The following is a 57379-nucleotide window of genomic DNA, read 5'->3' on the forward strand; positions in this document are numbered from 1 at the left end:
GCAACGCTCACAACTTCCCACTCGATTTGGCTGCTGTTGATGTAGCTCCTGTAGCAATGGCTGCTCCTGCTATCAACGGTTAATCTTTTGACCTAGTCATCTCGAAATAAAAAAGCCTCTCCGCAAGAAGGGGCTTTTTTATTTGTGCGGATTGTGCAGAAGGCGATCTCTTTTATAGCAATACAAGTTTTGTTTAGAGTCTAAACCCCAAAAGATGAGTGGCGGCGCTTCGCGCCGCCACTCATCTTTTGGGGTTTGATTTTTCCTAGCTATCACTTTTATAGCTATACCAATTTACAAAAATGTGACGACACTTTTAAATAAGGCTTGCAGCATAAAGCATTGCCCCAATTAGTCCAACTTCAGGATTAAGCACAATATGGATCGGAATATCTTCTAAAACTGGACTGATTCGGCCCTTATTTTTTAAAATCTGTAAAAACGTTCCATCCTGAAGCAAAGGCAATATTTTGGGAGCAATACCACCCGCAATATATAAGCCCCCATTAGGAATTAACTTCAAAGCTAAATTCCCCACTTCGGCTGCATAAGCCTCGACGAAGATTTGCATCGTTTGTGTGGCTATGTGATCAAGATTAGTTTCGCTATTAATTCCCAAATTTGTTAACGCAGCATTAGCGATCGCTGCTGCCAGATCAACATTCAGATCACCTGCTTCCCATAGCTTTACTTTCTCAGTAAGTTCTGTTGATTCTGGAGAGGTTTGCTGATCGCGTAAAAACTGATAAATTGCCACAATCCCAGTCCCCGAAGCTACTCTCTCCACCGATACTCGATCGTGGCGCTTTTGCAAATATTGCAATAATTCGATCTCTAGCGCATTTCTGGGTGCAAAGTCTGTATGTCCGCCCTCAGTAGGGTAAACCTCATAGCGATCGCCATTCCATCCTAAAAAAGCTTCTCCTAAACCTGTGCCCGCACCAATTACACCAATCGGCGATCTCTCCACCACTTTGCCTTTTTGCAAAGTGTGCAAATCGTGGGGCTGGAGTCCTAAAACCCCATAGCCCACTGCCACAAAATCGTTGATCAATCTCACGTTGGCAATATTAAATTTCTCAGCAAGGCGATCGCTATCAAAAGACCAACCGAGGTTAGTTAACTGCGATTGACGATCGCGCACGGGGCCAGCAATCCCGAAACAAGCTGCTGATAGCAATGGCAATTCGCCTAAATTTATTTTGACTGTTTCAATAAATTCGTGCAAGACATCTGAGAAACTGACATAACTAGCACCAGAAAAGCGCTGCTCGTATAAAACTGTAAACCCATCAGAATTTTTTTCGGCAACCCGCAAAAGGGTCTTTGTCCCACCAATATCACCAGCCAAAATCATCGTCATTATTATTTCCCAAAATCATCGAAGAAAGTATTTAAGGGTCTGCTTTGCGGATCTTTGTACTAATTTAATCGCTCGCAAGCTGATTGATCGCATATTGGGCTGCTGCCGATACCTGAGGATGAGCATCCTTAACCAGATAATTCAGAGCTGATAGACTTTTATCACATCTTAGATGTCCTAAAGCTTCAGCCAAGCGTTGTCTGGTTAGCCAATCATCAGACTGAGCAAACCGTAAAATTTGATCGACACATCGCAAATCACCCACTTCGCCCAAAGCTGCGATCGCTGCTTGATGCAACATCGTTTCTTCACTATCTAGGGCTTGAATGAGCGCATCGTAGGCTCGTACATCGCCGAGATTTCCTAGCGACACTGCTGCGCTAAAACGGACAAGCCACTCAGTATCCTCATAAAAAGCGCGTAACAATGGCTCCACAGCGCGATTGTCTTGTAGATAACCCATTGCCCCAGCAGCATCAGCGCGAATCCCATAATCATTCTCAGTTTCTAGAATTCTCGCCAAAACTGGAAAGCAGTCTTCTGTATGCTTTAAACCTAGAGCAAATACAGCCATTGATCTAATCTGCAAGTTCTCATCATCAATTACTTTTAAAATTAGTGGTACAGCCTCATCGGGCGTTAAATCTCGTAAGGACACTAAAGCACGAAGGCGATCACGAGAATTGTCACTGTCTAATTGTTGGGAAATATTGCTTAAATCTAGGTTCTGATTGGTAGAAGACATAAAAAGCTCATGTTAAAACTCTAAGTATAGCGATCACTCACTTTGATTGAAATCAACTGAAGCTCCAGTGGCAAGGCTTCATATCACTTGAAATTTCTGTTTTTGGTACTTTTCTCCCCAACGAACCAATAATTTTTTTTAATTTATTGGTTCGGGCTTGAGCTTAGAGCCTTTATGGGTAGATCAACATAGTTAAAAATAAGATTTTAAATCTGCCCAACCTGCTAATCTGTTGACACAGATTTTGAGATTTTAAGTTTGATTGAGCTTGATTGATTAGTAAAGCTTTGCCAAGCTTTATTTCTCAGACATTTACGGAAAAATGTACAATTCCAACAAACTATATATGAATAAATTATCCTCAATATAGCCCGATTGGATGACAAAATAGGCAAACTAAGTGTGCTATGATACATTCAAATTGAAATCTACTGTAGCTAATTTAGTGAAGCAAGTAAGCTGACGATTCCTATTTTAGATAAAATCTATGTATCATAGATTTAGTGAAGTGAGGACAACTTAACGATATTGTAAACATCTATCGATAAATCCCATTCTTGACTACGTAGACAAATACACAAACCCAAAATTTACTCTCGTGAGGAGTGGAATAATGAAAAAAGTATCTTTGAATCTAGCTGGCAGCTTAAGTCTATTAGGTGTTATTGGTGCAGTCGCCGCAACCCCTGCATTTGCTGAAACCACTACAAGTGTTTCCCAAGTTAGCCAAGCTATGAGCAGCGATCCAGTTGCTCAAAACGTAACTTCAGTATCTCAACTTAGCGATGTCAAGCCAACTGACTGGGCTTTCACCGCACTTCAATCTTTGGTAGAGCGTTACGGTTGTATCGCTGGCTATCCTGACAGAACTTTCCGTGGTAAACAAGCAACCAGCCGCTACGAATTTGCTGCAGGTTTGAATGCTTGCTTAGACAAAATCAACGAAATCATCTCCGCAGGTTTGGCTGACAAGGTTAGCAAAGAAGACCTCGCTACCTTGCAAAAACTTCAAGAAGAGTTTGCTGCTGAACTAGCCACCCTTCGTGGTCGTGTCGATGCTCTTGATGCCAAGGTCGCTAAGCTCGAAGCTCAACAGTTCTCCACCACCACTAAGCTTTCTGGCGAAGCAATCTTCTCAGTACAAGGTGCAAGTGGTAATAATGCTGCTGGATTCCCAACCAGCACAAACGTCTTCGTATCTAGCCGCGTGCGTTTAGACCTTAACACCAGCTTCACAGGAAGCGACCTGTTGAAAACCAGACTAGAAGTCGGTAACGGTGGAACAACTAATATTCCTGGAGTATTTGGCGCTGGTGCGACCACTGGTACTACTGGTGTTAGCAGCAACATTGGTTTCCAAACCTATGGTCAAGATTACTCAGGTCTAGGTTCAAACTTTGTACTTGCCAAATTGCGTTACGACTTCAACCTTGGTGATGCTCGCATCTCTCTTGGTCCTGTAATGCATGCCTATGATCACATTGACACCAATAGCTATGCCAACAACGAAGCCGTTGACTTTGCTTCTACCTTCTTCATCAACAACCCCTTGATGGTTTTGGTGAATGGTCAAACAGGTGGAGCAGGTGCTGCATTTGATTGGAATCTTGGCAAGAGTGCCTTTACCTTGCGTGGTTTGTATTTAGCAGGTAATGCAAGTAGTCCTACAGCTGCTGCTGGTGTAAACCGTGGTTTATTTGGTGATGCTTACCAAGCAACTGCTGAATTGGAATTTGCCCCTAAGAATGCTGCTGGTGATAAGCCTTTTGCAATCAAGCTTCAATACACCAATGGTGCTGTAAACAATACTGGTGTTAATGCTGGTGGTGTCAACGTTGAGTGGAAGTTTGCTAAGGGCGCTGCTATTTTCGGTCGCTATGGATTCGGTACACTTGACAACCGTGGTGTTCTTGCAACCGCTGCTCCTTTTACAGCTGGTCTTGGAGCCACTGCTGGAGCAACTAGTTTGAGTCCCCAAACTTGGATGGCTGGTTTTGCTTTCCCTGATTTGTTTAAGGAAGGCGCTATGGCTGGTATTGCAGTCGGTCAGCCTTTCATCTCAAGCCAAGTAGGTAATGCAACTCAAACCAACTTGGAATTGTTCTACAACTTCCCAGTCACCAACAATATCCGCATCACTCCTGATGTTCAGTTTATCTTTAATCCTAACAACAACAGCACTAACAGCACCATCTTCGTTGGTACTCTAAGAACTGTATTCTCGTTCTAATCTCATAAAAAAGATGTGTTGCTTTGCAACACATCTTTTAAAAAATAAGGCTAGCGCACAATGCGCTAGCCTTATTTTTTTAGTTAATGCCAATTAGTGATTTTGCCATCGGGAAGTAAGTTGCCCATATTTTAGGATCGGGGCGACTTGCCCAGTCGCGACGGGAAACGATCAATTGCAAGATAATGGCAGCTTGATCTTGGTTGAGATTTTGAGCTGTGACTTTGACTGATACATCAGAGACCATTACATCAAGGTCAAATGTACGTTGAGCCGCCGATCGCGCTAGTATTTCAGCTTTACGGGTCATCACCGTAAACCCCTCGTCTTGATTCACCAGTAACCGAATATCGACCTCACGACGCTCAGCAACCGCGCTACTTGCGATCGCCATAGTTGATAAAGTGGCGATCGCGGAGAAAAATAAGTAGTTAGTTACTCTACGAAATGGTAGAGCCGTCAAAAAAGTCGGAGAAACATGCGATTTGTTTTTCATAGTCATCTTCGCCAGAAACTCACAAAAAAAGTTATAGAAAAATCGCCAAGATATTAGCAAAAAACTGGGAAAGATGTGTGCTATTGTCTGCTAACAAATTTGGCTTTAGAGTGTAGCTCATTTAAGAGCCAATTTGCTTACCAATTTTTAGTTATCTTTGGATTTAATAGCGCCAAGCACCACAAATCCAAAGACAATCCCTTATCTTGTCGTTATGGAGGTCTTGCAGGGGGCGTTATGTCAAAAGTTCTGATTAGTAATTTGATCGATCAAATCAATACATTGTTGAGCCGCCCAGTAGGATCCGTATCAAGGAAGCCATCTCCAGATATGATGCACCAGAGGGAGCAGCTAAAACAGCTGCGATCGCAGCTAGAAAGCCTAACTGATGATGAACATTTGGGTGATTTAGGGCAGCAATATCAAGCTTTGGTAAAGCGTTTACAAGGAAAAGATAATCCTCATAATGACCTAAGCAGCCATTTAAATAGTGAAAAATCTAATCAAAATGACTCAAAAACTGCAGAATTCAAGACAGACCTATTTAAAACAGATAAACTAGAAACATTGCCACCACTATTAGTTAGCCCAGTAGTTAGCAACTTATTTGGCGCTGAATCTTACTTGACAAAGGAGACTAGCACAATGACGAATGGCACACCTGAACCCAATTCTACATTTGTCAACGATCGCATGATTGCTTCGCTCCAGCAAGCAATTCAGCAGACATTGCAACAGGTTGTTAAAGAGTCAGTACAGCGATCGGTGCAGGAAGTAGTCAGTCAAACTCTCGCCGTCGAAAGAGCCCTCATGGTAGGAGAAATTTCGGCGAGTTTAAATAAAATCGTTGAATCCCAGCAGCGAGCGCAAATAAGCCAAGAATTAATTACTTTAAATCAACAAAAGCAAAAGCTAAACGCTGAAATCTCGCAGTTAGAATCTGATCGTTTAACTTGGATGAGACAGTTTCAAGAGTTTCAGACAACTCAACAGGAAGCTATAGATCGATCTTTAAGCTCAGTTAATAACTACGTGCGCGATCAGATCTCAGACTCATTACAACAAACTATGCAGCAGACTATGGAGGGTACTGTTGCTGATAGGGTTAAACAAACTGTTGCCCAGACTCTTCAAGATAATTTAGTCAATATATCCTCTACTCCTAGCCCATTCACAGAGCCTCCACAAACAGAATTTGCAAATAAAGTTCAGGAACAAACTGATCGTTTTTTGTTGCATCTAGATGAAATGTTTAACACTACGTTTCGATCGCTAGAGCAGGAAATCCAAGGCTATCAAACATCGATCGCTGCAAAGCTTAATAATATGGAAACCCTTGAGCAAAAGGGTGAAGCTTTGATTAGTTCCTTAGTTGATCGGATCAGTCTGCAGACTGTTCAACAGCCACAAAACTCTGCTGAAATATCTCCGTCTGCTATCAATATATTGCCTGAATTACCAGACGATATCCCAATCCGATATCTAGAAACCTTTACAGAACCTGCTGATGAAGAATTAATCAATGCCTTACTAGCGGGTAATAAGTTTGGCGAGGCTGATGAAGTTGAACTACCTGCAACAACAACTATTGAAGCTGAGCTTCTTGAAGTTGTAACAAAAGATGATGAAAACACCACAGATGATCTCGACAGTATATTAAGTACAGATGAGGATCACCTAGTCGAGGAGCCAATTGTTGAAATACAAGCTGATCCGTTAATTGATCTAGCTGGCTTCGGTACCAGTATTATCCTCGACCCTCAGAGTGCGATCGCGGCTCGTGAGCTAAATCCCGATTTTGATTTAGAGGCGGCGACCCAAATAGTTGAGAGATTTGATGCACCACGTACTCGGATGCAAGAGAATGAAGAAGAGGGGAATAATTTTGATGTACTAGCATTAAATTTTCCTGTGGAGGAGGTAGTCAGCGAATCGGGAGAACTGATTGATGATCCAGAACTTTTGCAATGGTTAGAGGAAAGTAATAATCGCCCTATCTCAACTACAAATATTGCTGATGTCTCTCCTGATGAGGATTTACTGTCATGGCTAGGTAACGAAGCGATCGACATGGCTAAACTACCTACTCAAAGAGAAGATCAGTCACTAATGCTTAATAGTTCAGCATCTGAACTAGAAGCTTTTAATATCTCTCAAATTTCTCCTGTTGCTTCTGTTGATATAACTCTAGATACGAACAATGATAATCCAGATAGCATAGAATCGAAAATCGAACAATTTTTAAATAATTCAAATAACGATCAAGCTGATGATTCTGATGAGTCTCTAATTCTACTGACTAGCAAAAATGTTAATGACTCGGTTTTTCCAGAATGGGAAGATTCACTAGTTGATGATCTTAATTTCGATCTAGAGCGTCTTGATGATGGGGTTAGAGCAGATCCACAGATCGCAGCTAATCTTGATCAATTTATTCGCAATACACCCTACGCTTTAACCAATTGGGAAACTGAAGAATCTCAAGCCTATCCCACAATCATTGAGGTTTCAGCCCAAGAATCAAATGGCAAAAATGTCAGTCAACCAGAAACTGAAGAACTAGAAGTCCCACCAATTATAGAAAATCCCAACGCCTTATTTATTGACCGATTTGCTGAATCATTCACAGAGAGTAAAGATCTTTCTGAGATTAATGCAGATATTGCCGATTTGCAGCTATCTCCATTTACAACTGAATCCAGTGATATTCCTGAGATTTTTGACAATCCCGACTCTCTATTTAATATAAAAATAGAAGATCAGATTTCAGAAATACAGTTAGCTCCTTCTTCTGATTTGTTAGCCAATCCCGTTACATCCAATGTTGATGATATGGATGCAATTTTTGCAGAAGTAATAGCTGAAAATGCTGCTAAGTACTCTCCAATAGTAACATTGACAACTAATGATGAACTTGATGAATTGTTTGTGCCCTTAGCAACTAGCAATCAAGGAACAATCATAAGCACAACTCCAAATCTAGATGATGAAAGTGAGCTTGACACACTTTTATTTGGGTTTGATCCTGCAACTGAGTCAGAAGAATCTGATACGGTCATGCAAACTATAACCAAAGGTGATTCTGGGGGGATTGATGTTGGAGCAAAGACGATGTATGAGCCTCTTGCTGTTCCTGAAGCAACGGAATCTATTGAAGAACAATTAGATACAATTATGCAAGGTTTTGCACAGGGAGAGTTGATGGATTTCAGTGATACTTCAGCACTGACAGAACTTGAAACTATTGAAGAAGTTCTCATTGATTCAGTAACTCCCAACAATATTATTACGCAAGAAGAAGCCGAAGATGATTGGACTTTAGCTCTAGAGAAGCTCGAATCTAAAATGGTACAGCCAATTGCAAGCAACGATATTGATTATAGAAATGATGCAACTGAATCATCAGAGTTGTCAGCAGATGAATTTTTTGCTTCTTTAGAACATGACAAATTAGATGGTTCCGCTGATACGATTGAAAAAGATACGTTGCCGAAGCCCTCAGACGAAGCATTGATGGATGTGATCGCCGATTTCATCGATTTAGAAGTGCATATCCCTGAGGATGGAGAAGATGATCTATTGCTCAATGAGTTTGCAGATACTCAGAATGATCCTCCAAGTAATGTTGCTGATAATGAGTGGGAAAATTTATTAAATGATTTGAACTCATTTAACTTTAACGAGCCATTGCTTGATGATATGCGTGAGCAGCTTGGGCTGTCATCAGTCGCGCCAATTAGTGACACTAGCGAAAATGTCTTCGATATTGATTCACTAGTATTGGAATCACGCAGCATGTCTTTGATTCCTTCTCCACCTGAAAAAGAAGTTTACAGCCTTGATGACACTTGGGTTTTAGGTGTTGATTTTGGTAGTACTGCCATCAGGGCAAGCTTACTTAATGCTGATACTGGGCGAGTATATTCTTTATATCTTGATGATGCTGATGAAATGTCCTGCAAAATTGTTTGGCAGGCAGAGCAAAGCTTAGATGATCCGATCGCTAAAGATATTCGGACAATCTCAAGGAGATCGCAGAATGCTGAATTAGAAGATGGCGAAGTTGTCCTTGTACATTTCAAGCAGTTTCTCAAACTTGGCTTACCCTATCGCGGTGTAAGTACTTGGCAGCCAATCATCCAATGGGCTGATCCCTATCAAGTAAGTTTGCGATGGTTAATTGCTGCTCTTAAAAATCTAATGGAGCAAATCCAAACAAGAGCTAATCATCCTAAGCTTCCTGATGTTGGTTTGATTTTGTTGAAGCTCAGTGGCGTTGTTTTTGGATATCCTGCCAACTGGTCTGATACATACATTCTCAATATTCGCGAAGCAATCCTGAAAGCAGGATTAGTTAGCCAAGCGGAGCAGGTGATGGCAGTCGATCAGGCCATCGCGCCCGTTTTATCTTTGCTTCATGATCAGAAGATTGCTCAAGAAGTTACGCTTTTAGTTGATGCAGGTGCAATTACGACTAGTCTCTGTCTGATGAAGGGACTTAGTCAGACCAAAGATCGATCTAATCTACATATTCGCAGCCTTGACTATGCGGGGATTAGTATCAGTCAAGATATTGTCGTGCAATTGTTCTATCCCCATTGGCAATTAATTACCAATCCTAACCGCCATCTCTGCAATTTGGATCATCTCAGCTTGCCAGAAATAGGTGCTTCTGCACCGCAGCAAAGAATTCTCCTTCAGCAATATTTGTTAAGCTCTGATCTTGGGCAACAGATGTTGGAGTTAGCTGATCGTGTCAAAGTCACATTCGGGAGAGATGTTGGTGTCGATAGTTGGAATGAGGAACTAATGGGACAACCGATCGTTGTTCTGCGCCGTGAGCTAGAAAACCTGATTTTGCAACCATTTACCCAACGACTCAATCGCGAGCTCAATTCTATTCTCAGTAATGCAGGAGTTCTTGGGGAAGATGTACATCAAGTTTTGCTGTTAGGTAGTACTATGCATATTCCCTTGCTATCACGTTGGCTATCCCAAAAACTACCCAATGCCAAGATTGATCCATTAGCTACTTCGGCGTTAGCAAACGGGTTAGCTGTATCGCCGCTTTATCCAAATTTGCAAGATGTTGCACGTCAGCAATATTCTGATTACTTTCTCTTGCAAGAGATTTGCCGTCTCAACCTCACTCAATCGGTTAATCCCAATCAACTACTTCAGCAGTTGCAAATGCGCGGGATTAATATCAAAACTTGCCGCGATCGCATTTTGAGTATCCTGCAAGGTGATTTGCCAGAAGGTTTATTTCCTTGGCAAGAGCCAGAAAGCTCAGTGATTTTAGAAGATCCGACGCTTAGCAGTGACTTATTTGCTGGTCGATTGTTTGAGTTGGAAACTGATGGTACATATCAGCCCAATGTGACTAAATTTCAGCAGTTGCGTGTTTATTTACAAGCGATTATTGGCAATATGAGTCAAACACTAAATGAGCCTCTCGTTTTTCCTGAAATCAAAACCTTGGCGATCGCCAAGTAAAGATGAAAGGCAGTGCTTCGCACTGCCTTTCATCTTTTGGGTTTAAAGAATCGCGATCGCAAAGCGCTGTAAAATATTGATTCTTGCTGTGATTTTGGAAAAATTTGAAGAGCTTATGCTAGCGAAACGCATTTTGCCTTGTCTAGATGTAAAAGCAGGTCGAGTCGTCAAAGGGATCAACTTTGTCGATCTTAAGGATGCAGGAGATCCTGTGGAACTAGCACAGGCTTATAACCTTGCAGGAGCCGATGAACTGGTGTTCCTAGATATCACAGCCACCCACGAAGATCGCGGCATTATCTTGGATGTGGTCTATCGCACAGCCGAGCAAGTATTTATTCCACTCACAGTGGGCGGCGGTGTGCGAAACCTAGACAATATTCGCGAACTTCTGCGAGCAGGTGCGGATAAGGTGAGTATGAATTCAGCCGCAGTAAACGATCCTGATTTAATTAATCGCAGTAGCGATCGCTTTGGTAATCAGTGCATTGTTGTTGCGATCGATGCTAGACGGAGGAATGATCCCAATAATCTTGGCTGGGATGTGTATGTACGTGGTGGGCGCGAAAATACAGGTATTGATGCGCTCTGGTGGGCGCAAGAAGTAGTTAGGCGCGGCGCTGGTGAAATTTTACTTACTAGTATGGATGCTGATGGGACAAAGGCAGGTTATGATCTGGAGCTAACCCGTAAAGTTGCAGATTTAGTAGAAGTTCCTGTAATTGCTTCGGGTGGTGCAGGTAATTGCGAACATATTCTGCAAGCTGTGACTGAAGGTAGAGCTGAGGCAGCTCTGTTAGCTTCGTTACTTCATTATGGAGAACTAACGATCGCTGAAATTAAAGATTATCTAAGTACTAACCAAATTCCTGTGCGATCTTTGCATTCTTAATTGCAGTTCGTTTGTGGTGTGGCTTTGCCGCGCCACAAACGAACTGGTTGTTGGTTTCAAGAGAGACAAAATTTTTATGGTTAGAAATTCTTCTATGGCAAAACTAGAGATTAAACTAGATCAGCCTGATGATTGGCTATATGATCGCTCAGTTTTAGGGTGGGTACTCAATCCAACCCTAAATAAACAGTTGCCATTTCTATACCGCATCTTTAGTTTGTACTGTAAGTTGTATTTTGGTCTCACAGGCAAAAGCTATCTCAAAGGTGGCAGAGAATTATTCAGATTTCTCTCAAATATTTTTTATCGACTTTCACCAGAAAAATATTTAGAACTAAAGCTATCTGGCTATCAAGTATTTCTCAATCCAACTGATATGCGCCTCTTTCAAGTTGTGAATGAGCTAGCTAGTGGAGATACTGATACACGAGTATTATCTCAATTACTTTCTGAAGGTGATACTTTTCTGGATATTGGCGCAAATCATGGGAGCTTTGCGATCGTGGCGAGTAAGATGGTTGGCTCGAATGGTTTTGTGCTTGCCGTCGAGCCTCAGCCACGCTTAGCCAAAGCTTTAGAAAAATCTTTGTCGGCTAATGCGCTCTGTAAATTCCAGATTCATAATCTCGCCGTTGGCGATACCGATGGAGAAATAGAATTATTAGTGCCAATTGGGACATCTGGTTCAGCGGGAGTATTTCCTGAACATTCGGCAACTCATCAGTTCAATGCGATTAAGGTTCCAATTAGGCGGTTTGATGAGTTAGTAGACTGGCAAAAGTTTACTGGCAAAGTTTTACTAAAACTTGATGTAGAAGGAAGTGAATGTGCGTTTCTCGCAGGCGCAAGCAAAATGATTACTGCGCTCAAGCCAACTCTGATTATTGAGGTTCATCCCACCAGTTTGAAAGCGGCTGGGGCAACTGGAGATAAGCTCAAGCAATTGTTACAAGAGCTAGGTTATACCAGTTATGTAGAGATGAATGATTGCGATCGCATTTTTGCGTTGCCAGATTTAAATACAGATGTCCAAAGAAATGTCGTGATGAAGATGGCATAGACCACAAAAAAAGAGCGCTGTAGCGCTCTTTTTCATGTTTGCAGAATTTCTAGTTTTATTCAACAATTCCCAAAATAGTTTGAGGTTTTGAGTGAGGTAGTTGCGGAGCAATCAATCTATAAGAATAGAGATTAGGATTGGTCTGAGCTACTAAACTAAAGGCATCACGAGCTTGTTCAGTTACTGCAACAGTTTTTACGTCGTATGTCTGAGTTGCCAATTTAGGATAAAAACCGATCGCGACAATCGGCACAAGTAAGCAAACGGCAATAAATACTTCACGAGGTTTTGCATCGCTAACGTATTTATCTAAATTCAATGCGAGATTCGGTTGACCATAAAAGACTTGACGCAAGGTTGAGAGCAGATAGATTGGCGTGATAATTACGCCAACTGCTGCTAAACAGATCATCACGATCTTAAAGTTAGAGGCATATACATCGCTGGTAGTGATACCCAGAAAAACATTCAACTCACTCACAAATCCGCTCATCCCAGGAAGGGCAAGAGATGCCATCGCTGCTGCCGTCATTAGGGCAAAAGCTTTCGGCATGATTTCGGCAACACCGCCCATTTCATCCATCATCAATGTGTGCGTGCGATCGTAAGTAACTCCAGCGAGGAAGAATAAAGCAGCTGCGATTAATCCATGCGAGAGCATTTGTAATACTGCACCGCTTACACCAAGATCGTTAAATGACGCTAACCCGACAAGGATAAAGCCCATGTGCGAAATCGAAGAATAAGCAAGACGACGCTTCAGATTTTGTTGAGCGAATGCTGCCATTGCGCCATAGACAATACCGACTACACCCAAAACCGCGAGCAAAGGCGCAAAGTAAACATGGGCATTGGGCAACATTTCAATGTTAAAACGAATTAGTGCATAGCCGCCCATTTTTAGCAATACCCCAGCTAATACCATGGATACTGGTGCAGAGGCTTCGCCGTGAGCATCTGGCAACCAAGTATGCAAAGGGAAAATCGGCAACTTTACACCAAAAGCGATTAAGAAACCTGCATAGGCGAGTAACTCAAACGCGATCGGATACTGCTTCATCCCCAATTCAGCCATATTAAATGTCGTCTTATCCCCGTAAAATGCCATCGCTAAACCAGCGACGAGAATAAAAATCGAACCTAATGCCGTGTAGAGAATAAACTTTGTCGCAGCGTAAAGACGCTTCGGCCCACCCCAAATTGAAATCAGCAGATAGACAGGAATCAATTCTAATTCCCACATGAAGAAAAACAATAATAAATCTTGGGCTGCAAATACACCAATTTGAGCACTGTATAAGCAAAGCATCAAGAAATAGAATAGTTTTGACTTATTAGTAACATTCCAACTTGCAAAAATGGCTAGGGTTGTAATCAAGCCTGTCAATAAAATTAGCGGCATCGACAAACCATCAACCGCCAAAGACCAGTTCAGACCAAGTTGAGGAATCCAAGCATAATTTTCTGACATCTGGAATGAAGCTTCATGGAGATTGTATTGACTCCAGAATGCATAGACCATTAAAGACAATTCAATAAATCCTACTGCCATTGAATACGATCGCACATTCTTGGCATTACCGTACTTGTCAGGTATAAAAGGAATCGCAAAGGCTGCTACAAGTGGTAACAGTAAAATAGTGGTAAGCCAAGGAAATTCTGCAACAGACATGATGAGGATAAATACTTACACGTTAATTCAATTGTATTAAGAATTTGTAAACTTGTGTTAAGTCTTTTGATATAAAAGTTAATAAATCATCAAATCGTTCAAATAGACTTAAAGCTATACCAAAAGCCGTTTTTTAGGATATAGTCTGGGATTCATATACAAATTGTCATCCAAGTAATGAATACCATCGCTTTGTTGCTATCGTTAAGCGTCAAAACTGGAAATATCAATTCGTACTCGTTCTAATTTCTCTCAGGGATTCTCATTTTGAAACCGATTTTGTTATTTCTAGTGCCAAAGGCACTAGAAATAACAAAATCGGTTTTTTGAAAGCCATCTAACGGCGGACTTTCAAAAAATCGGTTTTTATAATGAGAATTGCTGAGTTTCTCTATAACAAGTGCGATCGCGAGACAATTTCTATTAAGATCAAATTTCTATAGCAATTACGCAAGAATCGCACTCGCAGAGTGCGATTCTTGCAAATCAACCCTTATTACGTTCTCACAACACTAATGAAGACTTGGCTCAAACCTGCTCACCGACTAGAAAAACTCCCTCCATACGTTTTTGCGCGTCTAGACGAGTTGAAGTTGCGAGCGAAAGAGCAAGGTCTAGATTTGATCGATCTCGGGATGGGCAACCCTGATGGACCCACCCCTGAACCAGTAGTCGAAGCCGCGATCGCCGCTTTACGCAATCCCAAAAATCATGGCTATCCCCCTTTTGAAGGGACAGCTAGTTTCCGACGGGCGATCACTGACTGGTACAAACGTCGTTACAATGTACAGCTTGATTCTGAAGGCGAAGCATTACCTTTAATTGGATCTAAAGAAGGTTTAGGACATTTAGCGATCGCCTATATCGATCCGGGCGATCTGGTACTTGTCCCCAGTCCTGCCTATCCTGCCCATTTTCGGGGGCCATTACTGGCTGGCGGTGAGATCTATGAAATGATTCTCAAACCTGAACAAGACTGGTTGATCGATCTATCGGCAATTCCCGAAGAGATTGCCCAACGCGCCAAGGTGATGTACTTCAACTATCCCGCAAACCCCACGGGTGCAGTTGCGCCGCGAGAATTTTTTGAAGAAGTAGTCGCCTTTGCTAAGAAATACGAGATTTTATTAGTACATGATCTTTGCTATGCCGAACTTGCTTTTGATGGCTACATCCCTACTAGTTTGCTAGAAATCGAAGGTGGCAAAGATGTGGGTGTAGAATTTCATACTCTCTCCAAAACCTATAATATGGCTGGCTGGCGTGTGGGCTTTGTAGTTGGCAATCGTCATATTATTCAAGGTTTGCGCACACTCAAAACTAACCTCGATTATGGAATCTTTTCGGCGATTCAAGTAGCTGCGGAGACTGCTTTGCAGTTACCAGACACTTATTTAGAGGCTGTCTGTGATCGCTACAAAGAACGCCGCGATTTCTTGATTTCAGGGCTAGCCGAACTCGGTTGGGACATCCCCAAAACATATGCCACCATGTATTTATGGATTCCTGTACCTGTGGGAATGACCTCAGCTGATTTCGCGCTTAAGGTATTAGAAAGTACAGGCGTAGTCTTTACCCCTGGAAGTGCTTTTGGCCAAGGCGGGGAAGGCTATGTCAGAATTAGTTTGATCGCTGACTGCGATCGTCTTGGCGAAGCACTCAATCGCCTCAAGCAATCTGGAATACGGTACAAATAGGATATAAGGTGGGGCGCTTCGCGCCCCACCTTATATATGAATTACTCTAGTGAAAAGGAAAAAGTGTTTAACCTGTTGCCTCTTGCTTTTGAATTTACATCTCCTGGTCCGATCGCCTTTGAGGTTGGTCCACTTTCGATTCGTTGGTATGGATTGCTAATCGCTTCGGCAATTATTTTGGGAACGGTGTTAGCGCAAAAACTTGCGGAAAAGCGCAATGTTAATCCAGAACTGGTTGGCGATCTGGCGATTTGGCTAGTGGTTGGTGCAATTCCCTGCGCTCGTTTTTACTATGTTCTGTTTGAGTGGCATCGCTTTCAGAATCAAGAATGGTATAAAGTATTTGCCATCTGGGAAGGCGGCATTGCTATTCATGGGGCGATTATTGGTGGGGCGATCGCTGCAACTATATTTTGCAAACGCCAAAAAATTTCCACATGGCTGATGGCTGATATCATCATGCCTGCGGTGATTTTGGGGCAAGCGATCGGGCGTTGGGGTAACTTTTTTAATTCCGAAGCCTTTGGTAGTCCTACGGATTTACCTTGGAAATTATTGATTCCTAGCAATCGTCGTCCTCCTGAATTTGTAAATGAGGCATACTTTCACCCCACATTTTTATATGAATCCCTGTGGAACATCGGTGTATTTGCAATTTTAATCTTTGCCTTTCTGCGTTTTCCTAAGCTTAGGACTGGCACGATCACGATGATCTATGCGATCGCTTACAGCCTCGGTAGATTTTGGATCGAGGGTTTACGCACCGACAGCTTAATGGTAAGTGGGCTTCGCACTGCACAGATGGTTAGTCTGGCTGCGATCGTTGTAGGTATCTTTGGCTTAATTTGGCTATACGGATTGCGCCGTAGGTTTCCCGATACCACTCCTAAGGAAATAACATCCGAAAACCTATGACCAAATTGACCCATACCGATCCTCGCGAAATGGTGGAAACCGCATTCCTAGCTAGTACCACCGCTATGTTGTTTCTCATTAATTTTTACTTTCCCCTAGGACCCTTGCTGAGAATGCTGTTCCCATTGCCAACAGCTTTAGCCTACTTACGATGGAATAGTCGCGCTGCATGGATGTCAATGGTCGTAACAGCATTACTTTTAGCGATCTTGATGGGACCAACCCGTAGTATTCAGTATATTGTCCCCCATGGTCTAGTCGGAGTCACATTGGGATATCTATGGAAACGAGATTTTCCTTGGTCTGGTTCGCTGAGTATTGCAACAATGATTGGCTCAGTTGGCACAGCTTTTCAGTTTGCTTTTTTATCAGTTTTAATGGGTGAAAACGTCTGGAACTATTCGATCGCCCAGATTACTGGGTTACTCAATTGGGTAATGCAGCTTTTTGGGTCACTGGAACAGCCAGATTTTGCGACAATTCAAATTTTTGCGATCGCAGCTATTATCTTTAGTAATTTTGCCTATCAATTACTAGTACATTTAGTCGCTTGGATTGTGCTTGTTCGTCTTGGCAATCCTATACCTAGCCCTCCAAAATGGATAGAATCTTTATTAGCTTAAACAACAGATAATAAGCATTTAAACGAGTTTTTACTTCTTGACATCAGCATGGCTGAGACAATCTTTGGAAAAACTTAATTAATTGACACAATCTCGAATAAGAAATTATACTCATTAGTTAACCGCCAGAACGCATATAGTTCTGAAATATTGGCGCAAATCACTTTCGTTACCATGACCAACCCTGCCGAATCAAATCAAACTGTAGTTACAAACTCATCAATTGCTTTATCTGAAAGAGAGCTGCAAGTGATTGAATTAGTAGCTGGTGGTTTAACCAACCAAGATATTGCAATCAAACTAGCAATTAGCAAGCGCACTGTCGATAATCACATCAGCAACATTTTAACGAAAACGAAAACCGATAATCGGGTTTCATTAGTACGTTGGGCTTTGCAATGGGGCAAGGTGTGCATTGACGAAGTTAACTGTTGCATAATTGGCACACATACAGTTGGTAATGTTTTAGATGTAAAAGATTTAGGACAGGAATTAGAAAGTGCCTAGCGGGGAGTTAGCGATTAATCATTGCAAAATTGTTTACAAGCCCGATATTGCTTTAGCGATGTATCGAGAGTTAGCATCACACATTGAGCAAATTGAAAATGTTAATGCTGAATTGTTTTGGCAAGAAAGCACTGAATTTAGTTATTTAGGTAGTCAAATTGGGGGCATGTGGCTTACCTACCCTCAATCAATATCTGAGCAATCCCAATTGTTGATTAAAAATATCTTGAACCATTACGGAAATTGGACTTCTGATCCCAAAGATTAGAAATCAACGTTTTGCGTACTTTTTCTAGATTAAAAAATTATGAGAAGACGTATATTTACTGATTTCGACGGTCCAATCATGGACGTGTCAGAGCGCTATTACCAAGTTTACTTATATTGCTTAGATAAAATTTGCAAGCCAGAACAAGTAGTTACGACTTTATCAAAGTCAGAGTTTTGGGAATTAAAGCGATCGCAAGTAACTGAAAAAGAAATCGCAAGTTTATCAGGCTTTGAAGATGAGAAACAATCCGTAGCTTTTGCTCACTTGCGACGTGCCACAGTGCATACAAATCCCTATTTTTCCTATGATCGTCTACTCGAAAATGCAATTCCAGCATTAGAGAAAGCACAACAGTTAAAAATCGATCTCGCTGTGATGACTATGCGTCGCCGCAGTGAACTCGAACCTGTACTTGATAAATATAATTTGAGACGATTTTTTCCTAGCGATCGCATCTTTTGTCTGGACGATGACTATGTGAAAACAGTTGATATTCAGGACAAACCCAAATTAATGAAAATGGCTCAAGCTAATCTTCCAGTGGTTCAGCAACAATGGATGATTGGCGATACAGAAGCAGATATTATTGCCGCTCAAACCTATGATGTTCCAGCTATCGCCGTACTTAGTGGCATCCGTAATCACACTCAACTAGAAAAATACAAGCCAAATCAAATTGCTCCCAACTTAATTTGCGCAATAAATGAGTTAGTAGATTTATAAATAAAACAAAAGCAGTGCTAAGCACTGCTTTTGTTTTATTTATAGGTGTCAGATTACATGCCCCCTAAAAACTCTTGCTTAGCAATCTTTACCATTAGAGCTTGCTGACCTAAATAAAGCATATGTAGCTCAGTAAGAAGTTGCTTAGCTGCATCTATATCAATATTTTGGATCTGTTGGCAAAACATCATATGGGTAAATTGCTTTTCGACAGGTAAGTCACTCATAAGTACCTCATTTACAAATCAATCAATGACACTAAACTATGACAATAACTAACGCTTTGAAGTTGCTTTAGACTAGATATTAGTCACTGTGTCAACATAACGTAACAATACTTTAAAGTCATTAAAAAAACTGTATCACGATAAACATTTTTTCTAGATATACCCAAAGAAATATTTTCTACAAAAAGTCATAAAGGTATTCCTTATGGTAGCTATAAGCAAATATAGCTAAAACCCAGAAGATAGTTGAGGTACTTTGCACCTTAACTATCTTCTGGGTTTTAAGTTAATACAAAAACACAAAATGGCTACGCCATTTTGTGTTTTTGAAACCCTTACAGGGTTTGTTTTTTAATTCACATAAGTGTCATTACACTTTTGTGAATGGCTATAAGACTTGCGACTGCTATTCAAATGACTATATATATCATTTTAAGCAATGCTATCTCCCTAAACTAAAAAAGCAGAAGATTCACAATGTGAATCTTCTGCTTTTTTAGTTTGGGGATAAGAAAAACTAAAGCAAGCCAGTATTTGCGCCTTGCTTGCCTGTAGCTAGTTCAACTTTTATAATCTTGCCGCCCATTTTCATAATGCGTTGCTGTTCAGCGAACCAGTTGTCGTATGACACTAACTTCGTGAAATAGGTATTTTGCAACTCTCGTTGTGTACGAATGCGAGTTTGGCTAGGTACACAAGCAGTGATTTTAAAAGTCCGCATAGCGGCGATCTCCTTCAGAGCCAGTTATTTAAAGATTAATTAGAAGTTAATTTCAAAGAAATATTTCTAGACTGATATAAGCGTTGGCGGCAAGATAGGAAGCTCAAGCTACCTACCTCCGCCGCCTTGTAAATATTAATTATTAAAAAATCAATAAATAGCAATTAACGCCATATCAAGCAATTAGCTCAAGCCAGAGCTGATGTAGTCGAGGTATACACCCAATTCTTTACCAGCGTCAGAACCAACGATGCTAGCAGCAACTTCTTTGATTGCTTGGATAGCTTGAATTGTAGAAACTACAGGTACTCCAAGAGAATTGTAGGTTTCTTTCAAACCATTGAGGACACGCTCGTCAAGGATCGAAGCATCACCAGCAAGCATTGCATAGGTTGCATAACGAAGGTAGTAGTCGAGGTCGCGGATACATGCGGCATAACGACGGGTGGTGTACATGTTGCCGCCGGGACGGGTAACATCTGAGTACAACAAGGACTTAGCAACTGCTTCCTTAACGATGGTTGCAGAGTTAGCGGAGATCGCTGCGGAAGCACGAACGCGAAGTTCGCCAGTTGCGAAATATGCTTTTAGCTTTTCGAGAGAAGCGGCATCAAGGTATTTACCTTGAACGTCAGAAGAATTGATGACGGAAGTAATTGCGTCTTGCATTTTTGTATATCTTTTAGGTTTGCAATTAGTTTTTTGAATTACGGATTCAGAATTCTGAATAGCTTAAATTCTGTTTTTAAAGAAAATTAATCCGAGAACAATCTGAAAACAATCGAAGAGAGTTCCAAGACAGACTTACTGCATTGCACCGATGACGTAGTCAAAGTAGTAACCAGCTTCGGCTGCATCTTCACCAGACAACAAGGAAGCTGCTGCATTTTTGAGACCACGTACACCTTCGACAACACCAGGAATAGGAGTGCCTAAAGAGTTGTACATTTCCTTAACGCCAACTAGACCGATTTCTTCGATAGGAGTGACATCACCAGATACAACTCCGTAGGTTACTAGGCGGAGGTAGTAGTCTAGATCACGAAGGCAAGTTGCGGTCATTTGCTCACCATATGCATTTCCACCAGGAGAAACAACATCAGGACGCTTTTGGAAAAGTTGATCGCCAGCTTGCTTAACGATGCGCTCGCGGGATTCTGTCAAAGTTTGGGCAATGCGAAGACGACGCTCACCAGAGCTTACAAAGCCCTTAATACGATCTAGTTCGCCAGGGCTGAGGTAACGTGCTTCAGCATCTGCATTCACGATAGACTTCGTGACTACGCTCATTTAATTTTTTCTCCAATCAAAAATGTGAATAAAAACGATTGATGTGATGCCATACCATGCAAGAATTCCTTTGTTTTAGCTAAGTCCTAAAGACAATCGCAAAAAACTTGAGGCTTGTCTGACATGGAAGGTTTCTTTGTCAAAGCAATGATTACCAGAACATTTTGAAGCATTGCGTTGTCTCCAAGCTTTTCTTCATCACACTTCTTAACAATTATTATGTTAACACCAGACTAGAACTGTTAGATCAATTAGGCTGGAAGTATTGCTGCCCCTAGCGTTGCGACCCCTCCGAGGATCATCAGCCCTGCTGGCATAAATTTTTTGGTTTTGAGCAGACGCACGACAAAGACGATCACTAGCAAGGCTGAGATCGTCATACCAACGATTTTGCCCCACTCTTGATTTTGGGCAGCGGCGGCTCCTGCAATGAGTAGTCCTGCACCACTAATGCTGCCAGAGATAATGGATGCCTTGCTTTGACTTTTAGCAAAACCAATTATGCCGCCAATGATCGCTACGACTCCATAGGCGATCAAAGCAATTGTACTTGGGGAAAATTTCATATTTGCATGTCGAGTTTTAAAAACTAGGAAAAAAAATACTATCGACACATGCTAGCGAACTGTATTTCTAGTCGATCTGTAACTCTAAATTTTAGTTACACAAGTTCACAAAAGAAAGGCGGCGCAAAGCGCCGCCTTTCTTTTGATGTGGGAGCTAAAACGCTGGATGGCAAAATTTAGAGCAGAAATAAATTGGTCATAACGGATGCGATGCGATTGAGATAAGGGGCAGGATCAAGGGCGACCCAGCCATCACCCGACGAAACCATGATCTCAAAATGCAGATGTGGCCCCGTAGAACGTCCTGTGGAGCCAACAATACCCAGTTGTTGACCTTGAGCTACGCTCTGCCCCTGATGGACATAAATTGCCTCAAGGTGAGCATAACGAGTACCCGTGGAGCCGTGATCGAGTTCGACAAGGTTGCCGTAACCATCGCCCCAACCTGCAAATTCGACACGGCCTGCCTTGGCAGCAAGTACGGGGGTACCGAAAGATGCGCCGAGGTCAATGCCGCTATGAAATGACCAGATTGTTGTGACAGGATTCATGCGCCAGCCATAGTTGGAGGTGACGGGAACTGCATAGGGCAGAGGATATCCGCCAGTTTGAAAGATGACATCAGGATTGCTTGAGCCTCTAGAAGCGATCGCGGCATTGAAAGGAACAGGATCGGGCTTCCAGATTGCCCCTGGTACAAATACGACTTGAGGCTTGCGTTGACAGCCGTTACGCTCAAAAAGAACGTCGGCGCGAATCTTAAATTTTTTGGCAACGGTGGTGTAATTTTCTTCGTTTTGAAAGCGGTAGGTTAAACCATCTAGGGGCGGGATTGATAAGATTTGCCCCACCTTGACTTCACCGTTACGAACTTCGGGGTTTAGCCCCATCAGGGTTGCAGTTTTAAGTTCGTACTGTTTGGCGATCGCTTCTAGAGTTTCGCCCTGTTTGACCTTGTGCTGAGCAAGATCATCGAGGGTTGGCTTACCACAGAGCTCTTCCGCCTCTTTTGAGTTGGCTTGATCAATTGGGGTTAATGGAGGTGAAGTAGTCGCTAGTACTGCTGAGGGAAATAGACTAGCGATCGCACTAGCGATTAAAACTGGCAGTAGGGATATTTTCCAAGACGGCTTCATGGAGTGTTACTTGAGATACTTGTGAGAGATATGTTGGACAGTAGGAGACTAAATTTGTGATTTGATAAAAAAGTAACAAAATATGAAGAATTAAGACAAGAATCTTCATATAGCAAATATTTAGATATTCTCGCAGCGATCGCTCCTTTATGAACACCACCGATCTGGTGAAATTAGATGGAGTTAAAGCGCTTTGTTCTTAAATCTCGAACCAATAAATTTTTTAGAAGTGTTGCGAAGCAACACTTCTAAAAAATTTATTGGTTCGTTTGATCGAAAATTGCTGTGAATCACTAGCTGATTTTTTAATTGGCAATCTGTTTAGGGCAAGCTTATCTTTTCCAAAATAAATCAACAAATACTTCCAAAGATCATGATAAATTCACTAGCTTCTGTTAGTAAAGAGCAACTACAAACCTTTTTAGATATTGCTACTGAGGCGGCTTGTACTGGTGGCGCAGTCCTGAAATCCTATATGGGAAATCTTAAGGAAAAAGAAGTTGAAGAAAAGCGTCCAGGAGATTTAGTGACGATCGCAGATAAAGAATCGGAAGCTATGGTTCTCTCAATTTTGCAGCGACACTTTCCTGATCATGGAATTTTGGCAGAAGAGTCGGGTGTATTAGGGAATACCGAGAGTCGATATTTATGGGCGATCGATCCTCTTGATGGCACAACTAATTATGCTCATCAATATCCATTTTCATCAGTTTCGATCGCTTTATTGATAGATGGAATCCCCTCAGTTGGAGCAATTTACGATCCATTCCGTGATGAGATATTTCGGGCGGCGACAGGTTTAGGAGCAACTCGTAATCGTCTGCCGATCCATGTTTCTAAAACTACAGAACTCAGCCGCAGTTTACTCGTGACTGGCTTTGCCTACGATCGCACGCTCGTTGAGGATAATAATTACGCTGAGTTTTGCCATTTCACGCACATCACCCAAGGCGTGAGGCGTGGAGGTTCGGCGGCGATGGATTTAGCGTATGTTGCTTGTGGGCGATTGGATGGTTATTGGGAGCGTGGCTTGTCTCTATGGGACTTGGCAGCGGGCGTGGTTGTCGTGCGTGAGGCTGGTGGCATTGTCACTGCTTACGATGGTAGCGAACATATTCCCAAGTCTGGAAGGTTGCTAGCAACCAATGGGCATTTGCATGAACAAATGATTGCAGAATTAGCATTAATCAAGCCTTTACCGTTCAAACTTCCCTTTGGGCGTTAGCTTCGGTCTAAAAAAATAGAATAAAAAAGCTGGTGCAAAGCACCAGCTTTTTTATTCTGGGATTGGGAAACGTTCCATTAGGTAGCAAAGGCAATCTTGACGAACGATATCGTTATTGAGACTGAGCATTGATGGCATCACAGGTACTTTTAAAATAATTTTGCCATTTTGAATTTGGAAATAGCGATCGCCATGTTCTTCTCCTTCTTCACTTAAAGCTGATAAATAAGCTCTCTCAGTTTTTGCTGCTCCAAAGTTTTCTCCAATTGGTAATTCACAAAAATTTAAGCAATCCATACCATTAGGGAAAGTAATGTCATCATCAGGCTCTCCCGTAAAGCTGAAATTAATTTCTTCTGGGACTTTGACGATCGCTACCGTGTGAAACAAATCAATATCAGCGATCTCCGAATCAGGCAAATCATCAAAACTATCGAGATTAAGACAGGTTTCTACATATTCCAACGCATGAGCCGTGCCATCGGGCATGTCAGGTTGACCACATTCCAAAACGATCGCAGGACAAAACTTACCAAAAGCATAGGATTGCACTGTCTTGGGGCTGGTGTAATACACCACAGTTTTATCAAATAGTCTCGCTAAATGTTGAGAATACTTATCTAACTGAGTAATACAGCCATAGTGAGGGTTTCTGCCAGTATTATTGTGAATATCGATGCTGGCAAATACGCCACGCGATCGCATTTCCGTAATTACTTTTTGTGCCATGATTTGCTCTGGCAATGGCTCTGATGAGTCTCCGATTTGCCAAATACGATTATAGTCAGGCTGATGGTCTAAATGCCTCTGACGATATTTCGCACCTTCGATATTGCCGATAAATAAAGACAGCGATCGCGGCAGCTTTTTGTTTTGATATTTACGAAGCAATTCCCGCATCGCTAACCAACTAGTTGTTTCATTGCCATGTAACAGAATCGAAACAAATAAAGATGGCTGGCGATCACCTTCGAGGTGGATCAGTGTGGGGTGCTTTAGTAATTGCCAAAGTTGAGTAGATTCAAGATCTATTAAGCCATCGGGTATGCGATCGAAAATATCAAGCATAGAAAATATATTTCAGATAGAGACAGCGCTAAGCGCCGTCTCTATTAAAACAAAAGGCACGCTATGCGTGCCTTTTGTTAAAAACAATTTAGGCGCACCAATTGGTACGCCTAAATCTAAATGCAGGATAAAGAATAATTGCACTTAACGAAAAATAAACAAGAATCTCGCCAACTAAAATTAGTAGGTAAGACCCATGCTGCGGCTGGTTTCAGCACCAAGATAGACACGGACGCTTAGGAAGTCAGTGGGGCAAGCAGTTTCGCAACGTTTGCAACCAATGCAGTCCTCGGTACGGGGAGAAGAAGCGATTTGAGCCGCTTTACATCCATCCCAAGGAACCATTTCCAAAACATCACAAGGACAGGCACGCACGCATTGTGTGCAGCCGATACAGGTGTCATAAATTTTGACTGCATGCGACATATTGCTATTGCTCCAATCAATATATGTACCTAGTTTAGGCACGGGATGTTTAAACCCAAGTTTATCGTAGTGGTTTACATTCGATGCTTAGATTGTGAGATAACTTAAAACAAATTAATATTTGGGGCTGTAATCAAGTTTTTATCTTGAATTTTATATAGATTTCGTAAATCTAAGCCCATATTAAAGTGGGGCAGCACTTCGCATCGTTCAACTTTTCTGGGCTTTATGCCCCAGTAGTCGCAAAACACAAAATGGCTACGCCATTTTGTGTTTTGCGACTACTGGGTTTGATTTTCAGTTCACTAAAGTGTTGTCATGCTTTTATGCATTGATATTTTAAAGAGTGTCGGGAGATATATTTTCAAAGATCTGAAGCGATCGCTCAAAAAACTATGCAAGACTTTAAATAATTAAATAATAAATATTAATAAAATCTTTACCTATGAAACGCATTACCCTGCTTGGCTCGACTGGTTCGATTGGCACACAAACACTAGATATCGTTGCTGAGTATCCTGAAAAATTTCAGGTAGTGGGGATGACAGCGGGGGGAAACATCGAACTGCTCGCAAAACAAATCCGCCAGTTTCAGCCCGAAATTGTAGCGATCGCGAGTGAAAGTAAAATTTCAGAACTAAAAGAGGCGATCGCCGATCTTGCGGTAAAGCCAATCCTACTAGCAGGAGCCGAAGGCGTAGAAACTGTAGCAGCCTATGGGGACTCAGAGGTAGTGGTAACGGGAATTGTTGGCTGTGCGGGACTATTGCCAACGATCGCAGCTATTAAAGCAGGTAAAAATATTGCATTGGCAAATAAGGAGACTTTAATCGCAGGTGGTGAAGTAGTTGTGCCATTAATGAAAAAGCATGGCGTGAAGTTATTGCCAGCGGATTCTGAACATTCAGCGATTTTCCAATGTTTGCAGGGAGTACCAGAGGGTGGACTGCGGCGGATTATTCTCACTGCTTCAGGTGGAGCATTTCGCGATCGCCCTACAGAGGAACTCGCATCAGTAACTGTTGCTGATGCCTTGAAGCATCCTAATTGGGCGATGGGTAAGAAGATCACGATTGACTCAGCCACTCTCATGAATAAAGGATTGGAAGTAATCGAAGCCCATTATCTTTTTGGAGTTAATTATGACCAGATCGAGATTGTGATTCATCCTCAAAGTATTATTCATTCGCTGATCGAATTAGAAGACACCTCAGTACTTGCACAACTTGGTATCCCCGATATGCGGCTACCTTTGCTTTATTCCCTCTCTTATCCCGATCGCATTCCTACCCAATGGGAACGCCTCGATCTAGTTAAATGCGGTACTCTCACCTTCCGCGCTCCCGATCATCAGAAATACCCATGCATGGAATTAGCCTATGCCGCTGGTCGTGAAGGTGGAACCATGCCTGCGGTATTGAATGCCGCTAATGAGCAAGTAGTAGAACTATTTTTGCAAGAGCGAATTCGTTATGTCCAAATTGCTGATTTGATCAAACATGTGTGCGATCGGCACAATTGTGTTTCTAAGCCAGAGCTTGAAGATATTCTTGAAGCTGACAAATGGGCTAGAAATGCAGTGATCGAACAAGTTCTACTTAAAGTTTAGATAAGCTTTTCTCTGACACACAGCAAATATGTTCTTTATTGTGTAATGACGTTACGTGAAAGGGATTCCTAATTCCAAAAGATTTGCCAGTATATCCAAACAAACCAAAATAGCTGGCAGTTGGTCAACCTGCCAGCTATTTTGGTTATAAAAATTGGTTTTTTGAAAGCTCACCGTAGGTGAGCTTTCAAAAAACCAATTTTGGTGTTTCCAGCGCCAAAGGCGCTGGAAACACCAAAATTGGTTTCATAATGAGAATTGCTGCTAACTGCATACCAATAATCCGTCTAAATGGCAAGTGGCGCTACGTCGTATTACCCCAATAATTGCTCCTTAAAATTGGAATTTTACTATGATTGAGATTGCCGTATTTGTTTTTCTGGGATGGATATTATCTTTGTGTTTGCATGAGTTTGGACATGCGATCGCAGCCTATTATGGTGGAGACACTTCAGTAAAAGAAAAAGGCTATTTGACACTCAATCCACTCAAATATGTCGATCCAGTTTTGACGCTGATTATGCCGATGATTTTTCTGTTAATGGGAGGAATCGGACTGCCAGGAGCGGCGGTATATATTAATTCTAGTCAGATTCGCAACCGTATGTGGTTGAGCTTGACTTCGCTCGCGGGACCATTGGCAAGCTTGGTATCGGCGCTAATTCTAGTTGTCATTTATAAATTTAGTATTAGCCAACTATCTCCAGTAAGTCTTAATGAGCTGATGCAACTGAAATATGCTTCTCAGTTATCTACTGACGTTCTTTTTAATATGTACATGCCAGAACTTTCAAAATACTGGTTTATCTTTGGCTTATCAATACTTATTTATTTGGAAGTATTTTCAGTAATTCTTAATCTTATGCCCATTCCGTCTCTAGATGGATACGGCGCGATCGAACCTTGGTTGCCTCGGTCGTGGCGAGCAAAACTAGAGCCTGTAAAAAAATATGGATTTGCGATTTTTCTGGCTTTATTTTGGTTTTTGCCCACATTTAGTAGGCAGTTCTCTCGATGGATTATGCAACTTACGGGATTGTTCGATATCGATGCAAGCTATATCAGAACGGGGTTTACCTTGTTCCAAAAGGCATCTACGCCTATGGCTGTAGCGATATTAGTCTTATTCATTGTCATTCGTAAGCTCACGATTAAAAAACATGAAGCACTATACGAAAGTGCTTTAGCTCATCAGCGTTCGCGAAAATTAGATTTAGCTTTGAGGGATGTAGAAAAGGCGATCGCAATTCAGTCTGATTTCCAGAAAGCCTTGCTGTTGAAGGCAGACATTCTTTATGAACGCCAAGATTATGCGGCAGCAGGGAGTATTTGGGAAGCATACCTCTCCGCCCATCCTCACGACTTGGAGGTGCAGCAAAACTCTATCCGCGTCTTGGGCAATCTTGGCCGAAATGAAGAAGCTTTAGATTTATGCGATCGCCTTTTATTTGACAATCCTCATAATGCTTATATTTGGCAATTGAAGGTATGGATATTACATAATCTGCAAGATGAAGAGCGAGAATTAGAGGCTTGCGATCGCGGTATTGAGATTAAGCCAGATGCGGTCTATTTTTGGAATGTAAAAGCTGACATCTTTACAAGTAGAGAATCTTGGCAGGATGCTTTACAGGCTTATCAAAAAGTCACGGAAATAGATAGAAGAAATATCTCTGCTTGGGTATCTCAATCCAAGATTTTAATAAAATTAAATCGATTGGAGAATGCTTTAGTCTGTAGCGATCGCGCTCTGCAAATAGATCCTCGCGAATTAGATGCACTTCACTACCACAGTTATATTCTTTGCTTGCTCCATCAACTCGATGAAGCAATTGAATTTCTGGATCGGATGCTCAGAATCGATCCTAAGCGTTCTGTGGCTTTTTACAATAAAGCTTGCTGCTATGCCGAGCGTAAACAGTTAGATCTAGCGATCGCTAATCTCAAGTCAGCGATTCTTTATGACAGTAGCTTAGAACTAAAAGAACAAGCTAAAACCGATGAAAGTTTTGCCAAAATTCGAGATACTTCAGAATTTCAACAATTACTCGCATGAAATTAGCCTTGCACTCAAGTGCAGGCTAAAAGCTCAAACCCGTTGAAACGGGCTGCATAAAATTAGCAAGGTGGGCTTTGCCCATCTTGCTAATTACATAGCATATTCTTTAGTCCACTTCAGTGGACTTGAGCTTTTAGCCAAGAACTTGAGTTCTTGGCTTAGCTTGCGATCGCAATAGTTTAAAATGCAAACAAACTTAAAATTTCTTTAAAAGCTTTGTTTCGCATGATTGATTCGCCCCAGCCAATAGTTGAACAACCATTTCATAAATTTCGCACAGCAATTGCCAATAAGGAATTTCTGATTACGGCTGAGGTGTCTCCACCCAAGGGCAGCGATCCGACTCATATGCTTGAACAAACGCGATCGCTCAAAGGGCGAGTTCATGCCGTGAATATTACTGATTCTAGTCGGGCGGTGATGAGCATGAGTCCTGTAGCCGCATCAGTCTTGATCCAGCAGCAGATAGGGATTGAAACTGTTTGTCAACTCGCCTGTCGCGATCGCAATCGCATTGCATTGCAAGGAGATTTATTTGGGGCGGCGGCGTTAGGAATTACCAATATTCTTGCGCTCACGGGCGATCCCGTAAAAGCTGGAGATTCACCCGATGCGCGATCGGTGTTTGACTATGAATCGGTGCGATTATTACAATTAATTCAAAAGCTTAATCAAGGATCGGATGCCAACGGTAAAGCGTTGCCCCATCAAGGTACGAACTTTGTAGCTGGAGCCGCAGTTGATCCGCAGTCGCCCAGTTGGTCGGGTTTACAAAAGCGGTTTGAGCGCAAGGTTAATGCGGGGGCGCAATTTTTTCAAAGCCAATTAATTACCGATTTTGATCGCCTCGATAAATTTGTCAATCAAATTGCCAATCAATCCGACAAGCCCATTCTGGCAGGCATATTTTTAATTAAATCAGCTAAAAATGCGCTGTTTTTAAATAAATTTGTGCCAGGGGTGCAAATCCCTGACCATATCATTGATCGACTAGCTAAGGCTAAGTCACCTTTACAGGAAGGCATAGCGATCTCGGCTGAACAGATCCAAACAGCTCGGCAAATTTGTCAAGGCGTGCATATTATGGCTATCAAAGCTGAACACTTGATTCCAGAGATTCTAGACCTTGCAGGTGTGTCAATTATCTAACTTTAGGGAGGTTTACTTTATAAAACTTCCTAAATCTCAACACATTCGGTTAATCTAAGGAATCACCCTACCTAACATCTATGGCAAGACGTAGATATTCTTCAACCCTGAATACACCTCCCACTGAACCAAGATCTAACGGGACAACGACCAAACTGGCGATCGCAGGCGCGATTTTTGCGGTCGGTATTGGTGTTGGTATTGCCCTGTCTACGCTCAACCCTACGCCGCGTACTGTTGATGCGATTCGTTTAGACAACCTTGCCCCTAGCCGCGATTTTTGTAATAACTATGGCGCATCGGCAATGGTGATGAGTAGCCGTGTCTATGTCACACTCAATCCTTTTAATGTATTTATTAGCCAAGCTGAACCTGTGCCTGGATGTGTAGTTTTGCCGAATAACTGGAATGTGCTTTTACAAAAAAATGTGATTAAAGAATCAGATATTCGTCAATGTAAGGACAGGATGAATACCTTTGGCTTTACAGGCGATCTAGAAAAAGCTCCCACCGTTGATTGTATTTACGAAAGTAAAAATGCTTCCGAAAAGTTTACTAACGGTTTACCCGCAGCACCTAGTCCCAGTCCTCAGCCATAAAACCTAAACAAAGAAAGGCGACGCTTCGCGTCGCCTTTCTTTTGATGGCTATAGCTATTCTAGATAAAAACCAAAATAGATTTGATGTTAAGCCCAATATGATTAAGTTTAAATATGTGTAGATAGTAATTAGAAAATTAAGGGAGTGAGATAATAGGAGCGTTGAGATTAACATCCAAAATTGATCTGGGATCTCAATGAACTAAATAATGCAAGGTGAATTTGTATGAAGCACCAGCCATTAGATTTATCAATTAAGCTAGGTGAGTACAGTTATCAAATCATTCAACAAAACTTTCAGAGGATTGTCGAACAAGAAAAAGCCATCTTTGAAGATAAAGATCCTGAACCTTTGCATCAGATGCGAGTTGGGATGCGCCGTTTGAGAACAGCTATTCAAGTATTTGGCTCTGCGATCGTCTTACCAAAAGCTGTAAGCAATCCATCCATCGGAAAAACCGCTAAAAGTTTAGGAGAAACCCGCGATTTAGATGTACTTCAACAAGAACTGATAAGCCGCTACCAGCCTTTGTTGGACAATACAGAACTACTGAAGTTTGAGAAGGTTTTGAAGCGTTTGCAAAAAAAACGAGATCGCAGCTTTCTCGATTTACAGAAGACTCTGAATGGCGATCGCTATTACGACTTAAAGCAGGGTATCCAATCTTGGCTAGATCAGCCCAGATATACAATGATCGGCGATTTGGTAGTTCGAGAAGTTTTGCCCGACTTGCTACTTCCATTAATCTGTCAACTTTTTCTCCACCAAGGGTGGCTGGTAGGAACAACTATTCAGTTAGAAAAAGTCACTGTGATTGCTATTGAAAATTCTGAGGAGTTGCATCAACACCTAGAGAAATTTGTTAATGCTCTCCATGACCTACGCAAACAAATGAAAGGTATTCGCTATCAAGCAGAGTTCTTTTCAGGTTTTTATGAGGCTTCATACCTTGAGAGAATTGAGGAGTTTAAGGCGATCCAAGAAATCTTGGGACAGCTTCACGATCGTGAAGTCTTGCGTCAGTTTTTAGAATCGACATTGAATGCAGATTTGGCACAGGTGCTACCCACTGTAAACCAGACAATGGAGCAGGAGCAAATCACATTTTGGCAAAATTGGCAGCCAATCCAGCAACATTACCTCTCCTTAGAATTTCGCCAATCATTGCGATCGCTACTCTCAACACCGATAGATATTGCACATGCATAACTAGCGCATCAGAGACATTAAATCATTCGGAACTATCCTGCGAATATATAGATTTAGGAACCTTTGATATATGATTAGCCAAACTTCACCAGTTAGTATCGATCCCCAGTTTTTATCAAGTCCTCATGTCCTGCTATCGACTCTTCAAGCACTACGCCAGAAGGTTGAAAGCGAAGGAGCCATTACCTTTAATAAATGGCAATCGGGCATTCATCGGGCTGAATTTCTCCCAAGTGCCTTAAATCTAGCTCAATACCTAGCATTACGTCAGTACGATCTCCGCGAACTCCAATCCGCATTAATGCCTTGGGGATTGTCTTCGTTAGGAAGGATTGAAGCAAGGGTATTGCCCAATCTTGATGCTGTGATTGCGGCGCTAGAAGTAATGTGTGGCAACTACTCCACAGAAAATTTTCACCGTCAACCACTAGAATCCTTTTTTGAAGGCAATCGTTTGCTTCTCCAGCATACCAAAGAATTGTTTGGGACAGACTGTCCCCATCGGCGGGTCAGAATTATGGTTACTTTGCCCACGGAAGCTGCTACTGACTATGAGTTAGTACGCGAAATTATCCGACGGGGCGCAAACTCTGTGCGAATTAACTGCGCCCATGACAATCCAGAAATATGGGAGAGCATGATTGCTCACGTTCGTCGAGCAGAACAAGAAAATGGAACCTCTTGCAAAGTAATGATGGACTTAGCGGGACCCAAGATCCGCACGGGAGAAGTCCTTAAGCCACCTGATCGAAAGCGGGTATTTCGTGGGGATCGCATCTTGCTCTCGCGGTGTGCACCTAAATCTGCAAGTAAATTAGAAACAGGCGAGGCGATCGCATCACCTATAGACCAATTCCAAACTTGCTGTACGGTTCCCGAAATCCTCGATTTATTAGTAGTTGATGCACCCGTATATATAGATGATGGCAAGATTCGGACTCGCGTGGTTGACACCCAATATCGATTGCCAGATGGGCAATTAGGGCTGTTGCTTCAAGTAACCCATGCTAGCCCCAAAGGAGTCAAACTTCGTCCCGAAAAAGGATTGAACTTTCCCAAAACAATTTTATCGCTCAGTCCTCTTACGGCAAAGGATTTAAGCGATCTAGATTTTGTCGCCATTCACGCAGATATTATTGGTTACTCTTTTGTGCAGCACCCTGCTGATATTGATTTACTGCAACAAGAGTTAAGTCTTCGCTTAGATGGCAGATCCCCTAGCCCCGCGATCGTGGCAAAGATTGAAACTGCGATCGCGGTTTCCAATCTTCCAGAATTAATCATCCACGCAGCAAGCAAACAATCATTTGGTGTGATGATCGCGAGAGGTGACTTAGCCGTTGAAATTGGATATCAAAGATTGACGGAGATTCAAGAAGAAATTCTCTGGATTTGCGAAGCTGCTCATGTACCTGTAATATGGGCTACGCAAGTGCTAGAAAGCTTGGTCAAAGATGGAGCACCTTCTCGCGGAGAGATGACGGATGCTGCTATGGCTGAACGCGCTGAGTGCGTGATGTTAAATAAAGGGCCCTTTATTGCCGAAGCCATCACAATCCTCGATGATGTCCTAACTCGGATGGAAGCCCACCAGTCGAAAAAAACGCCCCAGTTACGAGCATTACATTCTTGGTAAATTAACAGCAATTACATCGATTTTCTTTAATCCACCTAGCTTTTGAGTAATTTATTATGACTACAAAATTAATCAATATCGAAGTCGATCTTCAAAATCACTACACAGTATCATCCCTAAATCAGGCGATTCAGGATGAATTGATTAAGTATGGAAAACCACTTAACTGGATTGTGGTTGATGCAGACAGAGAACGTCAAAAAGTTCATGTTAAGGCGATTTACCCCACCCAGTCACATCAATAAATTCCAGTAATTGGCTTTTGTTTTGAAACTATAGCTATAGTCAAGTAAGTTAAGACATAAAACCCAGAAGAGGGTTGCGGCGCTTCGCGCCGCAACCCTCTTCTGGGTTTTGCTTTTGTCCAAGCCCGAAAATAAAATTTGTGGCAAACAATAAAAAAGGTGCGCTAAGCGCACCTTTTTTATTGTTTAGCATTCATCAAATGATTCGACATCTAATAAATGGCGGTATGGCTCGGCTAGCTCTGAGCCTTTAAAAGCTAGTGCTCGCAAAATATGCCAATCACTTAAGCTCTCAAAAGCATTGGCATAGTCATCACGTTCTAAACGATCTGCGATCGCCGCAACATCTGACGCACTAAATTTACTAGGATCGACTTCTGGAGCTTCGCCAACTACATCCTTTGAAGGGTTATTAACCATATCGCTCTATGACAGTCCTGTGAACGGAGAGAGAGGGATTTGAACCCTCGGTACGGAGTTACCTGCCGTACAACAGATTAGCAATCTGCCGCTTTCGTCCACTCAGCCATCTCTCCAAATTTATTAGGAATTATATCTTATCAGATACCGTGCATAATGCAAGCTAATTGTTAAATTTAATAAATTTCACTTTGGGTTGCTTGTTCTGAGCGAACTTCGCCGCCTTAGCCTCGATTTCTTGCAACTGTCCCAAAGCCAATCCACAGGGAAATCCATACTTGGCTTTGACGCGATCGCTGGCAATATTTAAAGCAGTACGCGATCGTTCGACAAAATCCATGAGGTCATATTCGGTATCTGCTGCGAAATATTCTTTGACGATCAAAGATGGCGAATAGCAGGAATCTTGAGATTCATCTGGCCAAACAATTTGAAAACGAACTTCAGGCATAAAATCTCCATCACAATTAGGTTAGGCGGAGCTTCGCGTCGCCTAACCTAATTTTTGCATTTTTTTGTAATGAGCTGTATGCATCTGCGCCGAATTTTCCCATGTATATTTTGGCAAAATGGACTGGCTAGCTTGCACTAAAGCCTGACTAACATCAGATTGCCTAATTAAGCACATCGCTTGAGCGATCGCATCCACATCGTCAGGATTAATCAACAAAGCTTGCTGATTAGATAAAAATTCTGTAAAGGGTGGGCAGTTAGAAGTAATCACAGGGATACCCGATGCGATCGCCTCCATAATCACTAAACCCCAACCTTCCTTGGCGGATGGAAAGACAAAAGCATCAGCGCAGCGATAAAGTGTAGGTAATTCAACATCCGTGAGAACGCCTGTAATGATAAGGGATTTCGCGATATCTAGCTCCTGTGCGATCGCTAGAAATTGATCGCGATATGCTTGATAATCAAATAATGTTGCCCCTCCCGCAATCACCAATTGAGCCTTGGGAAAGTCAGCAAGAACCAGAGAAAAAGCTTGAATCAGCTTAATTGAATTTTTACGTGGTTCAATTCCGCCGACAGTCAGATAAATTGGTGAACCTGTTAACCTAAATTTTTGGCTGATTTGTAATTCTGTACCATTGCGATCGCTAGAAAATCTTTGCAAATTTACACCGTTAATCACTCGCGGCGCATGGATTTGGTAATGTTCATAAATTTGGGCTTGCCAGCCTGCACTCACGCATAAACATAGCTCAGCTTCGCGAATAGATCGATCCTGACAAGCCTGTAAATAAGGGCTATTGTAATCTTCGATATGGTGAATGGTGCGGATAAAGTGGGGAATGAGTCCTTGCGATCGCAAAATCGCCAAAGCATTGGCACTGATGCAGTCCTGAGCGTGATAGATATCATAATCTAGTGACGAGTTCTGCAAATAATCCACAAATTCCTGAATGCGTTGCTGAATTAGTTGATCTATTGCCTGTGGTGCAGGTTGCGCAAGAATTGGTTGAAATTCACAGGACAAATGGCGTTCAAATCCTGAGCCATCTTTATCTAATGCATAGATACATACTTGATGTCCTAAAGCTTGCAATGCTTCCGCAAGTTCTAGGGTATGGATCACGCTCCCTCTAGGTTTTGTGGAATAAGTGAGTAAAGCGATGCGTAATTTCGATGACTGCGGCATGGATTATATTTTATGGGCAACGTGAAAAGCGGAGATGAAAGAGAGCTTTAGGCGATCTCCATGATTTTTATGGAGGACTTCTCTCAATTTTGCAAATAGATTATTTCTATTCTCCGCAGCTAGGGCGATATAGGGTGAAAGTGTACTCAAAAGTAGCAGATAGTCATCAAGGCTATAGTTGACTTGATGAATCGCAGATTCATAGTTGACATTTTTAAAATATCCTGAATCACTGATCATCTCACTGAACTTCATAAAATCTGCTTGATGATTGGCTCTGCCTTCATGTCTGGCATATAGGGGAATAGAAGGTGCTAAGACCTCATAAATCTCATCAACCAATTGATAAGTTTCTTGATCTAATTGTGGTGGAGTATTCCATAACAAAATGAGCGATCCTTGAGTTTTCAATGCTGCTGCCGATTTGACATAGGCGATCGCAGGATCAATCCAATGCCAAGATGTTGCGGCTAGAACTGCATCAAAGCGATCGCATTTTAATTCCCATTCTTCAAAGGCAAGATTTTGAATTTCGACATTAGGATATTCTGCACAATTGAGTTTCGCTAAGTCTGAAGCTTCTCGATTTGGCTCCAAACTCAATAGCGAAAAGCCAAGCTGAGCAAGTGGCACTGTTGCGATCGCGGGACCACAACCTAATTCTAAAATTTTGGCTTTTGGGGACAGCTGAGCAAGCTGTATTGCTCGTTCAATTACAGTTTGTGGATATCGGGGTCTGACACGATTATAAGCATCAGCGACGGAGCCATACCAATTCTTTCTTTCTCCTAAGTCTTTACCCGCATAGTCTTTTACTACCTCTGTCCAAGTTTTGTTGCTGATGTTACCTCGTTTTCCTTTGCCCATTACTTTTGCCCCTACAGCAGTTTGCACATTGCTTAACTTTATAGCAAGCCCTGCACTCAAGTGCGGGCTAAAAGCTCAAACCCGTTGAAACGGGTTACGGAAAAGTAATCTTTAGTCCACTTCAGTGGACTTGAGATTTTAGCCAAGAACTTGAGTTCTTGGTTTATTCGCGTAACATTAATACATAGAGAAACTCCGTCAAGGCAAAACATGAATTACGATGCGATCGCGATCGGGGCAGGGCTGTCGGGCTGTAGCGCTGCCATTCAATTAGCAAAACTTGGCTACCGCGTCCTTTTGCTGGAGCAAAGTCATTACCCAATGCATAAACTCTGTGGTGAGTTTCTATCCGTTGAAGTAACCGCAGCATTTGAGCATCTGGGCATACTAGAGCAGGTTCATAAAATTGGTGCTCAGCCAATTCATCGCGCTTACCTAACCACTGCTAACGGTGCATCATTTCGGAGTAAGCTCCCTAGCACAGCATTAGGACTGAGCCGCTATCAACTAGACTTGATGCTATTTCAACGGGCACAAGCAGTGAATGTAACTTGTATCGATAACATCAAGGTTACAGGCGTTACAGGCAATCTCTCAGAGGGATTTACAGTGAATACGACTAAAGGAGAATTCTCTGGACGGATCGTATTGGGTGCATTTGGTAAACGCTCATCGCTCGATCGCAGTCTTAATCGGGCATTTGTGCAAAAGCGATCGCCTTGGATTGCTTACAAAGGACATTTCACGGGTGTAGATATAGCCGATGTGATTGAATTACATGCTTTCCCCAACGGCTATTGCGGATTATCACAGATCGAAACAGGGGAAATAAATGTTTGTTGGATTGCCCATGAACGGGTGATGAAGGAGCCAACGCATCCAGAATTAGATATTCCTGAATCTCTAGCCAAAAATCCTGTACTAGCCGATCGCTTTCGCCATATGCAAAGAGTTTCCTCTTCATTGCAAGGATTAAGCCAGATTAGCTTTGAACTGAAAGAGAACTTTCACAATGATATTTGCATGATTGGCGATACAGCAGGGATGATTACGCCGCTTTGTGGCGATGGTATGGCGATGGCTTTGCGGTCAGCGGAAATCGTGGTTCCTTTTGTCAGTCAATTTCTGGAACATCAAATCACAGCGCTCTCCTTTAAGCAACAATATGCGATCGCATGGCGTAAGGAATTTCAAACACGCTTGCAACTCGGCAGAATCATGCATAATTGCTTTATCCAGCCTCCCCTTGCAAATATGGGCGTGAGCCTATGTCAAATGGTTCCTGCGTTAGGGAATTGGATTATCGGTGCAACCCGTGGTAAGCCACAGCAGTTACTCGGCAACGAACTTGCCAGTAATGCGCTCTCCTAATGCTATGCCCACACCTGCGGCAAGAAAGACGATCGCCGTTAACAAAATTACATTTGGCGTTGAGATCATCTCCGCAGGTTTAGGAACCAGATAACCAAAAACTGCGATCGCTCCCGATAGCCCACCAAAGAACATTCCTACAGTCAATCCACTTAGGGATTTAGGAACCATTGTTAGCGCGAAGGCAATCATGCCATTGTTTACCGCGCTAAGACAGGTGAGCATAAATAGAATGATGATGATGGATGCGATCGCACCGTAGCCAGCAGATAACAAGCCTAAACCTGCGGCAATACAGCCGAAGCTAATAATCATTAGGCGTTTGTTATCAATTAGCTTTGAGATTTTCGCTGTCAATAGAGCGACTAGTCCCTGAGCAATAAAAGCTGCTCCCATTAAAATCTCAAAAGGTAAACCTGTAAATCCTGTAATATCTGCTTTGATTGTTCGGGGTAACACATCTCCCATCAGTAATCGTATTCCTAAGCCGATCGCAGCACCAACAAATAGGACAATTGCTAAGTTACTCAAACAATCGCGAATTGGTAACGGTTCATTTTTTTCTAATTTTTCTAATTCTGGATTGAGGTTTTTAGGAATGTAGATCATCGCACTTCGCAATCCTGCCGCACTTGCAAGCAGAACAATTGAAGCGATCGTAAAAGTCGCAGGTGCGCCCAGACTCAAAATAAATTTCGTCCCCAAAGGTCTGATCGAAGCAACAAAACCACCGACTAGCGTTAACACACTGCCTGCCTGCGGTAGTTTTGTCGCTCCCGCAAAGATACCGAGCAAGCACATGACGGGACTCCGAAAGGTTGCCATCACGATCGCCCAGAGGATGGCTAGACTGAGCAAAAGTATGCGCGTAATTTCGTTTGCGCCACCAAAAATAACAACACAGGGTAGTCCAACAAATAAAGCTGTTGAGGCGATCGCAGCGGCAATAATAAAGGGCATTCGCGTGCTATACCAACGCTGCCAGCGATCGGACAGACCACCAAATAATGGCTCGACAATTACCGCGATCACGTTTTCGATTACCAGTATTAGCGCTGCAAATTGTTGTGCTTGACTGGTTGGATAGCCAAAAACCTGTTCGATAAACTGCGGTAAATAGATCGCATAAGCGATCCAAGTCAGAGTCATTGCTCCCTGAACTGATGCTAAGCCCCATACTTGGAGCCAGCGCACTTGATCAGGCGCTTGATTTGATGGTGATGCGATCGTCATTAAAAAACTCTCTAAGAAGTACTTTCTACGTCAAAAGCTCCAAGAGATCCCCCTCAATCCCCCTTAAAAAGGGGGAAGAGTTTAATTCTCCCCCCTTTTTTAAGGGGGGCTGGGGGGATCTAGCACAATTCTTAAAACTGCATACAGCCTTGCATAGAAACTTTGCCGTCGGGCATAGTTGCACGGCAAAGATTAGCTTGACTTAGATCTACATTAGTTACATTGGCATTGGTGAGGTCAGCACGATACAAATCCGCACCCTTGAGATTTGCGCCAGTCAAATCTGCACCATATAAGCTTGCGTTTCGCAAAGAGGCATTAGTTAGATTAGCGCCGTTGAGCTTGGCATAAACCAACTCGATATCAATCAAGTTAGAGTTTTGCAAATTCGCTTCGGTTAAATCAGCATACTTCCAGCGACTATTACGAGCATTTGCCCCAGACAAATTTACTTTAATCAAATCGCTATGAATCAAAAAAGTATTTCGTAGATCTGAGTTGCTGAGATCTGCACCACGAAAATCAGCATAATACATGGTACTAAAAGCCAAAGTTGCCCCAGAGAGAGAACTTTTGCGTAGATCAGCAACATCAAGGAACGATTCACGTAAATTGACCCCATTTGCCGCAATGCCACTTAGCTCGCATCGCTGACAAGTACGATGAGTCAAAAGTTCTTGGAGATGTCCAGCATTTTGCGCTTGGACGCTTGATGCTATGCCCATTGTCATGAAGCTAGTCACAAAGGCGCTAGCGATCGCAGTCACGGAGTGAGTAAAGGCTGTTGACTTCATAAAAAAGTACCTAAATTGAGCAATCCCTCTTTAATAATTATCATACGCGCCCTCTATACAACACCGCAAAATGTAACAAAAAACTAAAAGTAAGGCGCAAAGCGGCTTACTTTTAACTACCTATGCTGAAAACTCGAAGGTTGTGCCCCTGCGGGGCACAACCTTCGAGTTTGGGTTTGAAATTAATTATGTTCATCTACTTGGCTGCTGTCGCCAGTAAGGGTTCTTAATTTAAGAACCCTTACTGGGTCTGTTTTTTGATTAGCTAAAGTGTAGTCACACTTTCTTGAATTGGTATTAGGGCATAAAATCCAAAAGAGAGCTGCGGCGCTTCGCGCCGCAGCTCTCTTTTGGATTTTATGTGACGACAGTCATAGTTGATGGTCTGATGATTTTGTATACTTGTATTATTTGTTAATGTTTTGTTATGGATAGTATTGAATGTTCGAGCAGTTTCTAGAGACAAATGGTTTGTCATTTCGCCCCGAAGTTATTCCAATTTTGGGAGTACTAATTCTGCTAGAGGCAATTCTGTCTGCGGATAATGCGATCGCCCTTGCTGCGATCGTGCGTAGTTTACCAGACCCTAAGCAAGAAGAATGGGCGCTACGTTACGGCTTAATTGGGGCATTTGTATTGCGGGTAGTGTTGATCTTTACAGCAACATGGGTAATTAAATATTGGCAATTTGAACTAGCTGGCTCGGTATATCTACTGTGGCTATCAGGAAAATTTTTCTTGGAAAAGTCCCAAGCAGGTCATGATGCACAGCATCCAGTAAGGATGGCAGATAAATTATGGCAAGTTGTAGTCTTAGTTTCACTGACAGACTTGGCTTTTTCTCTTGATAGTGTGACCGCAGCAGTTGCCGTCGCTCAAGAGACTTGGCTAGTACTGATTGGTGGTGTCGCAGGAATTATCACATTACGCTTTCTAGCAGGACTATTTATCAAGTGGTTAGCAGAATTTACACACCTTGAATCGGCAGGCTATCTGATCGTGTTACTTGTAGGTTTACGTCTATTTATCAAAGTGTTTTCTGATAGCTTAGTTCCTCCCGAATGGTTGATGCTAACTTGCATCGGACTAGTATTTATCTGGGGATTTTCTAAACGTGAGCCAGTCGATGAAATTGAGGCGATCGCAGAGCAAACCAAATAATTTATAGAGAGGAGCGCTTTGCGCTCCTCTCTTTTGTCTACAATAATCAAGATAGAAAAAGGGAAAATAGCCAGATGTTTGAATATCCTGATGACTTGAAATACACTAACTCCCACGAGTATATTCGGCTGGAAGATGACACCGCCACAGTAGGAATTACGGCTTTTGCGATCGATCAACTCGGTGATATTGTGTTTCTCGATCTTCCTGAAGTGGGGACAAGGGTAGAAAAAGGTCAAACCTTCGGCACAATTGAGTCGGTCAAAGCGGTAGAAGACATCTATTCCCCCGTAACTGGTACAGTAATGGAATCTAATACGGCTCTTGTCGATGACCCTGAAATCATTGGTAATGATCCTTACGGCGCATCATGGTTGCTCAAAGTAAATATCGAAGATGCAGGCGAACTAGCTGGCACTATGTCGGCTAGTGAATATCGCAGTAAGGTGGAAGGAAGCTAAAAAAATCGGCACTCAGTGCCGATTTTTTTTAAGCTTGAAAGAAAGCAGTTACCCCAAAAACTAGAAACAGAACGCCGCCAATTCCTGTAATTACCCGTTCAGAGATCCTCCCCGCCACTAAACGACCGCCAATCACGGCGATCACTGTGCAGATTCCATGTCCCAAAATTGCCCCAAGGGTTACAAAAATCGGATCATTTGCCGCCGCTAACGCGATCGTACTAATTTGCGTGCGATCGCCCCATTCTGCCAAGAAAGTCATCACAAAAGCCTGTACCCAAACGCCGATTTGTGGATAACGCGCTAAAATCTTGCCAAAAACGGGAATTGAAGTTTGTGGATTTTGCCCTGCAACAGTTTCCTCGGCTTCCTTTACGACTTCCTCAGTTGAATTAGGCGACATTCGCACTGCATCGACAATTAGCTTGACACCAAAAATCAAGAATAAGGCGATCGCTCCATAGTGAGTATAAACCTTTGGTAATAGTGATACAGCTTGTCCTAGCAGAACCGATAAGACTGTCATCACAGCCAGTGCAGCTAGCACTGACGAAAACACGATGCGATGGTTATAACGCATCGACAAAATCACAGCAATAAAAAAAGTTTTATCCCCTAATTCCGAAATCGTAATTAGCAATAAACTGGCTGTAAAAGCTTGCAGCAATCTCTTAATTCTCTCTATGATTTAGATTCCATTGTAAATCATTACGAGAGAATTATTATGGATTTGAGAGTAAACAAAAAGCAGCAAAAGCCTTACTGAAGCTAGATTACAGATAATGAATGAACTATGAACTGATAATGAGCGAACTATGAACTGTTTATGAATCAATAATGAATTGCCTTGATTTTTACTATGTAATCTCTATGCCTTTTAATCGTGGAGGTAATTCGACTGTAAATGTTGAACCTTGATTAACTACACTTTCCACAGAAATTGTGCCGCCCATTAACAAAACAAGCTGCTCGGTAATCGCTAAACCTAGCCCAGTCCCACCATGTTTTCTTGTGGAGGATTGATCGACTTGACGGAATTGTTCAAAAATTGTGCGCTGGAACTCAGGCTCAATACCAATACCTGTATCGCGCACTGAGATGAGAATATTTGATGTCGCGAAAGGAGAAATCTGCACTTCTTCGTTAGATGGATTGCTGGGATCTGTAGTTATCTCAGATGCAGACATTTCTATACCTGTATTTGGTGTTTTCGCATATGTTAGCTCCACACAAACTTCGCCATCATCCGTGAATTTAATCGCATTAGAAACTAAGTTGGTAATCACCTGCTTGATCCGAATCGAGTCATGATAGATCGCACAAGTACCAATATGATTTTCAAATATAAAATTGAGAGATTTGATGGTGGCTAGTGGTTGTAGGCTTTCACAGGTATGGTGAATTAATTCATCAAGGTTAAAAATTTCTGGATGAGCTTCCATCTTACCTGCTTCAATTTTTGACAGGTCGAGAATATCGTTAATCAAATCCAGTAGATTTTTGCCATTGCGTAGGATTCTCTCCACCATGTCAACTTGGCTTGATGAGAGCGTATCAAGGCGTTGACGCAATAGCACTTGAGAAAACCCAATAATCGCGTTCATCGGAGTACGTAGTTCATGACTCATATTCGCCAAGAACTGACTCTTAAGCTGGGTTGCTTCCAATAATTGAGCATTTTGAGCTTCGATTTGGTTAATTAATTGAGCATTACCGATCGCGATCGCAGCTTGCACTCCAAAAGAAGCCAATAGATTCAAATCTTCACGAGAACTGGCTCTCTCTAATTGGACATGCCCAATTGCTAATACTCCCAAGCGTCCAGAACGACTAGACTCAATGGGCACACACAAAGCACTCTTAACTGGTAGATCCTCAATGAGATGTGATTCCCCTGCCTTAATCTCGATGGGAATTCCTTCTTTAAATACCTGTGCAATCAGATTTTGAGCCTCCAAAGCAAAGGATTCTTGCAGTGGGAAATTCTCTGGCAAGCCTTTTGCGGCTGATAGCGTTAGTCGATTCTCTTTAGGGTTGTAGAGAGCAATCACACATATATCTGCCCACATGATCGCATCACAAGTTGCCTCCACCACTGACTCCAAGAGAACATCAAGATCTTGCAACTGTTGGTTAATTAAGTTAGTGAGACGTTGCAAAATACTCATTCGCTTTTGCTGCTCGATCATGATTTTATTTGTCTCTTGCAGCACCTTATCGCGATAACGCTGCTCCGTGACATCTCGTAAAATCATCACACTGCCAATCAGTTCTGATTCAGTACCAACCAACGGTGCAGCTTTAGTACTGAGAATGATTTCATTGCCCTCAGGCGGACGTAAAACCACTTGATCTTCCACAACTTCCCCTGTGGACATGGCGCGAAAAACCACCAGATTGGCTAAGTCCACAGGTTCGCCATCCTGATGTCTGATGTCAAACTGTTTAACAATCTCTTCCATGGATTTCGCAATTACTGGTGATGCGGCTACACCAGCATTTACAGCATTAAAGCTGAGAATTTTACGCCCTGCGGAGTTGATTTTGAGAATCCGCCCTGCTGGATCGCTTAGTAATACGCCATCGGCAAGCTGCTCAAACACAGTAGTTAATTCCTCACGCTGACGCGCGATCGTTTCAATACTCTGAGCATTGCTAATTGCTGTAGCAAGGCGACGACCAATGGATTGAAGAATGTTGCGCCCTCGATCTGAAAGCGGGGTAAGACTTCCCAAAAACAGCACTCCCACAAGACTACTTCTGAGCATCAGAGGGTAAGCCGAGAGACTTTGAGGTAATAAATCTCCCACAGGAGTCCGATAAACCAGAGTTTGTCCTTTGAGGCGATCGCCTTCCCAAATAATCGCTTCTTGTAGTTGTCCAGCTTGACCAACAATGCCTTCGCCAAGGGTGATTTCCGTTAATGCTTGACTAGTTTTATAGCCCCATTCGGCAGCTAATATTAGACATCCGTCAGGACGTGAGGTTGGAATTTCCCAAAGGTAAATGCTACCGAGTTGTGCGCCCGTAAGTTTACAAATTTCTTCTAAACTTGCCTTGATTAATTTGTATTGATCGGTAGTGTTGACTAAAACGCGATCGAGGGACTGTAGCGCAAACTGAATATCACGGGCTTCTAAGGTGGCGGTTTTACTTTCGAGATGCGCCGCCATACGATTAAATACCTTAGCAAATTCTCCAATTTCATCAGCTCGATTTAATTGCGATCGCGCTGACAAATTGCCTGTAGTTATTTCTTCGGCAGTTTCTGCTAGCTCTGTCAGTGGTGGCTGAATGCTTCGCACAATCGATAAAGCTACAAATAGACCAGAACCTAATCCCGTTGATAGAATCACGATCGCGAGCCATGTAGTAAAGGATTCTAGTTCAGGTGTACCTTGTTGGATATGCAGTAACAAGATCAATGTGGCTGTGGCTAGTAGGGAGATACTAGTGGTGAGTCCAAAAATCAAGCGATTGACTAAACTTTCACGGCGGGGCAGGTTGGCATTGGTCATGAGGCTTTAGTTTAGTTTGGCGATCTAATCTGATTTTAGTACTTTTAGTGAAGTTGCTTGAATGCGATCGTCCAAGAATATATAGCAATGTAAGGTTTGCTTAGGACATAAAACCCAAGTAAGTGAAGGCGGCACTTCGTGCCGCCTTCACTTACTTGGGTTTTGATTTGTCCTAGCTATCTCTTACATTGCTATAGCTCAATCCTCTATTGAGAGAGACTTTCAATTGCTAATTTATAATCCCTAAGTTCTTGGTAAGTAATACCCAGATTGCCAAGCACAGTTACTTCTCCAATAGGATCGCCAATTTCTCTTGCAATTGTTAGCTGTTGTAAGTAGAAGTCTAGATGATAATAATGTAAATTTGCTTGATGGATAGGCGATCGCACTGACAAATACTTATCGCCTCCATCAAGAGCTTTTGCTTTCAAGTCAATTATTGAGGAGCACCCAAGAAATCACGCTTGCCTAGCTCAACACCGCAATGCCTGAGAATGTCATAGGCAGTTGCCACATGGAAATAGACATTTGGCAAAATGAAGAACAGTAAATAGGCTTGTCCTGCAAAAGTCATTGTTTCTTTACCCATAGGTAAAGTGATTACTTTTTCTTCAGAACCATCAATCTGTTCGGGAGTGAAAGACTCGATGAATGTAAGTACATTCTTAAGCCGATCGCATAGTTCCGCAAACGTAGTTTCCTTATCTTCTAATGCTGGTGCTTCAGTACCCGCCAACCTTGCTACACCACGTCTAGCAATATCCGAAGCAATTTGCACTTGACGGCTGAGCGGCAACATATCGGGATACAAGCGACTCGCTATAAGCACAGCGGGATCGATTTTTTTTGCTTCAGCATGAGCCGCTCCCTTTTCTAAAATGGCGACTAAATTATTCAGCGATCGCACTAGGGAAGGAACTGCAACCTGATACATAGAAATGGACATTAATAATTCTCCAGATTCTTAAAAAATTAATCTTTGTTACTTGCATATCACTATAACTGATTGCGACTTTTTTGAATTCACCTTAAGGCACTACAAAAAACTCTTAGTGCGATCGCTCAAACAAGGCAACCCACAAACGACGTGAGCCAATTTGGGAGCTGTAAAACAAAAGATCGATTAATAGTTTTAAGGCTAAGCGCTGGATCTCTTCAGGTTTAGCTTGCTCCTCCTCAGCCATCCGCTCTTGATACAGACTATTAAAGCGATCAAGATAATCACCCAAGATAGGTTCGCGGTGAGGCGTACGCTTTAGAGCTGTACATTTCTCTAACTGAGCAACCGCATTACGGATTGGAAATTGTTGCTGTGCGGCAAGCGTACAACTAATTAAAGTCATAGCCCTCGCCTCATCAACATCTAGCTTCTTGCGCCCCTTGCCCTTGCGTAAGGGGCTAGCCTGCCGCAAGCGCCATAACGTAATGCGATCGCTTAAAATCTCTTCAAATCCTAGCTTTTCGGCGACCGCCAACATTTCATCGGAACCAAGTCCCGTCAATGATTCTAAGGCAAGTAGCACTAAATCCAAATGCGCCTTGATGGCCTGCAATTGAGGCAAATCTGGGTTTTCAAAGGATGGCGCAGGATTGGAGGTCATGAGTCAGAACTGGATTTAATTTGAGGTAAAGGTGGTAAAGGTAAAGGACGATGTTTACCTCTTGACTTGTCGTTTATGGCTTTAGTTGCATTATCCATCAAAGTAATATCACCTAATTTCGCACTTAATTTATCACTTGGGATATCAATTACTTCACCCCGTGAAGCACTCCGCGCTCTGCCTTGAGTTGCCCATGCTTGCATGAAGCTAATCTGTTCCCTAGCCGTACTTGCTAAGGGATAGGTTTCTGCGATCGCGCCTAAAATATCCTCAGTACTAACATCGCGCTGCTCATGGAAAGCTCGATACATACCTTCAACGATCGCCTGTTCAATTTCTGCGCCACTAAATTCTTTAGAAATTGCAGCCATTTGATCAATGTCGAAATTGCGCAATTCCATCGGACGAAAACGTTTCAAATGGAGCAAGAATATTTCTTTGCGTTCCTCATAGGTAGGTAGATTAATAAAGAACAATTCATCAAATCGCCCTTTCCGCAATAATTCAGGTGGCAAAGCATGGATATTATTTGCTGTAGCAACGACAAATACGGGACTAGATTTTTCCTGCATCCATGTTAGTAGCGTTCCCAATACACGCTGACTGGTTCCCGAATCGCCTGTACTATTAGAGATACCTCCAAAAGCCTTATCGATTTCATCAATCCAGAGAATACAAGGTGCAAGGGCTTCAGCTAGCTGAATCGTTTGGCGGGTACGGCTTTCAGACTGTCCGACCAAACTACCAAATAAGCGACCCACATCTAATCGTAATAGTGGCAACCGCCAAAGATTAGCGATCGCCTTCGCACAGAGGCTCTTCCCTGTGCCTTGAATGCCTAGCAATAAAACACCGCGAGGATTCGGTAAGCCAAAGGCTCTTGCTTCGTCAGAAAAAGCTTGCTGACGCTGCATCAGCCAAAGTTTGAAATTATCTAATCCGCCAATGCTGTCTAGCGTTTCATTGGGTGTAAAAAATTCTAAAAACTCAGTTTGGCGAATCCGTTTTTGCTTCTCAATTAAAACCCGATCAATATCTGATTCATTGAGAAAATGTTTCTGCACTATTGATTTAGATAACGTATGGCAAATGCGATCGCGGGTCATACCCATGCAAGCTTTAATCAGTTGTTCAAGGCTATTACCTTGCATTCGCAACTGTTCAGGAGGAATCATCTGTTCGATGATATTCCGAATTTCGGTATTTTCAGGTAATGGGAAATAGAGCACCGCTACTTGTTCTTCGAGTTCCGATGGCATCTCTAATAAAGGACTCAACAGAATCAAAGTTTTCCGTGAATTGCGAAAACTTCGATAGAGATTGCGAAGTTGACGGACTAAAATCTCGTCGAGACGCTGTGAAGCTAATCGTCGATGTAAATCTCGAAATACATAAATAGTCGCCGTTTGCCGATCGCTATTTTCAACAATTTGCAAAGCTTGCAGTAAATTGTTTTTAGCTTCTTGATTATGCTCAAAACCACGCACGAGATCGTAATAATGCATCTGACGAGGTGGACCACATTCTTGGGCAACTTGGGCGATCGCCTTTTCAGCACGCTCTTCTTCCCATGTCACGACATAAATAATCGGGCATTTAGCACGGATCAGTAAACTAAGTTCTTCTTTGAAATTGAGAGATTTCATGCACAGATGCCTTGGATTTACAAAAACTCGCTTAGCGAGTTTTTATAGGGGGTTTAAATAAATAATTTTAGAAGAAATCGTCATTTGCTGCCTGTCGATGTGGTGTTGGTAGCGATTTTAAATGACTGAGAAATTGTAACAGCTCATCATTGGTTAATTGCTGACGTGACTTTTTATCAAAAGTCCTTACCAAATAATCGCGACCCTGTGTTTTAGTCCAACTTAGCCGCTCCATCTCCACATCGATTTTAGAAATTGCGTCTGATAGATCAACAGGCTCAGGCGAAATTTGAGGAGCTGAGGACTTGCTCGGTGCAGTCATTTCCGTCGGATGCGATAAAGAAGATAACGCTACATCAGCTTCGGGTAAATAATCATTCCCTCCATATTCAGTGGCATAGTCTATGGCTGACTCGGCATGAATGGTCTGCATCGTATGTGTCGTGGGGGAATCATTATGCTCAGTCATCTGACCCGATCCACCCGCCCCTAATGTATTAAAGTTAGCTGATGGGAGAGAGTTGATCGCTGACTCCCGCGATACTTGCGTTAACATCGGTGATCGCCCTCCATAATTGCCGTAGTTATGATCAAAACTATTGTCGAAGGCAAGCCCCGCGATCGCAAGAGCGCGTTTTACAGCCCGATCTTCAGCTATTTCGAGATCGCTATCTACAGCCGTAGCCGTACCCATGATCGCATCTCCTTCAGAGACGATCGCCCTAAAAGCATGAAGCCCATCTATTTTAGGTAGCATCTCTGTCTGGATACGACCTTGAGGATATTGAGAGCGAAACTGGGCGAACATAAATAGGTACAAAATCAATTTTTTGAGGAGATAATCTGCAAAACAGAAAGTATCTTATAGCAGTTTTTCAACCAGTATATCTAGCAAACTTATTAGTATAAAAGCTAGTAGCAGCACTACGCGCTGCTGCTACTAGCTTTTATACTTTTTATCTAGGTATCAAAAAAGTAAGCAAAAGGAGGTGTGTAACCAGGAATCTTATTTTCATCTACTTCATCAATCTGATCGGGATCAAGATATTCATTGGCGTAGCGCAAATAAACTTTTTCGCTGACAAATAAATCAAATAAATCAGGGTCAATATGGTTACCCTGCTTCATTTTACCGAGGATTTGCAGGCATTCTGTCAAAGTTTTACCTTTTTTGTATGGGCGATCTTTAGCACTAAGCGCTTCAAAAATGTCGGCTATTCCCATCATTCTTGCAGGTAAAGACATTTGTTCGCGGGTTAGACCTTTTGGATAGCCTTTACCATCCATGCGTTCATGGTGACCGCCAGCATATTCTGGTACACGACGCAGATTGCGCGGATAAGGAAGTTTCTCAAGCATTTCGATTGTGACCACAATGTGATCATTAATCGTCTTGCGCTCCTCTGCTGTAAGTGTTCCTCTAGAAATATTCAGGTTGTACACTTCATCATCAGTCAAGAAATTTACCTCCGCACCTTTAGGATCAATCCAGCGATAGGTGGCAATTATTTGCAAGCGCTCTTTATACTCATCACTCATAAATTCTCCCCCAATATTACAAATGCGGAGAAAATCTTGATCGCTAGAGTATTGGGCAAGTTTTTGCTGAAATGCTTCTTCCAACTCAGGAATGACGGTGAGGTTACCAGACTCGATCGCAGCCATTTTTTGATTGAGAAAACTAATTTCAGCATCCCGCTTTAATATTTCAAAGCGAGTATTGATTAAGTGAATACGATCAAAAATTGTTTCTAATTTCGTGGCTTTATCGATCACATGCACTGGAGTGGTGACCTTACCACAATCATGGAGTAGCCCAGCAATTTTCAGTTCGTAACGTTCATCTTCATCTAATTCAAAATCCTTAAAAATGCCATAATCAGCTTTGCAAGCAGCATCTGCGATCATCATCGTCAAGGTGGGGACACGTCGGCAGTGAGCACCATTGTAGGGCGATTTTTTGTCGATCGCTTCAGACATGAGATTAATAAATGACTCAAACAATTCGCGAAACTGACCGATCAATTTGTTGTTAGTTAAGGCGATCGCGGCTTGGGATGCTAAAGACTCGCCGATGCGCTGAGAGACCTTGGAAAATTCAATAATCTCATTGTCTTTAGAGCCTTTCGCATTGATTAGTTGCAACACCCCAATCAATTCATTCTCATGATTAAGCATGGGCAAAGTCAAAAATGACTTTGAGCGATAGCCCATTTTGATGTCAAAAGCTCTAGTTCCTGCAAAGTCAAAGCCATCAGCAACATAGGCATCAGGGATATTGATCGTTTTTTTATACAAAGCAGCATGAGCTGCCACCATTGTATTGTTGGGATTGCCTGCCTCATCATAGAGAGGCAAAGCGGGAAAAGGGATTGGCTCTCCAAGTTTTGCGCCCATCATGATCCCAAGTGAGTCATTCATGATGATTTCAAATTGGAGATATCTTTTATCTTCAGTTGCCAGATATAGTGTCCCACCATCAGCATTTAAGATGGTTTTTGCCCCCCTCAAAATCATCTCTAACAATTTGGGCGTATTTTTTTCTGCCGAGAGGGCAATGCCGATCTCATTTAGCTTTTCGATTAGTTCAAAGGATTCTGTTTTAGTATCGCCCATGTCCATAGTTTGCATCCCTATTTGTCAACAGTGTCTTTATTGTGGAAATGTCATAAGGGGAATAGATTGGTTAATTTTGTTTGGGTTGATTAGGCTGGACCAATATTTTAGGTAAAGGTGGCAAACCATTTTTTTTCCAGAACTGTTGAAATTTTTGGGGCTGCGCTAGCCGCCATCCAAATAATAAGATCGCGACTAAAAATGTTGTTGCCAAACCAAATTTCACAAGATTTATTGCAATCTGTCCATAATTCGGGCTGACTTTTTGGTCGTCTTTTATTTTTTGTTCAGCATTAGAGCTTGAGCTTGAAGTGCCTAGATATATAGTATCGGTTTGACGTGGAAATTGATTAGTTGCTTCAGATATTTGTTTTTGGATTTGTTTTTGTAAATACTTGATTGACTGATGCACAATTGGTGGTGCTTGATCGGTTCTAGACCATTGTCGGGCAACAGCGGAGGGGATAGCACATAAGTTCTCGGAGTCTAATTTCGCAATGCGATCGCGTAAAGATATTTCATCAGAAATTAAAACTACACATTGTGTTGGATGAGCATTCGCTACCCCAACTGCACTTTGAGCAACATTGATCATCAATCTTGCCTGTCGACTGAGATTTTGAGTAGCTCCAATCACTAAGTCAGCATGTTTGGCTGTTAGGGTTGTAACTTGCCAGTTCAAATCTGACGAATTTTGAAATTGTTTTGCGTTTGACTCATTACCTTCGGCTTTACCATTCGCAATATTTTTAATTTCGATCGCTACAACTTCTGGCAAAAGACATTCCCCTAATTTTGCGATCGCCTGCCAAGTATTTGGATTAGTGGAGACAATGGCGCTAGTTTCAACAAGCAATAAGTAAGCAGATTTGGACATAGCAAAATATAGACTGCAGAAACATGTAGATTCAGTGTGATGGCTGATCTCTGAGCCATCACACTGAATCAAGAAAAAATTACTTTGTCAATCGAGAGCCTTGCCAGTTACCAAAATTGTTGGTGCTTTCCCCAGTACCGTAGCTACCATAAAACTCTTTGCAGCCTTCACCAAAAACGAGAATTCCTTTTCCTTGTTGTTGTGGTTGCTTTTTGGGAGTCTCTTTCCAGTCAAAGGTAATCACATTGTTAGACAACTTACCTGTTAACTCACCCGCAATTTTCCCGCGTTCAAAATTTGCATATTCATATTTACCTGAAACTAGATTTTCACTCTGCTCTTGCAAAGTCACTTTGCCAAAAGGCGTTTGCCAATCTCCACTAATTTTTGATTTACAGGCAAGGTTGCTATCTGGGGTTGCCTCAGGGGCTGTGAGATACTGCAATCCAATTATTGTCACAATGGTGACTCCACCTAATCCCAAAGCTAAAAACAGCCAAGATGCAGAGATTGGAAATTCAAAGGGTTTCTTCAGCAATTTTGAGAAATATTTCAAATCGCCCTCTGAAGAAGTGGGAACTTCTTTATCTAAGCTCTCTACTGCTGGTGAAGTTTCATCTTCACCTTCTGGTGGCAATGGTTGCGATCGCTTATTTTTACTAGACCAAAGTTTTTGCATAGTTCAGGCAAATATTTTACTGCCAATATCTAGTAGTAGCTACTCAAAGTTAAATGTAAAACTCTAATATCTGTCCCGACCGCTATGCGGTCGGGACAGATATTGGTTTTGTTTTTTTAACTTATGCTGAGTTACTTAACTACTAGTATTACATTGTTGCATGATGATAAAACTCGTGCATATCAATCCGCTCAGCGATTATGCTTAGCAATGGTGGATGTAGTCGTATTGCTAAGCGTCTACCATTGTTAAGTTTTAGATTTTAGGTAACCCCATGTCTCAACCTTCGGAGACTGATATTCAACAGATTTTCGATCGCATTGCTCCAGTTTATGATCGCTTCAATGATCTCCTGAGCCTAGGACAGCATAGGATCTGGAAGAAAATGGCATTGCGTTGGTGTGAGCCGCAACAAGGGGAAAAATGGCTTGATCTTTGTTGTGGTTCGGGAGATATGACAACTTTAGTTGCTCAAAAAGTTGCACCCTCTGGTCAAGCGATCGGCGTTGATTTCTCTAAAGAACTATTAGCGATCGCTGCAAATAAAGCCAAGAACTATTTGCCGAAAATTCAGAAATGTCTGACATGGCAAGAGGGCAATGTTTTGAGTTTACCTTTTGCTGACAATACTTTTGATGGCGCGACTCTAGCCTACGGCTTGCGCAATGTGGCAAATATTCCTCAATGCTTAACCGAATTACATCGCGTCTTGAAAAATGGTGCAACAGCTGCGATTTTAGACTTCCATCGTCCAAGCGATCGCTTGATGCAGTCTTTTCAAGATTTTTATTTGGATCGCGTGGTTGTTCCCCTAGCCGATCGCTTTGAAATGACTGAGGAATATTCCTATATTGCACCAAGTCTGGCAAGATTTCCTATTGGTACTGAGCAAGTAAAACTTGCCAGAGCTGCTGGATTTGCTCAGGCAACTCACTACGCGATCGCTAACGGGCTGATGGGCATATTAGTTTTGCAAAAAAAATAGAAAAGTTAGCGCTTTGCACTGACTTTTTTGATTTATAGCCTTAGCCATTTGTATCAGGATGAATAGCGTGAGACGGCGCGAAGCGCCGTCTCACGCTATTTGGGTTTTATGTCCTAACAAGAATGGCGACAGCTATACATATCATGATTTCCACACAAATCTTGCTTTTTGAGTTCTGCGATACCGAATCTTAGTCATCAGGAGCGGTAGATTTAGAATTGCTGAGACGAGAAGAAGAAAACATGACACAAGTTAATCTTGAACGAATTAGAACTCTCCGCCAACAGATTATCGCTGAAACGAGTCATGGATTTGCTGACTGGAATTTAGTTCAGCAACTCTTAGATGACTTGATGATTAATCATCGACAATATAAACAGTTCGCCATTAAAGAGAACATTGGCTTGTATCAATAGGTTTACGTGGATTTTGCAATATATTATTTACATAAAGAAGGGGCGCAAAGCGCCCCTTCTTTATGTAAATGACATTTCCAGCATCCGTAGCATTGGCTTAAGTGCGGCTTGACGAATAGATTCATCGAGAATTATTTCTGGAGAGCGGTTTTTCATGGCGAGATAGACTTTCTCTAGAGTATTCAGGCGCATATAGGGGCATTCATTACAGGCGCAATTGCTATTAGGGGGCGCAGGAATGAATTTTTTAGTTGGTGAGGCTTTTTGCATCTGATGGATTACGCCAGACTCTGTAACCACGATAAATTCATGGCGCTCGCTTTTCTGGACATACTTCAGTAAGCCAGTAGTCGAGCCAATGAAATCAGCATGGCGCAATACATTGGCTTCGCATTCTGGATGAGCAATGATATCTGCTTCGGGATGACTGAGCTTAAGTTGTACTAATTTGCGTTCAGAAAAGATTTCATGGACGATGCAAGCCCCATCCCATAGCAACATCTCTCGTCCTGATTGTTCCATTACATAGCGTCCAAGGTTGCGATCAGGTGCAAAGATAATCGGCTGATCTTTGGGGATTTGATTGACGATCGCTACAGCATTGGCACTGGTGCAAATAATATCGCTCAGGGCTTTGATATCGGCGGAGCAATTTATGTAGGAAATCACCATATGATCGGGATGTTCAGCTTTAAACTTGGCAAAGCGATCGGGGGGGCAACTATCCGCTAGAGAGCAACCTGCATCTAAATCGGGAAGTAACACTAATTTATTAGGGTTCAAGATTTTGGCAGTCTCAGCCATGAAATGCACACCCAGAAAGACGATCACATCTGCTTGGCAATTGACGGCTGCTTGTGATAAGCCGAGGGAGTCACCGATATAATCTGCAATATCTTGAAGATCGGGATCTTGGTAATAATGCGCCAGAATGACCGCATTTAGGTCTTTCTTAAGATCAGCGATCGCCTTAAATAGATCTCTAGGAATGGAGTTTTGCAAAAATTGGCGGTCAAGTAGTTCAGCGTTGGGAGCGGTGAGAAACACGGTTTGCCTCACGGAAATAAAGATAGTGAGTAATAGTGAAAGTTATTCATTTATTATGTTTGATTATAGTAGAAATTACCAAAAATATATCTGTCTAATGTAATAGATCAAAACCTAAATATTGGTGATGTGGGGGAAGCCCACATCACCAATATTTAGGTTTTACTTAGTTTGCAACTTTCTCTGTAATTTTCGCGTCATCGTTATTCAATGGGTAAAGCCAAAACAAAAATTTGTGATGAGGAAAAGAAAACTGTAAAAGCCGAGATCTCCGACTTTTTGCGTGCTTGACAAAATCGATTTGTGATTGCAAAGAAAAAGTCGGAGATCTCAGTCTCTGCATCTTCAGTTTTTTTAGTGGGGATCTAGCTTAAATATTGTCCAAAGCTGATAAAAATAAGATTTAGTAAAGTTTGAGGTAATTGTAAATATGAAAATATCGATCGCTAAGTTATCCAATTCAATTAGTCAAAAATTTATCGCATCAGCTAGCAAAAGAATTCAGCATTACTGGAAATTTGCGATCGCTTTACTGATGTCTTTATTGTTAGCTGTTTCTTTGAATCCGTTTGTTGCTAATGCGCTTGACTTATCTGATTTGTTTCGCATTCTGCCATCCGCAATCCAAATCATTCAGCTTTCTAGCATTGGCGATAACGAAGAAGTTTCACTAGGTCAACAGATTGATAGCCAAATTCAGCAAGAAGTCCGCATCAGTCGAGATCCTGCTGCTAATGCATTGGTTCGTCGCCTAGGACAAATTTTAGTTCCCACTAGCGATCGCCCAAATATTCCTTATACTTTTCGCGTAGTCGATGACACGAACCTCAATGCATTTGCGACAATGGGCGGCTTCGTCTATATCAATACTGGCACGATCGCATCTGCTGACAATGTAGCCCAACTTGCTAGCGTAATTGGTCACGAAATGGGGCATATCTCAGGTCGTCATTCATTAGAGCAAATGAAACAAATGGCAATCGCTCAAGGTATTGCCACAATTGCGGGTGTTGCTGATGATCGCTTAGTTGGGATTGGGGTTAACTTGGCGTTGCGGTTACCCAATAGCCGTGAAGCCGAGTTTGATGCCGATCGCCGAGGCTTGTTAAATATTACGAAGTCAGGGTTTGCGGCGAGGGCGATGCCAGCTTTTATGCAAAAACTAACTCGATCAGGCGGTGGCGGCGCTCCAGCTTTTTTAAGTACTCACCCTGCAACCGAAGATCGTATTTCTGCTCTCAATCAATCCATACAAGCGAATAACTTGAACACTTCAGGTGGTTTGAATGATGCTGATTACCAAAGAATTTGGCGATCGCGCTTCCGTTAAATCATAATCAAAAACAAAAGAGACCGCACAATGTGCGGTCTCTTTTGTTTTTGAAATCATCCACCCAAAAGTACACCGCGATCGCCTATTCATTCCCATAATCAGCTATATACACACTATATTTCATAAGCCTTACTACGGTGAGCGATCGCCACAACAAACACTTGCACTATTTCATCTTCGACTGAATAAATAATTCTATAATCGCCAATGCGATACCGATATAAATTTGAATATTCGCCCTTGAGCGCTTTGATGTTGGGATGCGATCGCGGATCTTGCTCTAGCTGTTGGAAACATCGAGCAATTTTTTTAGACAGAGCATTATCTGCCTTAGCATAAAATTTTTGAGCATCAGGATGGAGTAAAATTTCATACATCAGAACGTACCGTTCTCCAATTTATATATTGGCTTTTAGGTGTTACTTGATTCTGTTTAACTCGCTCTAATAATCCTGAAATTGATAATAATTCTTGGGTTGCAGCTTCACTTTCGGCATTTGCCAAGAATGCTGCAAAGTCTGCAAGTACTTTTAATCTTTCTGGAGATAGCTGCTTAATTGCTTCACTTAGTTGATTCTTTATTTCCGTTACTTGCCTTGTAGGCATAGAGGATGTACCGGCAATAATGTCATTAGATATGTTCATTTTGGTTGTTAGAGTTGTTTTAAATATCTAAAGTTTAGCATTTAAGAAAATAGGATTAATAATTGCTATCAAACAGCGATCGCCTATCCATTCTCATAAAGAGCGATCGCCTCTCAAAAAAACTAACCGAACAGATCTCAAGTTTTTGAATCATTTCGGTAATGGAATGCTTAAATCTTTGCAAATCTTTTTTGCTAGGTTTTCATCA

The 57379-nt window shown here is 42.1% G+C and carries 56 protein-coding genes, 1 tRNA gene and 1 pseudogene (1 of these 58 cut by a window edge); 25 read left to right on the top strand and 33 right to left on the bottom strand.

Annotation, left to right across the window (positions count from 1 at the left end; genetic code table 11):
- Window positions 1-83, top strand: a pseudogene (locus tag PseudUWO311_RS24960) (photosystem II protein D1); the annotation flags it as partial.
- Window positions 84-316: 233 nt separating this feature from the next.
- Here PseudUWO311_RS24960 and PseudUWO311_RS19550 read toward each other — a convergent pair.
- Entirely contained in the window at window positions 317-1363 is a 1047-nt protein-coding gene (locus PseudUWO311_RS19550; RefSeq protein ID WP_142656902.1) for a glucokinase, read from the bottom strand.
- A gap of 64 nt (window positions 1364-1427) precedes the next feature.
- Window positions 1428-2108, bottom strand: coding sequence for a HEAT repeat domain-containing protein (locus PseudUWO311_RS19555; RefSeq protein ID WP_142656903.1), 681 nt, complete (start codon window positions 2106-2108; stop codon window positions 1428-1430).
- 613 nt (window positions 2109-2721) lie between these two features.
- Here PseudUWO311_RS19555 and PseudUWO311_RS19560 point away from each other — a divergent pair.
- Window positions 2722-4338, top strand: a complete 1617-nt coding sequence (locus tag PseudUWO311_RS19560; RefSeq protein ID WP_142656904.1) for an iron uptake porin — start codon at window positions 2722-2724, stop codon at window positions 4336-4338.
- Window positions 4339-4417: 79 nt separating this feature from the next.
- Here the strand turns inward: PseudUWO311_RS19560 and PseudUWO311_RS19565 are convergent, their stop codons facing one another.
- On the bottom strand, window positions 4418-4834 hold the full coding sequence (locus tag PseudUWO311_RS19565; protein ID WP_142656905.1) for a hypothetical protein: 417 nt from the start codon (window positions 4832-4834) through the stop codon (window positions 4418-4420).
- Window positions 4835-5071: 237 nt separating this feature from the next.
- On the opposite strand from PseudUWO311_RS19565, the gene PseudUWO311_RS19570 reads away from it, so the two are divergent.
- The 3 genes from PseudUWO311_RS19570 (at window position 5072) to PseudUWO311_RS19580 (ending at window position 12282) form a co-directional block, all read left to right on the top strand.
- Complete coding sequence (locus PseudUWO311_RS19570) at window positions 5072-10330, top strand: hypothetical protein (protein WP_142656906.1); 5259 nt, start codon at window positions 5072-5074, stop codon at window positions 10328-10330.
- A gap of 115 nt (window positions 10331-10445) precedes the next feature.
- A complete protein-coding gene (gene hisF / locus PseudUWO311_RS19575; protein WP_142656907.1) occupies window positions 10446-11222 on the top strand; it encodes an imidazole glycerol phosphate synthase subunit HisF in 777 nt (258 codons plus the stop codon).
- 76 nt (window positions 11223-11298) lie between these two features.
- Entirely contained in the window at window positions 11299-12282 is a 984-nt protein-coding gene (locus PseudUWO311_RS19580) for an FkbM family methyltransferase (protein WP_142656908.1), read from the top strand.
- 55 nt (window positions 12283-12337) lie between these two features.
- On the opposite strand, the gene PseudUWO311_RS19585 is transcribed toward PseudUWO311_RS19580, so the two are convergent.
- Window positions 12338-13954, bottom strand: a complete 1617-nt coding sequence (locus tag PseudUWO311_RS19585) for an NAD(P)H-quinone oxidoreductase subunit 4 (RefSeq protein WP_142656909.1) — start codon at window positions 13952-13954, stop codon at window positions 12338-12340.
- 515 nt (window positions 13955-14469) lie between these two features.
- Between PseudUWO311_RS19585 and PseudUWO311_RS19590 the strand changes: the two genes are divergently transcribed.
- From PseudUWO311_RS19590 to PseudUWO311_RS19615, 6 genes are all read left to right on the top strand, one after another.
- A complete protein-coding gene (locus PseudUWO311_RS19590; protein WP_142656910.1) occupies window positions 14470-15651 on the top strand; it encodes an aspartate aminotransferase in 1182 nt (393 codons plus the stop codon).
- A gap of 36 nt (window positions 15652-15687) precedes the next feature.
- Window positions 15688-16566: a prolipoprotein diacylglyceryl transferase gene (gene lgt, locus PseudUWO311_RS19595; RefSeq protein WP_142656911.1), complete on the top strand. Its 879-nt coding sequence runs from the start codon at window positions 15688-15690 to the stop codon at window positions 16564-16566.
- Window positions 16563-17189, top strand: a complete 627-nt coding sequence (locus PseudUWO311_RS19600) for a DUF2232 domain-containing protein (RefSeq protein WP_142656912.1) — start codon at window positions 16563-16565, stop codon at window positions 17187-17189. The genes lgt and PseudUWO311_RS19600 overlap by 4 nt, the downstream gene beginning before the upstream one ends.
- Before the next feature lie 174 nt (window positions 17190-17363).
- Window positions 17364-17696 carry a helix-turn-helix domain-containing protein gene (locus PseudUWO311_RS19605; protein ID WP_142656913.1) on the top strand — a complete coding sequence of 111 codons (333 nt, stop codon included), beginning with the start codon at window positions 17364-17366 and terminating at the stop codon, window positions 17694-17696.
- The gene (locus tag PseudUWO311_RS19610) at window positions 17689-17964 is read left to right on the top strand and encodes a hypothetical protein (protein WP_142656914.1); all 276 of its coding nucleotides are present in this window, start codon (window positions 17689-17691) and stop codon (window positions 17962-17964) included. The genes PseudUWO311_RS19605 and PseudUWO311_RS19610 overlap by 8 nt, the downstream gene beginning before the upstream one ends.
- Before the next feature lie 39 nt (window positions 17965-18003).
- On the top strand, window positions 18004-18690 hold the full coding sequence (locus PseudUWO311_RS19615; protein ID WP_142656915.1) for an HAD family hydrolase: 687 nt from the start codon (window positions 18004-18006) through the stop codon (window positions 18688-18690).
- A gap of 53 nt (window positions 18691-18743) precedes the next feature.
- Here PseudUWO311_RS19615 and PseudUWO311_RS24155 read toward each other — a convergent pair whose 3' ends face one another.
- The 6 genes from PseudUWO311_RS24155 to PseudUWO311_RS19640 form a co-directional block, all read right to left on the bottom strand.
- The gene (locus PseudUWO311_RS24155; RefSeq protein WP_190303578.1) at window positions 18744-18917 is read right to left on the bottom strand and encodes a hypothetical protein; all 174 of its coding nucleotides are present in this window, start codon (window positions 18915-18917) and stop codon (window positions 18744-18746) included.
- A gap of 517 nt (window positions 18918-19434) precedes the next feature.
- Window positions 19435-19638 (bottom strand): phycobilisome linker polypeptide, encoded by a 204-nt coding sequence (locus tag PseudUWO311_RS19620; RefSeq protein ID WP_103667191.1) that lies wholly within the window; start codon window positions 19636-19638, stop codon window positions 19435-19437.
- Between the two features lie 183 nt (window positions 19639-19821).
- Window positions 19822-20307 carry an allophycocyanin subunit beta gene (gene apcB, locus PseudUWO311_RS19625; protein ID WP_142656916.1) on the bottom strand — a complete coding sequence of 162 codons (486 nt, stop codon included), beginning with the start codon at window positions 20305-20307 and terminating at the stop codon, window positions 19822-19824.
- A gap of 135 nt (window positions 20308-20442) precedes the next feature.
- Window positions 20443-20928: an allophycocyanin subunit alpha gene (gene apcA / locus PseudUWO311_RS19630; protein WP_094536173.1), complete on the bottom strand. Its 486-nt coding sequence runs from the start codon at window positions 20926-20928 to the stop codon at window positions 20443-20445.
- Between the two features lie 251 nt (window positions 20929-21179).
- On the bottom strand, window positions 21180-21494 hold the full coding sequence (locus PseudUWO311_RS19635; protein ID WP_142656917.1) for a TMEM14 family protein: 315 nt from the start codon (window positions 21492-21494) through the stop codon (window positions 21180-21182).
- 176 nt (window positions 21495-21670) lie between these two features.
- Window positions 21671-22630, bottom strand: coding sequence for a peptidoglycan DD-metalloendopeptidase family protein (locus PseudUWO311_RS19640; RefSeq protein ID WP_142656918.1), 960 nt, complete (start codon window positions 22628-22630; stop codon window positions 21671-21673).
- A gap of 373 nt (window positions 22631-23003) precedes the next feature.
- On the opposite strand from PseudUWO311_RS19640, the gene PseudUWO311_RS19645 reads away from it, so the two are divergent.
- The gene (locus tag PseudUWO311_RS19645; protein WP_142656919.1) at window positions 23004-23855 is read left to right on the top strand and encodes an inositol monophosphatase family protein; all 852 of its coding nucleotides are present in this window, start codon (window positions 23004-23006) and stop codon (window positions 23853-23855) included.
- Window positions 23856-23906: 51 nt separating this feature from the next.
- On the opposite strand, the gene PseudUWO311_RS19650 is transcribed toward PseudUWO311_RS19645, so the two are convergent.
- Together PseudUWO311_RS19650 and psaC are read right to left on the bottom strand one after the other, a co-directional pair.
- A complete protein-coding gene (locus PseudUWO311_RS19650) occupies window positions 23907-24923 on the bottom strand; it encodes a M14 family metallopeptidase (RefSeq protein WP_142656920.1) in 1017 nt (338 codons plus the stop codon).
- A 180-nt stretch (window positions 24924-25103) separates the two neighbouring features.
- Window positions 25104-25349: a photosystem I iron-sulfur center protein PsaC gene (gene psaC / locus PseudUWO311_RS19655; protein ID WP_009628656.1), complete on the bottom strand. Its 246-nt coding sequence runs from the start codon at window positions 25347-25349 to the stop codon at window positions 25104-25106.
- Between the two features lie 445 nt (window positions 25350-25794).
- Between psaC and PseudUWO311_RS19660 the strand changes: the two genes are divergently transcribed.
- The 7 genes from PseudUWO311_RS19660 to PseudUWO311_RS19690 all read left to right on the top strand — a co-directional run bounded on the left by PseudUWO311_RS19660 (window position 25795) and on the right by PseudUWO311_RS19690 (window position 33856).
- The gene (locus tag PseudUWO311_RS19660; protein ID WP_142656921.1) at window positions 25795-26958 is read left to right on the top strand and encodes a 1-deoxy-D-xylulose-5-phosphate reductoisomerase; all 1164 of its coding nucleotides are present in this window, start codon (window positions 25795-25797) and stop codon (window positions 26956-26958) included.
- 352 nt (window positions 26959-27310) lie between these two features.
- Window positions 27311-29014 carry a TPR end-of-group domain-containing protein gene (locus PseudUWO311_RS19665; protein WP_142656922.1) on the top strand — a complete coding sequence of 568 codons (1704 nt, stop codon included), beginning with the start codon at window positions 27311-27313 and terminating at the stop codon, window positions 29012-29014.
- A 228-nt stretch (window positions 29015-29242) separates the two neighbouring features.
- Complete coding sequence (locus PseudUWO311_RS19670) at window positions 29243-30166, top strand: methylenetetrahydrofolate reductase (protein WP_142656923.1); 924 nt, start codon at window positions 29243-29245, stop codon at window positions 30164-30166.
- Between the two features lie 80 nt (window positions 30167-30246).
- Window positions 30247-30765 carry a DUF3172 domain-containing protein gene (locus PseudUWO311_RS19675; protein WP_142656924.1) on the top strand — a complete coding sequence of 173 codons (519 nt, stop codon included), beginning with the start codon at window positions 30247-30249 and terminating at the stop codon, window positions 30763-30765.
- Between the two features lie 226 nt (window positions 30766-30991).
- Complete coding sequence (locus tag PseudUWO311_RS19680) at window positions 30992-31975, top strand: CHAD domain-containing protein (RefSeq protein WP_142656925.1); 984 nt, start codon at window positions 30992-30994, stop codon at window positions 31973-31975.
- Between the two features lie 70 nt (window positions 31976-32045).
- Entirely contained in the window at window positions 32046-33611 is a 1566-nt protein-coding gene (locus PseudUWO311_RS19685; protein ID WP_142656926.1) for a pyruvate kinase, read from the top strand.
- A gap of 56 nt (window positions 33612-33667) precedes the next feature.
- On the top strand, window positions 33668-33856 hold the full coding sequence (locus PseudUWO311_RS19690) for a hypothetical protein (RefSeq protein WP_142656927.1): 189 nt from the start codon (window positions 33668-33670) through the stop codon (window positions 33854-33856).
- A gap of 186 nt (window positions 33857-34042) precedes the next feature.
- On the opposite strand, the gene PseudUWO311_RS19695 is transcribed toward PseudUWO311_RS19690, so the two are convergent.
- From PseudUWO311_RS19695 to PseudUWO311_RS19715, 5 genes are all read right to left on the bottom strand, one after another.
- Window positions 34043-34276 carry a DUF2555 domain-containing protein gene (locus PseudUWO311_RS19695; RefSeq protein WP_103669498.1) on the bottom strand — a complete coding sequence of 78 codons (234 nt, stop codon included), beginning with the start codon at window positions 34274-34276 and terminating at the stop codon, window positions 34043-34045.
- A 24-nt stretch (window positions 34277-34300) separates the two neighbouring features.
- Window positions 34301-34392 (bottom strand) — tRNA-Ser (locus PseudUWO311_RS19700).
- Between the two features lie 47 nt (window positions 34393-34439).
- Window positions 34440-34727, bottom strand: a complete 288-nt coding sequence (locus tag PseudUWO311_RS19705) for an MSMEG_0570 family nitrogen starvation response protein (RefSeq protein ID WP_142656928.1) — start codon at window positions 34725-34727, stop codon at window positions 34440-34442.
- A 42-nt stretch (window positions 34728-34769) separates the two neighbouring features.
- Window positions 34770-35921 (bottom strand): MSMEG_0565 family glycosyltransferase, encoded by a 1152-nt coding sequence (locus PseudUWO311_RS19710; protein ID WP_142656929.1) that lies wholly within the window; start codon window positions 35919-35921, stop codon window positions 34770-34772.
- Window positions 35922-35924: 3 nt separating this feature from the next.
- Complete coding sequence (locus PseudUWO311_RS19715) at window positions 35925-36815, bottom strand: class I SAM-dependent methyltransferase (protein WP_223807647.1); 891 nt, start codon at window positions 36813-36815, stop codon at window positions 35925-35927.
- Window positions 36816-36938: 123 nt separating this feature from the next.
- Between PseudUWO311_RS19715 and PseudUWO311_RS19720 the strand changes: the two genes are divergently transcribed.
- Complete coding sequence (locus tag PseudUWO311_RS19720) at window positions 36939-38159, top strand: NAD(P)/FAD-dependent oxidoreductase (RefSeq protein WP_223807648.1); 1221 nt, start codon at window positions 36939-36941, stop codon at window positions 38157-38159.
- Here PseudUWO311_RS19720 and PseudUWO311_RS19725 read toward each other — a convergent pair.
- Complete coding sequence (locus tag PseudUWO311_RS19725) at window positions 38121-39392, bottom strand: MFS transporter (protein ID WP_142656930.1); 1272 nt, start codon at window positions 39390-39392, stop codon at window positions 38121-38123. The two genes, PseudUWO311_RS19720 and PseudUWO311_RS19725, sit on opposite strands and share 39 nt — an antisense overlap.
- A gap of 131 nt (window positions 39393-39523) precedes the next feature.
- The gene (locus PseudUWO311_RS19730) at window positions 39524-40186 is read right to left on the bottom strand and encodes a pentapeptide repeat-containing protein (RefSeq protein WP_142656931.1); all 663 of its coding nucleotides are present in this window, start codon (window positions 40184-40186) and stop codon (window positions 39524-39526) included.
- Between the two features lie 441 nt (window positions 40187-40627).
- Between PseudUWO311_RS19730 and PseudUWO311_RS19735 the strand changes: the two genes are divergently transcribed.
- Window positions 40628-41347, top strand: a complete 720-nt coding sequence (locus tag PseudUWO311_RS19735) for a TerC family protein (RefSeq protein WP_142656932.1) — start codon at window positions 40628-40630, stop codon at window positions 41345-41347.
- A gap of 74 nt (window positions 41348-41421) precedes the next feature.
- A complete protein-coding gene (gene gcvH / locus PseudUWO311_RS19740; RefSeq protein ID WP_142656933.1) occupies window positions 41422-41808 on the top strand; it encodes a glycine cleavage system protein GcvH in 387 nt (128 codons plus the stop codon).
- 28 nt (window positions 41809-41836) lie between these two features.
- Here gcvH and PseudUWO311_RS19745 read toward each other — a convergent pair whose 3' ends face one another.
- From PseudUWO311_RS19745 to PseudUWO311_RS19790, 10 genes are all read right to left on the bottom strand, one after another.
- Window positions 41837-42475, bottom strand: a complete 639-nt coding sequence (locus PseudUWO311_RS19745) for a TMEM165/GDT1 family protein (protein WP_142656934.1) — start codon at window positions 42473-42475, stop codon at window positions 41837-41839.
- Between the two features lie 190 nt (window positions 42476-42665).
- On the bottom strand, window positions 42666-45326 hold the full coding sequence (locus tag PseudUWO311_RS19750; RefSeq protein ID WP_142656935.1) for an ATP-binding protein: 2661 nt from the start codon (window positions 45324-45326) through the stop codon (window positions 42666-42668).
- A gap of 206 nt (window positions 45327-45532) precedes the next feature.
- Window positions 45533-45757, bottom strand: coding sequence for a tetratricopeptide repeat protein (locus PseudUWO311_RS19755; protein ID WP_142656936.1), 225 nt, complete (start codon window positions 45755-45757; stop codon window positions 45533-45535).
- 5 nt (window positions 45758-45762) lie between these two features.
- Entirely contained in the window at window positions 45763-46272 is a 510-nt protein-coding gene (locus tag PseudUWO311_RS19760) for a DUF1993 family protein (protein ID WP_142656937.1), read from the bottom strand.
- 103 nt (window positions 46273-46375) lie between these two features.
- Window positions 46376-46927 carry a DUF3038 domain-containing protein gene (locus tag PseudUWO311_RS19765; RefSeq protein WP_142656938.1) on the bottom strand — a complete coding sequence of 184 codons (552 nt, stop codon included), beginning with the start codon at window positions 46925-46927 and terminating at the stop codon, window positions 46376-46378.
- Window positions 46924-48573, bottom strand: coding sequence for an AAA family ATPase (locus PseudUWO311_RS19770; protein WP_142656939.1), 1650 nt, complete (start codon window positions 48571-48573; stop codon window positions 46924-46926). The genes PseudUWO311_RS19765 and PseudUWO311_RS19770 overlap by 4 nt, the downstream gene beginning before the upstream one ends.
- A gap of 67 nt (window positions 48574-48640) precedes the next feature.
- Window positions 48641-49381 carry a hypothetical protein gene (locus PseudUWO311_RS19775; protein WP_142656940.1) on the bottom strand — a complete coding sequence of 247 codons (741 nt, stop codon included), beginning with the start codon at window positions 49379-49381 and terminating at the stop codon, window positions 48641-48643.
- Window positions 49382-49533: 152 nt separating this feature from the next.
- Entirely contained in the window at window positions 49534-51195 is a 1662-nt protein-coding gene (locus tag PseudUWO311_RS19780; protein ID WP_190303582.1) for an HD family phosphohydrolase, read from the bottom strand.
- Between the two features lie 64 nt (window positions 51196-51259).
- Complete coding sequence (locus tag PseudUWO311_RS19785; RefSeq protein WP_142656942.1) at window positions 51260-52066, bottom strand: hypothetical protein; 807 nt, start codon at window positions 52064-52066, stop codon at window positions 51260-51262.
- Between the two features lie 79 nt (window positions 52067-52145).
- The gene (locus tag PseudUWO311_RS19790; RefSeq protein ID WP_142656943.1) at window positions 52146-52745 is read right to left on the bottom strand and encodes a hypothetical protein; all 600 of its coding nucleotides are present in this window, start codon (window positions 52743-52745) and stop codon (window positions 52146-52148) included.
- A gap of 274 nt (window positions 52746-53019) precedes the next feature.
- Here PseudUWO311_RS19790 and ubiE point away from each other — a divergent pair, with 274 nt between their 5' ends.
- Together ubiE and PseudUWO311_RS24160 are read left to right on the top strand one after the other, a co-directional pair.
- A complete protein-coding gene (gene ubiE, locus PseudUWO311_RS19795; protein ID WP_142656944.1) occupies window positions 53020-53730 on the top strand; it encodes a bifunctional demethylmenaquinone methyltransferase/2-methoxy-6-polyprenyl-1,4-benzoquinol methylase UbiE in 711 nt (236 codons plus the stop codon).
- 242 nt (window positions 53731-53972) lie between these two features.
- Entirely contained in the window at window positions 53973-54146 is a 174-nt protein-coding gene (locus tag PseudUWO311_RS24160; RefSeq protein ID WP_190303579.1) for a hypothetical protein, read from the top strand.
- A gap of 60 nt (window positions 54147-54206) precedes the next feature.
- On the opposite strand, the gene nadA is transcribed toward PseudUWO311_RS24160, so the two are convergent.
- Complete coding sequence (nadA, locus tag PseudUWO311_RS19800) at window positions 54207-55217, bottom strand: quinolinate synthase NadA (RefSeq protein ID WP_411730152.1); 1011 nt, start codon at window positions 55215-55217, stop codon at window positions 54207-54209.
- A gap of 406 nt (window positions 55218-55623) precedes the next feature.
- Here nadA and PseudUWO311_RS19805 point away from each other — a divergent pair, with 406 nt between their 5' ends.
- Entirely contained in the window at window positions 55624-56523 is a 900-nt protein-coding gene (locus tag PseudUWO311_RS19805) for a M48 family metallopeptidase (RefSeq protein ID WP_142656946.1), read from the top strand.
- A gap of 116 nt (window positions 56524-56639) precedes the next feature.
- Here PseudUWO311_RS19805 and PseudUWO311_RS19810 read toward each other — a convergent pair whose 3' ends face one another.
- From PseudUWO311_RS19810 to PseudUWO311_RS19820, 3 genes are all read right to left on the bottom strand, one after another.
- Window positions 56640-56903, bottom strand: coding sequence for a type II toxin-antitoxin system RelE family toxin (locus PseudUWO311_RS19810; protein ID WP_142656947.1), 264 nt, complete (start codon window positions 56901-56903; stop codon window positions 56640-56642).
- Window positions 56896-57132 (bottom strand): hypothetical protein, encoded by a 237-nt coding sequence (locus PseudUWO311_RS19815; RefSeq protein ID WP_223807650.1) that lies wholly within the window; start codon window positions 57130-57132, stop codon window positions 56896-56898. The genes PseudUWO311_RS19810 and PseudUWO311_RS19815 overlap by 8 nt, the downstream gene beginning before the upstream one ends.
- Window positions 57133-57321: 189 nt before the next feature.
- Window positions 57322-57379, bottom strand: partial view of a type II toxin-antitoxin system HicA family toxin gene (locus tag PseudUWO311_RS19820; protein ID WP_142656949.1) — the 3' portion only. The gene runs 131 nt beyond the window's last position; the window shows 58 of its 189 coding nt (coding positions 132-189); the start codon falls outside the window, past its right edge; the stop codon is at window positions 57322-57324.

Source organism: Pseudanabaena sp. UWO311, from assembly GCF_006937785.1.
In the GTDB taxonomy this organism is placed as follows: Bacteria; Cyanobacteriota; Cyanobacteriia; order Pseudanabaenales; family Pseudanabaenaceae; genus Pseudanabaena.

Bases quoted from the DNA above. Each gene is read 5' to 3' on its own strand.
- PseudUWO311_RS19550 (WP_142656902.1), bottom strand. From the start codon at position 1,363: ATGACGATGATTTTGGCTGGTGATATTGGTGGGACAAAGACCCTTTTG.
- PseudUWO311_RS19555 (WP_142656903.1), bottom strand. From the start codon at position 2,108: ATGTCTTCTACCAATCAGAACCTAGATTTAAGCAATATTTCCCAACAA.
- PseudUWO311_RS19560 (WP_142656904.1), top strand. From the start codon at position 2,722: ATGAAAAAAGTATCTTTGAATCTAGCTGGCAGCTTAAGTCTATTAGGT.
- PseudUWO311_RS19565 (WP_142656905.1), bottom strand. From the start codon at position 4,834: ATGAAAAACAAATCGCATGTTTCTCCGACTTTTTTGACGGCTCTACCA.
- PseudUWO311_RS19570 (WP_142656906.1), top strand. From the start codon at position 5,072: ATGTCAAAAGTTCTGATTAGTAATTTGATCGATCAAATCAATACATTG.
- hisF (WP_142656907.1), top strand. From the start codon at position 10,446: ATGCTAGCGAAACGCATTTTGCCTTGTCTAGATGTAAAAGCAGGTCGA.
- PseudUWO311_RS19580 (WP_142656908.1), top strand. From the start codon at position 11,299: ATGGTTAGAAATTCTTCTATGGCAAAACTAGAGATTAAACTAGATCAG.
- PseudUWO311_RS19585 (WP_142656909.1), bottom strand. From the start codon at position 13,954: ATGTCTGTTGCAGAATTTCCTTGGCTTACCACTATTTTACTGTTACCA.
- PseudUWO311_RS19590 (WP_142656910.1), top strand. From the start codon at position 14,470: ATGAAGACTTGGCTCAAACCTGCTCACCGACTAGAAAAACTCCCTCCA.
- lgt (WP_142656911.1), top strand. From the start codon at position 15,688: ATGAATTACTCTAGTGAAAAGGAAAAAGTGTTTAACCTGTTGCCTCTT.
- PseudUWO311_RS19600 (WP_142656912.1), top strand. From the start codon at position 16,563: ATGACCAAATTGACCCATACCGATCCTCGCGAAATGGTGGAAACCGCA.
- PseudUWO311_RS19605 (WP_142656913.1), top strand. From the start codon at position 17,364: ATGACCAACCCTGCCGAATCAAATCAAACTGTAGTTACAAACTCATCA.
- PseudUWO311_RS19615 (WP_142656915.1), top strand. From the start codon at position 18,004: ATGAGAAGACGTATATTTACTGATTTCGACGGTCCAATCATGGACGTG.
- PseudUWO311_RS24155 (WP_190303578.1), bottom strand. From the start codon at position 18,917: ATGAGTGACTTACCTGTCGAAAAGCAATTTACCCATATGATGTTTTGC.
- PseudUWO311_RS19620 (WP_103667191.1), bottom strand. From the start codon at position 19,638: ATGCGGACTTTTAAAATCACTGCTTGTGTACCTAGCCAAACTCGCATT.
- apcB (WP_142656916.1), bottom strand. From the start codon at position 20,307: ATGCAAGACGCAATTACTTCCGTCATCAATTCTTCTGACGTTCAAGGT.
- apcA (WP_094536173.1), bottom strand. From the start codon at position 20,928: ATGAGCGTAGTCACGAAGTCTATCGTGAATGCAGATGCTGAAGCACGT.
- PseudUWO311_RS19635 (WP_142656917.1), bottom strand. From the start codon at position 21,494: ATGAAATTTTCCCCAAGTACAATTGCTTTGATCGCCTATGGAGTCGTA.
- PseudUWO311_RS19640 (WP_142656918.1), bottom strand. From the start codon at position 22,630: ATGAAGCCGTCTTGGAAAATATCCCTACTGCCAGTTTTAATCGCTAGT.
- PseudUWO311_RS19645 (WP_142656919.1), top strand. From the start codon at position 23,004: ATGATAAATTCACTAGCTTCTGTTAGTAAAGAGCAACTACAAACCTTT.
- PseudUWO311_RS19650 (WP_142656920.1), bottom strand. From the start codon at position 24,923: ATGCTTGATATTTTCGATCGCATACCCGATGGCTTAATAGATCTTGAA.
- psaC (WP_009628656.1), bottom strand. From the start codon at position 25,349: ATGTCGCATGCAGTCAAAATTTATGACACCTGTATCGGCTGCACACAA.
- PseudUWO311_RS19660 (WP_142656921.1), top strand. From the start codon at position 25,795: ATGAAACGCATTACCCTGCTTGGCTCGACTGGTTCGATTGGCACACAA.
- PseudUWO311_RS19665 (WP_142656922.1), top strand. From the start codon at position 27,311: ATGATTGAGATTGCCGTATTTGTTTTTCTGGGATGGATATTATCTTTG.
- PseudUWO311_RS19670 (WP_142656923.1), top strand. From the start codon at position 29,243: ATGATTGATTCGCCCCAGCCAATAGTTGAACAACCATTTCATAAATTT.
- PseudUWO311_RS19675 (WP_142656924.1), top strand. From the start codon at position 30,247: ATGGCAAGACGTAGATATTCTTCAACCCTGAATACACCTCCCACTGAA.
- PseudUWO311_RS19680 (WP_142656925.1), top strand. From the start codon at position 30,992: ATGAAGCACCAGCCATTAGATTTATCAATTAAGCTAGGTGAGTACAGT.
- PseudUWO311_RS19685 (WP_142656926.1), top strand. From the start codon at position 32,046: ATGATTAGCCAAACTTCACCAGTTAGTATCGATCCCCAGTTTTTATCA.
- PseudUWO311_RS19690 (WP_142656927.1), top strand. From the start codon at position 33,668: ATGACTACAAAATTAATCAATATCGAAGTCGATCTTCAAAATCACTAC.
- PseudUWO311_RS19695 (WP_103669498.1), bottom strand. From the start codon at position 34,276: ATGGTTAATAACCCTTCAAAGGATGTAGTTGGCGAAGCTCCAGAAGTC.
- PseudUWO311_RS19705 (WP_142656928.1), bottom strand. From the start codon at position 34,727: ATGCCTGAAGTTCGTTTTCAAATTGTTTGGCCAGATGAATCTCAAGAT.
- PseudUWO311_RS19710 (WP_142656929.1), bottom strand. From the start codon at position 35,921: ATGCCGCAGTCATCGAAATTACGCATCGCTTTACTCACTTATTCCACA.
- PseudUWO311_RS19725 (WP_142656930.1), bottom strand. From the start codon at position 39,392: ATGACGATCGCATCACCATCAAATCAAGCGCCTGATCAAGTGCGCTGG.
- PseudUWO311_RS19730 (WP_142656931.1), bottom strand. From the start codon at position 40,186: ATGAAGTCAACAGCCTTTACTCACTCCGTGACTGCGATCGCTAGCGCC.
- PseudUWO311_RS19735 (WP_142656932.1), top strand. From the start codon at position 40,628: ATGTTCGAGCAGTTTCTAGAGACAAATGGTTTGTCATTTCGCCCCGAA.
- gcvH (WP_142656933.1), top strand. From the start codon at position 41,422: ATGTTTGAATATCCTGATGACTTGAAATACACTAACTCCCACGAGTAT.
- PseudUWO311_RS19750 (WP_142656935.1), bottom strand. From the start codon at position 45,326: ATGACCAATGCCAACCTGCCCCGCCGTGAAAGTTTAGTCAATCGCTTG.
- PseudUWO311_RS19760 (WP_142656937.1), bottom strand. From the start codon at position 46,272: ATGTCCATTTCTATGTATCAGGTTGCAGTTCCTTCCCTAGTGCGATCG.
- PseudUWO311_RS19765 (WP_142656938.1), bottom strand. From the start codon at position 46,927: ATGACCTCCAATCCTGCGCCATCCTTTGAAAACCCAGATTTGCCTCAA.
- PseudUWO311_RS19770 (WP_142656939.1), bottom strand. From the start codon at position 48,573: ATGAAATCTCTCAATTTCAAAGAAGAACTTAGTTTACTGATCCGTGCT.
- PseudUWO311_RS19775 (WP_142656940.1), bottom strand. From the start codon at position 49,381: ATGTTCGCCCAGTTTCGCTCTCAATATCCTCAAGGTCGTATCCAGACA.
- PseudUWO311_RS19780 (WP_190303582.1), bottom strand. From the start codon at position 51,195: ATGGACATGGGCGATACTAAAACAGAATCCTTTGAACTAATCGAAAAG.
- PseudUWO311_RS19785 (WP_142656942.1), bottom strand. From the start codon at position 52,066: ATGTCCAAATCTGCTTACTTATTGCTTGTTGAAACTAGCGCCATTGTC.
- PseudUWO311_RS19790 (WP_142656943.1), bottom strand. From the start codon at position 52,745: ATGCAAAAACTTTGGTCTAGTAAAAATAAGCGATCGCAACCATTGCCA.
- ubiE (WP_142656944.1), top strand. From the start codon at position 53,020: ATGTCTCAACCTTCGGAGACTGATATTCAACAGATTTTCGATCGCATT.
- PseudUWO311_RS24160 (WP_190303579.1), top strand. From the start codon at position 53,973: ATGACACAAGTTAATCTTGAACGAATTAGAACTCTCCGCCAACAGATT.
- PseudUWO311_RS19805 (WP_142656946.1), top strand. From the start codon at position 55,624: ATGAAAATATCGATCGCTAAGTTATCCAATTCAATTAGTCAAAAATTT.
- PseudUWO311_RS19810 (WP_142656947.1), bottom strand. From the start codon at position 56,903: ATGTATGAAATTTTACTCCATCCTGATGCTCAAAAATTTTATGCTAAG.
- PseudUWO311_RS19815 (WP_223807650.1), bottom strand. From the start codon at position 57,132: ATGCCTACAAGGCAAGTAACGGAAATAAAGAATCAACTAAGTGAAGCA.